Raw genomic sequence first — 54,210 nt, 5'->3', positions numbered from 1 at the left:
ACACGAGGACCCAGCGGCCGCGGGCGGAGGCGAGGGCGACACCGCCCTCGGCGCCCGGAGCCGGGGCCGGGCCCGGAGCCGGGGGCGGACCGGAAGCCGGGGACGGACCGGAACTCGGGGGCTGACCGGAACTCGGGGGCTGACTCGAAGTCATCGGGTCGTCACCGCCCTACATGTGGACCGCGCCGCTGCTCGTCTCCGTCGACGCCGGCGCCCCTCTGCGGTACAGGACGACCGTGACGACGAGGCCGATCGCGAAGAAGAGGGCCGACCACCAGTACGCGGTCGAGTACGACTGCATCGCCGCCTGCGCCTCCACCTGCGGGGTCGGCTTCCTGCCCACCAGGTAGTCGGACGCCGCTGTGGTGGCGAGCGTGTTGAGCAGAGCCGTGCCGATCGAACCGCCCACCTGCTGACTGGTGTTGACCATGGCGGAGGCGACGCCCGCGTCGTGGGCCGCCACACCGGCCGTCGCCATGCTCATCGCAGGGGCGAAGATGAGCCCGAGGCCGAGCCCGGCGACCAGCAGGGGCGGCAGCACGTGGGCCGCGTACCCGCTGGTGACGTCGAGGGCGGTCAGCCAGGCCATGCCGGCCGCGGAGAGCCCCATGCCCAGCGGCACGATCGGTTTCGCGCCCATGCGCGGCACCAGATTGTTGGTGGTGACCACGGAGGCCACGACCATCACCGCGACCATGGGCAGAAAGGCCAGACCGGTCTTGACGGGCGTGTACTCCAGGATCTGCTGCAAGTAGTACGTGAGGAACAGGAACACCCCGAACATGCCGGCGCCCGAGATGAACATGGCGAGGAACGACGCCCCGCGGTCCCGGTCCAGTACGACCCGCAGGGGCAGCAGTGGATGGGCCGCGCGCGTCTGCCACCAGGCGAACGCCACCAGAAGCACGGCGCCGACGACCAGGAACCCCCAGGTCAGCGGGTCGCTCCAGGCGTGGGTCTCCGCGTTGGAGAAGCCGTAGACGATGCAGAACAGGCCGGCCGACACCAGCAGGGTGCCGGGCACGTCCAGCTTGGGCCGGTCCGGCGGGGCGCCCGCGTGCAGCAGCCGCGCGCCGCCCACCATGGCGACCGCGGCGAAGGCGAGATTCACGTACAGGCACCAGCGCCAGTCCAGGTACTCGGTGAGTACGCCGCCGAGCAGCAGCCCCACCGCACCGCCCGCGCCCGCGATCGCGCCGTAGATGCCGAACGCCTTGGCGCGCTCGCGGGGGTCCGTGAACGTGGTCGTGAGCAGCGACAGGGCGGCCGGTGCGAGCAGGGCGCCGAACACGCCTTGCAGCGCGCGGGCCGCCACCAGCATCGAGAAGCTCGTGGCCGCGCCGCCGATCGCGGACGCCACCGCGAAACCGGCGAGACCGGCGAGGAAGACGACCTTGCGCCCCACGAGGTCGGCGATGCGCCCGCCGAGCAGCAGCAGGGAGCCGAAGGCGAGCGCGTACGCGGTGACGATCCACTGGCGGTTGCCGTCGGTGAACCCCAGGTCCTTCTGGGCCGAGGGCAGCGCGATGTTCACGATCGTCGCGTCGAGGACCACCATGAGCTGCGCGATACCGACCACGGCGAGAATCAGCCAGCGGTGCTCGTGACGCCCGCCTCCCACGTGTGCCGCGGTGGCGGAAGGACCGGCACCGCGTGCGGGGCCGGTCACCGGGACGGGGTCCGGCGTGGGCTCGGCTTCTCGGTCCATGGTGCTGACCTCCAAACGCCCCCGCCCTACGCTAAACGCCCTGCTCGGGGGCCGCGACCGGGATCTTCGCGTACCGTGCAGGGCCTCTTCGGAGAGGCCCTGCACGGCGGTGCTCAACCGCGGGGGAGCAGACCGCTAGGCGACGTGGTCCGCCGCGAGCAGCAGCTCGCTCACGCGCTCCCGGGCGCGGGCCACGCGTGAGCGGACCGTGCCGATCGGACAGCCGACGGCCGCCGCAGCGTCCGCGTACGGCAGCCCGGCGAGCTGGGTGAGCACGAACGCCTCGCGGCGCGGCGCGTCGAGCGTCTCCAGGAGATCGAGCAGGGCCACGCCCTCCTCGAACCCGGGCAGATCGCGCGGCTGGGCCCGCTCGGCGGCCGCCTGCCAGTCACTCGTGTCGGCGATGCGCGGGCGGGCCGCCGCCGAACGGAAGCGGTCGGCGACGGTCCGCCGGGCGATGGCGAGCAGCCAGGTGCGTGCGCCGGACCGGGCGGCGTAGCCGGGAAGTGCCGTCAGGGCCCGCAGGTACGTCTCCTGGGACAGGTCGTCGGCGGCGTGCAGGTCACCGCTGAGGTGGGCCACGAAGCGCCACACGTCGCGGCGCGTGGCCTGCACGAACTCTTCGAACGCCCGGGCGTCGCCGTCCCGGGCCGCGAGGGCCCACTGGGTGATCAGCTCGTCACGCGTCTGGTCCCCGCCGGACCGGGATCGCAAAAGGGTATGTGTCATCGCAAAAGGTCCTTCGGTGAAGGGAGTTCGGGAAGCGGCGCGGACGCACGGCGGGGACTGCACCCTCGCGTGCGTGGACGCCGAAGATCCGCCCGGCACCGAGGGGTGCGGGCGGTTTCAGGAACTGGTCGGAAGGACCGGTGGACCTCTGCGGGAGACGACGTGCTGGAGAAGGACCCCGCGCAGCCGCGGCACGGGCACGAGCGCGCCGACGTGGGGCGGCGCGGGCGGGAGGGCCGCGACGAGGACCGCTAGAACGAACCGCAGCGGGACGAAGACGGCCGCGGCGAGCGCGCGTCCGGTACGGAAGGCGGCGGCCTCGCCGCGCCACAGCCACAGGGCGCAGATCAGCGCGGCGGCGACGTGGGCGAGGAACATGCCGAAGCCGCTGTGCCCGAAGACGGACATGATCCAGTGAGACAGGCCCTCGTCGGGCATCGCGGCCGAGTGCATGGAGCCGTCGGGCGAGCCGGAAGCGGGCGACGGCGCGGACCTCGGCATCGGGTGGTGCATGTGGTTCAAGCCGTCGTCGGGGGAGACCGGCACCGCGCCCGGCAGCCCGGCCCCGGACGACAACCCGCTCCCGCCGGGCCCGCTCCCGCCCGACGGCGCGCCGATCCGCTGTGCCAGGCCGAACAGTTCGTGCAGGCACAGCTGCGCGGCGACCGTGGCGCCGGTGACGGTCACCGCGCCGCGCTCTCGGCCGGTCAGCCACCACGCGGCGGCCGCCGTGGCCGCGAACGCGTAACCCACCGCCCACCAGGGCAGCGAGGCGCCGGACATGACCGCGTGCCCCAGGGCGGTCGCCACCACGCACACGGCCGCGAACATCGCGGCTCGTGCGAGGCGGAACGCGGGCCCTGAGGTCATGGGAAGCATCGTGCCAGGCGGCGGCCCCTCGGTGGGCGCCGAGTCCAAGAGATGCCCGAAGTGCCCGTATGGCGCGCGCCGATGCCCAAACCCCTTGACGTGGCGTGTACAGAACGAAAATGATCTCGTCCAGCGGTCGACATTGTCGAACTGCGTTCGTCCATACGCCACATGCTCCTGCACGATGGGAAATGCCGATGCATCTGCGCCCCGCCGTCCGGTCCCTGATGACCGCCGCGGCCGCCCTCGCCCTCGGACTCGTGGGCCTGGCCGTCCCCGCCCACGCGTCCGCCACCGCCTCCGCGCCGACTTCCGTACTGGACGTCCCGCCGCGGGGCGCCAACGACTGGTCCTGCAAGCCGGACCCGGCGCACCCGGAACCGGTCGTCCTGGTCAACGGCACGTTCAAACTGATGGCGGAGAACTGGGCCACGCTCTCACCGAAGCTCAAGAGGGCGGGCTACTGCGTCTTCGCGTTCAACTACGGAAAGCTGGCGACCGCGCCGGTCCCGCGGTCGGCCGCCGAGCTGAAGGACTTCGTCGAGGCGGTGCGCGCCGCCACGGGCGCCGCGAAGGTCGACCTCGTCGGGCACAGCCAGGGCGGCATGATGCCCCGCTACTACGTGAAGTTCCTCGGCGGCGCGGACAAGGTCGACGACCTCATCGGTCTCGTGCCGTCCAACCACGGCACGAGAAACCCCCTGGCCGGGCCGCTCGGCGACATCGCCTGCCCGGCCTGCCTCGACCAGATGGCGGGCTCCGAGCTGCTGACGAGGCTCAACGAAGGGACCGAGACGCCGGCCGGGCCCGACTACACGGTCGTGACCACGCGCTACGACGAGGTCGTCATCCCGTACACGAGCGCTCTGCTGAACGGTCCGAAGGAGCGGGTCACCAACGTCGTCCTCCAGGACCGCTGCCCGCTGGACCCGTTCCTCCACGACCAGGTGACGAAGGACCCGGTCGCCGCCCAGTGGGTGCTCGACGCGCTGGGCCGCAAGGGGCCGGCCGACGCGGAGTTCCGGCCCAGATGCGTCGGCTAGCGGCGCGGATCCACACGTAGCCGCTCTTCACGCACCCTCCCGCAACAGCGCCGAGCGGCCGGCCCGGACGGCACGGGGACATGTCTCCCGCGTGCCGTCCGGCACGTGCCTAGGGGCGGTCGGCCACGTCCTGGCCGTCCAGGGTCTCGACCGCTTCCCGGGGACCCGGCACCTGCGCGGCACCGGACTCGGCTCCGGCAGCGGCCCCGGCGCCGGATACTTCGCGGCGGCGTGCAAGCACCCCGCCCACGTAACCCGCGATGGGCTGGGTGTAACGGGCGGTCAGCGGCCCGACGATCACGAGGATCAGGACGTACGCCGTCGCCAGCGGTCCGAGCGACGGTTCGATGCCCGCGGTGACCGCGAGCCCCGCGATGACGATGGAGAACTCGCCGCGCGCCACCAGCGCGCCGCCCGCCCGCCAGCGGCCCTTGACCGAGATGCCCGCACGGCGGGCCGCCCAGTAACCGGTGGCGATCTTCGTCAGCGCGGTGACGACGGCGAGCGCGAGCGCGGGCAGCAGCACCGGCGGAATACTCGTCGGGTCGGTGTGCAGCCCGAAGAAGACGAAGAAGACGGCCGCGAAGAGGTCCCGCAACGGCGCGAGCAGCGTGTGCGCGCCCTCGGCGACCTCGCCGGACAGCGCGATGCCGACCAGGAACGCGCCGACGGCGGCGGACACCTGGAGCTGCTGCGCGATGCCCGCGACAAGGATGGTCAGGCCGAGCACCACGAGGAGCAGCTTCTCCGGATCGTCGCTGGAGACGAAGCGCGAGATGAGCCGCCCGTAACGCACCGCGATGAAGAGGACGATCCCCGCGGCGCCGAGCGCGATGGCGAGCGTGAGACTGCCCGCGGCCAGGCCGACGCCCGCCAACAGGGCGGTGATGATGGGCAGATAGACGGCCATCGCCAGGTCTTCGAGGACCAGGACGCTGAGGATGACGGGGGTCTCCCGGTTGCCGAGCCGGCCGAGGTCTCCCAGGACCTTCGCGATGACACCGGACGACGAGATCCAGGTGACGCCGGCGAGCACGACGGCGGCGACCGGGCCCCAGCCCATGAGCAGCGCGGCGATGGCTCCTGGCAGCGCGTTCAGCGTGCAGTCGACCAGACCGGCCGGGTACTGCGTCTTGAGGTTGCTGACGAGGTCGTTGGCCGTGTACTCGAGGCCGAGCATCAGGAGCAGCAGAATGACGCCGATCTCGGCGCCGATGGCGACGAACTCCTCACTCGTGCCGAGCGGCAGCAGCCCGCCCTCGCCGAACGCGAGCCCGGCCAGCAGGTACAGCGGGATCGGCGAGAACTGGAAACGCCCCGCGAACCGGCCGAGCAGACCGAGGGCGAGGATGATCGCGCCGAACTCGATCAGAAAGACAGCGGAATGCACGCGATCACTCCCGCCCGAGTATCGTCGCGGCGGTCTCCACGCCCTCACGCGTCCCGATGACGATGAGGGTGTCGCCGCCGGCCAGCCGGAAGTCGGGGGTCGGCGACGGAATCGCCTCGGCCCGCCGCAGCACGGCCACGATCGAGACACCCGTCTCGGTCCGCATCCGGGTCTCGCCGAGCAGCCGCCCGTTCCAGTGCGACGTGGCCGACAGCAGCACGCGCTCGGCGACCAGGCCCAGGTCGGTGGTGTGCAGAAGGTTCGGGCTGTGGTGGGAGGGCATCAGGGCATCGATCAGCGCGTCGGCCTCGCCCGAGCTGAGGCGCAGCGACAGGGCGCACTCGTCCGGGTCGTCGGACCGGTAGGCGCTCAACGTCCGTGCTCCGTCCCGGTGCGCGACCACCGACAGACGTCGTTGTTCTCGGGTCGTCAGGTCGTACCGGATGCCGATGCCTGGGAGTGGCGTACGGCTGAGTCGTGAGGCGGGCACAGCTTTTCCCCTTGCGTCATAGATGATCTCCCCCGGCTGTCACCCTATCGGGGCCAAGGAATGGCAAAATCCCCCAGCGCTGTGATCATCAGCCGGTCGTTTGTCGGGGGGCCTGATCTGGCCTCTTCCGGGACCGGCGGTCCGCCGCAGGGGCGATGTCCGCGCGGTCCCGGGCAGACCGACGCGACACAAGATCATGAGTTACGCGGGGCCGGTACCGTTCCGCAGGACCGTCTCGACCGAGTCCGCTTCATCGGGCGACTTGTCCTCGCGGTACCGCAGGACGCGCGCGAAGCGGAGCGTGACGCCTGCCGGGTAGCGCGTCGACTTCTGGAGGCCGTCGTAGGCGATCTCCACGACGAGTTCGGGGCGCACCGTCACAACGTAACCGCTCTCGTCGACCGCCAGCTCCTGGAGACGCTCCGTCTGCCAGGCGAGCATCGCGTCTGTCATCCCCTTGAACGTCTTGCCCAGCATGGCGAACGTGCCGTCGGGCCGCCGTGCGCCCAGATGCAGGTTGGAGAGCTTGCCGGTGCGGCGGCCGTGCCCCCATTCGGCGGCGAGGACCACCAGGTCCAGGGTGTGGACCGGCTTGACCTTCAGCCAGGACGCGCCCCGGCGGCCCGCACTGTAGGAGGCGTCGAGCCCCTTCAGTACGACCCCTTCATGGCCGCGTCCCAGCGTCGCCTCGAAGAACTCCTGGGCCTGGCCGCGCGACCGCTCGTCGGCCGGGTCCGCCACGAGCGCGCGCCGCACCCGCATCGGTTCGGGCACCAGCGCCGCCAGCTCCGCGTGGCGTTCGGAGAACGGCAGGTCGAGCAGGTCACGTCCCGCCACGGACAGAAGGTCGAAGAAGACGGGGGACAGGGGCACTCCGGCCGCCGCCGTCGACACGTCGACGCGTGAGCCGACGCGCCCCGCGATCTCCTGGAACGGCCGCGGCCGCCCGTCGGCGTCCAGGGCGATGACCTCGCCGTCCAGGATGAAGTGGGACCCGTCCAGACCGAGGGCCGCGGCGGTCAGCTCGGGAAGGCGGTCGGTGATGTCGTCCAGGGTGCGGGTGTAGACGCGTACGTCGTCCCCGTCCCGGTGGACCTGCACACGGATGCCGTCCAGCTTCTCCTCGACCGCGCACGCGCCCAGCTTGTCGATGCCTTCGGCGACCGACGCGGCGCTGTGCGCGAGCATCGGCAGCACCGGACGGCCCACGGTCAGCCGGAACTCGTCCAGGGCCTCGGCCCCGTCCGCCAGCAGCGCCTGGGCGACCGGACTCACCGAACCGGCGAGCATGACCGAACGCCGCACGGCATCCGCCGGAGTGTCCGTCGCGAGCGCGAGGCCCTCGACCGCCACCGCGTCCAGGGCGCCCTGCCGTACCTCGCCGGTCAGCAGCCCCAGCAGGAACCGCTGCTCGTCCTCGGTCGCCGCGCCCATCAACTCGCCGACGAGCCGTTTGCGTTCGGCCTGCGACCCGGCGCCGGACACCGAGCCGATCGCGGTGAGCGCCGCGTCCACCCCGCGTACCGTGAGCGTCGCCTCGGTGGCGGGCGGCACCGCGTGCTTGAGCGTGCTCCAGCCGATGCCGAGGCGGCCCTGGGGCAGCCGCCCCGACAGGTACGGGATGGCGATCGGCACGTCGTCCGGCTCCGCCGCCCGGAACAGCTCGGCGAGCAGGGCGATCTTCCGGGACCGCGCCGAGGTGGCGGCCACTTCCTTGGACACACGTGCGAGCCGGGCAAGCAGCATGAGGCCATCCTGCATCGGGGCAGGGTGGGGCGCATGGCCGGGGCGGTCAGGACGATGTCCGCGGCTTCAGAACCATCAATCTCAAAGTCCTCCGTGAAGTAGCTGTCGTGCCGGATGCGGGACTCCTTCAGCTCCGCGGCTCCGCGACCCGCTCGAAGCACTCCTCGCGCGGAGCGCCCGGCGAGAAGAGCATGAGCATGGACATGGGCTCGTCGGTCACGAAGGACCGTTCACCTCGCCCCTGGTGCCGTGGTAGCGGGGCTCGGGGTGTGCCGGGGGCAGGGCTCGCCTCCGGGCACCTGCGCCACACAGCCCCGCTGGGCGCAGCCGTGTCACCCTCATCCCCCGCCGGACGCGAACGGGGGAGTCCCCGGCGCATGTGGCTGCTGTTCCACGAAAACACGCGTGTACTCGCGTGCGGCGGGCACCCGCACGGGCGTGCAGGCCGACTCCACCGCGTCGGTCGGCATGCCGGAGTCCGGGGACCCGAGAGGTGAGTGACGTAGGTCACATGAATATTTCGACAGCGTGGCGTAATAACGCCCCTCCCTGAGGGGTCATAAGGGCACAGGAGCCCTCGGAGCCGCAGAACCGAGCACTGGAAACATCAGAAGTGGAGCCCCCCATGGCCGTCACCCTCGAACAGCCCGCCCGTGCCCGCCTTGTTACCCCCGAGGGCCGTGAGCGTGCCCTGCCCGTGGTTCTGCGCTATTCGGCGGAAGACCCCCTGGCCGTCCAGATGACCTTCCCCTCGCAGGCCTCGCTCGACGGCGTGGAGGTCACCTGGATCTTCGCCCGTGAGCTCCTGGAGGAGGGGCTCACGGCGCCGACCGGCAGCGGTGACGTGCACATCTGGCCGTGCGGGCGGGCCCGGACCGTGCTCGAGTTCCACTCGCACCAGGGGCTGGCCCTTGTGCAGTTCGACAGGCTCGCACTGCGCCGCTTCCTGGTGCGCTCGTACGCCGTGGTGCCCTCGGGCGGCGAGGGCGAAGGGCTCGACCTCGACGAGGGACTTTCGCGCCTGCTCGGCGGCGTCTGACCGCCCACGACAGTGCGGACCGCGAGCAGGACGCGGACCGCGAGCAGGACGCGGGCCGCGAGAGGGCTGCGCGACGCGGACGGGGTCAGCCGTACAGCGCGGGCCGCTCCGCCATCTCCACGGTGGTGCGCGCACCCGTACGCAGCGCCGCGACACCGGCCTCCGCGACGGCCGCCGCCGCGTACCCGTCCCACGCGCTCGGCCCCGCGACCCGGTCCTCACGGGCGGCGGCCACCCACGCCCGTACTTCGCGGTCGTACGCGTCGGCGAAACGGACCAGGTAGTCCTGCGCCACGTCCTCGTGTGCGCGGCCGGCCGACCGGACGACCATCGTGTGCGCGTCGCCGAGACGGGCGCTGCCGCGTTCGCAGACCGCCTCGCACCGCACCTCGTAGCCGAATCCGCAGTTGACGAAGACCTCCACGTCCACGACGGCGCCCCCCGACGTCTCGAACAGCACCAGCTGCGGGTCGAGCAGGCCCTCCGGGGCGTCCGAGGACGGCCTCGGCCGGATCACCGTCACAGCGGTCATCTCCTGGCCGAGCAGCCACCGCGCCGCGTCGATCTCGTGGGAGACGGAGCTGCTGATCAGCATCGAGGAGGTGAAGTGCGGGGGCGACGACACGTTCCGGTGCCGGCAGTGCAGCATCAGGGGGCGCCCCAGGCGTCCGGAGTCGAGGAGCCTCTTCAGGGCCGCGTACTCGGTGTCGTACCGGCGCATGAACCCGACCTGGATCCGCCTGCGGCCCAGCCGCGCCTCCGCCTCCACGACTCTCAGGGCGGAGGCGGAATCGGGGGCCAGGGGCTTCTCGCAGAGCACGGGAAGGCCACGCGCGCAGGCCGCGAGCAGCGCCTCCTCGTGCGCCGCCTCCGGCGAGGCGACCAGGACCGCCGCCACGCCGGGAGCGCTCAGCGCGGCCGTCGCCTCACGGTGCACGGACACCCCCTCGCGCCCCGCCACCGCCGCCTCGGCCCGTGCCGTGTCGGGGTCCGCGACCGCCACCACGCGGGCCCCGCCCACCGTCTCACCGATCCGCCGCACATGATCGGCGCCCATGTGGCCCGCCCCCAGCACGGCCACCCCCAGCAGCTCGCTCACCCGAAAGCCTCCCCGTTCCCGCGTACGAGACGCACTGGACGCACGCGGCGCGCCCGGCTCACTCGATGGCGCGTTCCGTGTCGTCCGTGCGTCGGGCCACCGTAGCCCTCCGGCGCCGGAGGGCTACGACGCAACCCGTGAGCAGGACGACCGAGCCGGCGATGACGAGCAGCAGCGCGGGCCACTCGGAGTCCTCGGGCTGTACGGCCAGGGCGGCGTTGCCGGCCGCGTGCGCGGGTTCGGAGGTGGTCCTGGCCTTCTTCGGCGGCTTCTGCAGCGAGCCGACCGGCCGCACCTTCCCTGCCGCCGCGAAGCCCCAGTCGAGCAGCGCCCTGGCCTCCTCGTACACCGCCCGCCCGCCGCCCCCCTGAGGGTTCATCACCGAGACGACGAGCGTGCGCCCGTCGCGCTGGGCCGCGCTGATCAGGGTGGAGCCCGCGTGGCTGGTGTAGCCGTTCTTGACGCCGAGCAGGCCCGGGTAGGGCGCCACGCCGTCGGCGCCGGTCAGCAGCCGGTTGGTGTTCTGGATCGGGTACGACCAGCCGCCCGCGGGGAAGTGCGCGACGCGGGTCGAGCAGTAGCGGGCGAACTCCGGGTCGGCGAGCCCCGCCCTGCCGAAGACCGCGAGATCGTACGCCGACGAGACCTGTCCGTCGGCGTCGTAGCCGTCGGGCGACATCACGTGGGTGTCGTTCGCGCCCAGTTCGCGTGCCTTGGCGCGCATCTGCTGAACCGTTTTCCGCACCCCTCCGTTGAGGCGCGCGAGGACGTGCACGGCATCGTTCCCCGAGCTGAGGAACACGCCCCGCCACAGGTCGGCGACCCGGTAGGCGCGGCCCTCCGCCACGCCCACCATGCTGCTGCCCTCGCCGATGTCGTCCAGCTCGTGCGGGGCGACGACGTGCCGCAGGCCGGCGTCGAGGCGGGGGAGCGTCGACAGGGCGAAGAGGGACTTGAGGGTCGAGGCGGGCGGCAGCGGGCGGTGCGCGTCCCGCGCCGCGAGCACCTCGCCCGTACGGGCGTCCGCCACGAGCCAGGCGAGGGCGGACACGTGGCCGGGCAGTGCGGGCGCGCCGGCGCCGGGCCGGACCTGGACGCCGGGCTGGTCCAGGAGGGCGGAGGAGTACGCGGGAAGCGGCCGCGGAGGCGCCGGTTCGGCCGGAATGTCGGCGGCCGCGACCGGTGAGGACAGGAGGACCAGAGCGCCGAGGGTGAGGGCCGCGGCGCTTACGGAGGAGGAGCGCGGAAGGTTCCTGATGACCATTCAGCCACCGTAGGAGCGCTGTGCGGACTCCGCAGATCGGCTTGACCCGGCTGGAGGTATCGCTGCGCCGGCCGCATGCCGCGCGGGCGGCCAGGCAACTGTCGGCCCGTCACTTCACCTGCCGCACAGGGGCGCTGGGCCCGGGAGGAGGGCGGGTCCCGGGCGGACGGTACGGGGGTGTGCCGAAGCCCCGGGGCACGGTCGGCCCCCGGGGCTTCGGACTCCCGGATGTCAGGCCGGCAGGTGCTTCTCGACGGCGGCGATGAGCTCCGGGGCGTCGGGCTCGGTCTGGGGCGAGAAGCGGGCCACGACCTCGCCCGACGAGTCGATCAAGAACTTTTCGAAGTTCCAGCGGACGTCACCGGTGTGCCCCTCGGCGTCGGCCGTGGTCACCAGGCGCTGGTACAGCGGATGCCGCGCCTCGCCGTTGACGTCGACCTTCTCCGTCATCGGGAAGGTGACGCCGTACGTCGCCGAGCAGAACTCCGCGATCTCCTCGGACGTGCCGGGCTCCTGGCCCATGAACTGGTTGCAGGGCACGCCGAGCACGCTGAAGCCGCGTCCCGCGTACTGCTCGTGCAGCCGCTCCAGGCCCGCGTACTGCGGGGTGAGCCCGCACTTGGAGGCGACGTTGACGACCAGGACGGCCTTGCCCTCGTACTGGCGCAGGTCGGCGGGGCCGCCCTGCAGGCTTTCGATCTCTACCGCGTCGTAAACAGACATGGTCCGGAGCCTACGCTCCGGCCGCCCGGCGTTGCACGGCGCCGCCCACGGGCCTCAGGGCGCCGCTGTCGCGGAGTCCGGGGAGTACGAGAGTTCGGTGCCGTCAGGCGTGAGGTCCTTCGCGTCGATCTCCTTCACGGCCCAGTCGATCCGCGTGTCATCGCCGACGCGGACGCTTCTGTAGGCCCTGGCGTACCGGGGAGCGGGTGCGGTCACGCGGAAGGTGTAGTCCGGCTCTGCCGCGTCGCCGGTGGACCGGTCGGTTGTCGCGTCGTCGACGGGCGCGTCCACGGGGATGGGGATCGTGTGCCGCTTCCCTTGTGAGGTGACGAGCAGGTCGGCGCGGAACGCGCATGTCTGCCGTTCCGTCCGGAACGAGACCTGGATCTCCTGGGCGTCGCCCTGGTCGAGCGTGAACTGCTTGCTGAACGGGCCGCCGAGACCCTCGTCGTCCGTGATGTCCCTCGTCACGGGACGCCCCGAGTCCAGGTTGATCCCCATGCGCACCGGCGGGGCGTCCGAGCCGCCGTCACCGATGCCCGGAGGGCTGAGCGCCGAGCCGTCGAGGGGTGCCTCGCAGTGGCGGTCGCGCACCTGGACGCCGTGCACGGTCACGGTGGTCGGATGCCGGCTCTCCACGACGATCGAGGTGCCGGTCTTCCCGACCGGGGTGACCTTGGAAGGCCGGAACAACTCCCACACCGTGTCCTCGCTGTACCGGTCCTTGAAGGAGATCCGGTCACTGCGGCTGGCGTACCAGGCGGGTCCGTACCAGGAGAAGCCGCCGGTCACTTCCAGCGCCGGCCCCTTCTCCTGTTTCTCGGCGGAGGCCTTGTCGTCGAGGTCCGACTCCGTCGTGCGGTGACTGTCGTAGTACGTGAGCACCGCGAGGACGATCCCGAGAACGGCGACGACGGTGCCGATGATCCAACGCAGGCGTGAGTCCCCGCCGCTGTCGGGTCCACGGTCTGGTGCGCCGCCCGTGCGAGGGGCGGCGGCCGGCGTTCCGGTGGAGGCGCTCGCGGGGTCGGGACGCTGCGGCGGCGGCACGTCAGCCATGTTTCCCCCGTTTCTGGTGGTGCGTGATCAGATGAAAGGCACTCATACCAACGAGGCGGGTGGGCGGCGCGAGATCGAAAGTCGTGCCGTGAACACATTCGAGTGCGAACGACGCCGGGTCTACGCCTCGCGGTGCAGTCGGCCGCGGGCGGCCAGTTCGACCGTCAGCGCCACGGCGACCGCCTGCACGGCCATCAGAGCGATCAGCACGAAGAGCTGCACGGCTCCGGCGAGCGCCGGGGAGGCGCCGCCCAGCAGCATGCCGACGAACGCGCCGGGCAGGGTGACGAGGCCGACCGTGCGGGTCTGGTCGAGGCCGGGCAGCAGCGCGTCCGAGGCGGCCGGGCGGATCACTTCCAGGCGTGCGTCGCGGTCGGGCAGGCCCAGGGCGATGCCGGCCTCGTACTCGCCGATCCGGGTGCGCAGTTCGTCGAGGGCGCGGCGGCCGGCGAGGACCGTCGCGGTGAGCGCCCCGCCGATGAGGATGCCCGTCACGGGAATCATGGCGATGCCCCCGACCGGCAGCAGACCCGCGAGAGTCAGTCCGGTCACCACCGGGACGACGGGGCCCGCGACCGGCAGCGCCGCCCACCACCAGGTGTCGTTCGGTGTGATGCGCCGCCCCGCGGTGCGGGCGGCCACGGCGAACATGAGGAGCAGGAAGCCGAACAGGGCCGCGGTGTGGTGGACGACCCAGGCGATCACCAGGGAGACGACGGCCAGTTGCGCGGTCGCGCGTGCACCCGCGACCAGGATCTCCCGCGCCCTGCCGCGCGTGCTGTCGGGGGCGAGCCGGAATACGGCCGCTGTCGTCGCGGCGGCCAGGAGCAGCACGAGCAGGGCGACGGCGAGCGCCGTATTGACCGGCAGGAGGGCCTGGGCGGCGAGGTTGCGCACGCATTCACCCTAGATTGCGGAGCCGTGACCCCTCGCGCAAGAGGAAGGGGAGAACGCGGACGCGTCCGTGCTCTGCTCGTGCGGGGTGGGGAGCTGCTGTATCAGGGCGCTCGACCTGTAACGATGTGGTGGGAAAGATGTGTGGAGAAAGAAGGGCTGAAGTCATGGCGCAGCAGGTGCAGGGCGTGATCGCGCGGGCGAAGGGCGAGCCGGTGAGGATCGAGACGATCACCGTCCCTGATCCGGGTCCGGGAGAAGCCGTGGTGAAGGTCCAGGCGTGCGGGGTCTGTCACACCGACCTGCACTACCGCGAGGGCGGCATCAACGACGACTTCCCGTTCCTGCTCGGGCACGAGGCGGCGGGCGTCGTCGAGTCGGTGGGCGAGGGCGTCACCGAGGTCGCGCCCGGCGATTTCGTGATCCTCAACTGGCGCGCGGTGTGCGGCCAGTGCCGCGCGTGTCTGCGCGGCCGCCCCCAGTACTGCTTCGACACGCACAACGCGAAGCAGAAGATGACCCTGGCCGACGGCACGGAGCTCTCCCCGGCCCTCGGCATCGGGGCCTTCGCCGAGAAGACCCTCGTCGCCGCCGGTCAGTGCACCAAGGTCGACCCGGCCGCCTCACCCGCCGCGGCCGGACTCCTCGGCTGCGGTGTGATGGCGGGCATCGGCGCCGCCATCAACACCGGCGGCGTAGGCCGGGGCGACTCGGTCGCGGTCATCGGCTGCGGCGGCGTCGGCAACGCCGCGGTCGTGGGGGCCCGCCTCGCGGGTGCCGCGCGGATCATCGCCGTCGACATCGACGACAAGAAGCTGGAGACGGCGAAGGGCCTCGGCGCCACGCACACGGTCAACTCCCGCTCCGCCGACCCCGTCGAGGCGATCCGTGAGCTGACCGGGGGCAACGGAGCCGACGTCGTCATCGAGGCCGTCGGCCGCCCGGAGACGTACGAGCAGGCCTTCTACGCCCGCGACCTGGCGGGCACGGTCGTCCTGGTCGGTGTCCCGACACCGGAGATGAAGATCGAGCTGCCGCTGCTCGACGTCTTCGGGCGCGGCGGCGCGCTCAAGTCGAGCTGGTACGGGGACTGTCTGCCGTCCCGCGACTTCCCGATGCTCATCGACCTCTACCAGCAGGGGCGCCTGGACCTGGACGCGTTCGTCACGGAGACGATCGCACTGGAGGACGTGGAGAAGGCATTCGAGCGCATGCACCACGGTGACGTCCTCCGTTCGGTGGTGATGTTCTGATGGCGGCCGAAGCAACGGACGGCGCGCGCGTCGACCACCTCGTCACGTCGGGGACCTTCTCGCTGGACGGCGGCACCTGGGACGTCGACAACAACGTCTGGATCGTGGGCGACGACAGCGAGTGCGTCGTCATCGACGCCGCCCACGACGCCGACGCCATCGCGGACGCGGTGGGGGAGCGCCGCCTCGTCGCGATCGTCTGCACGCACGCCCACGACGACCACATCGACGCGGCCCCGGCGCTCGCGGCCCGCACGGGCGCGCCGATCCTGCTGCACCCGGCCGACACGCAGCTGTGGAAGCAGACGCACCCCGACCGTGCCCCGGACGGAGAGCTCTCCGACGGGCAGGAACTGGCCGTCGCGGGCACGGTCCTGAAGGTGCTGCACACGCCCGGCCACTGCCACGGCGCGGTGAGTCTGCACGCGCCCGGTCTCGGCACGGTCTTCACCGGGGACACGCTGTTCGCCGGCGGCCCCGGCGCGACGGGCCGTTCCTTCAGTGACTTCCCGACGATCGTACGGTCCATCAGGGAGCGGCTGCTGACCCTGCCGCCCGAGACGGTGGTGCGCACCGGACACGGCGACAGCACCACGGTCGGTGCCGAGGCGCCGCACCTGGAGGAGTGGATCGCGAGGGGTCACTGACGCCCGGTTGTGCCGTAGATGTACGCCTTCATGGCCCCGTGTGGATCGCCGCGCGGGGCCATGAGGCGTACTGGCCCTGTTCCGCAATCTTCGATAAGTTAGGCAAGGCTTACCTAATGGAGGTTGAGGATGGGTGTCCGTCACAGCAGCACGACCGTGCCCACAGCGGCGGCACGCGCTCGTTCAGTGCTCGCCACCGCATGGTCCTGCGCGGTGACCACAGAGATCGGCAAGGACGAACTCGTGGGCGCGCACACCGTCACCGAGGACGGCAGGATTCTGCTGTCACCGCCCGAGGACAGCGCGCTCGCCGCCGCCCTCATCTGCGCGCCACGCGGGGAACCGTCCACCCTGGTCGAGTTCGCCGATGTCGCGCCGGTGCCGCTCAGGGACCGGATTCGCGCCCGGCTCTGGCTCTCCGGGACCCTGACGTACGAAGCGGAGCAGCTGGTCTTCGAGCCCACGTGCGCGGTGCTGCACGACTCGACCGGGGAACGCCAGGGGATCGAGCTCGACGAACTCGCCCTGACCGTCCCCGACCCGCTCGCCGAGGCCGAGTCGCGCCTGCTCACGCATCTCGCCGACGCCCACCCCGACGCCGAGCAACTCACCCGACTCATCAGCCCGGACAGCCTGCAAGGCGTGGTGCGCGTCCGCCCGCTCGCCATCGACCGGCACGGAATCTCTCTGCGCCTCGAACGCGCCCGCGGCCAGGCGGATGTCCGCCTCCCCTTCCACCAGCTCGTCGAGGACGTCACACAGGTGACGGAGTGCATGCACGCACTCCTGATGAAGGCACGCCTCTCAAACACGCGGCGCGGGCGGCCCGTCGGTGGCTGACCGCATCGACCGCAACGCCAGCACCAACACCCCGATGTCGTCGAGGAACACGGGATCGGGCAGCAGATCGGTCGGCAGCACGAGATAGGCGACCGCGCCCCAGAAGACCCACTGCCGCTCGACGGGAAGCCCGGCTCTGCGCAGGGCGCGGCGGGTCCGGACGAGACGTACGACCAACACGATCGCGACAACGAGTGTCGCGGCGACCAGAACGGCGGCGCCGACCAGGAGGACGGTGAGGTCCGTGCTCATACTCACGTACGTTAATCCCGTTGAGGTCCGGCGTCGCGTAGGCATGATGGCCGGGTGACGAATCAGCCGAAGCCCACGCAGCCCACCTCGCCCCTCGCCCCCGTTCAGCCCGGCGCGCCCGTCCAGGCACTGATCGTCGTCGACATGCAGTCCGCTTTCGTCGCGGGCGACGAGGCCGTCCCCGACGCGGAACGGCTCCTGGACCGCGTGCGGGGTCTGCTCGCGAAGGCCCGCGACAACGGCGCCCTCGTCGTCCAGCTGCAGAACGACGGAGCCCCCGGCACCCCCGACGAGACGGGCAGTCCCGGCTGGGAGCTCCACCTGCCCGTCGACATCGGGCGCGGCGAGGCCGTCGTGCGCAAGACCGTCGACGACGGCTTCGAGGAGAGCCCCCTCGAAGGGCTGCTGCGCGACGCCGGCGTGAAGGAACTGGCCGTCTGCGGAGTGATGTCGGAGATGTGCGTCAGGGCCACGGCGAGCACCGCCCTGGAACTCGGCTTCCGCGTCGTCCTGCCGCACGACGCGCACGCGACGTACGACATCCCGGCCGCGGCGGGCATCAGCGACGTGGTGCCCGCGGCGACGGTGTCCCGCGTCGCGGAGTGGACCCTCGGCGACGAGGTCGAGATCGTCGCGCGGGCGGCCGACGTCAGCTTCACGAAGCCGTAGCGGCGCGCGTGGCCGACGCGTCGTCCGCGTCCTTCCTCCGCCCCCTCCATTGCCGGAGCTCCTGGGCCCGGTGATCGTCCTCGAAGCCCGGACCGAGAGGACCCACGCGCTCGTACGCCTCTTCGGTGCGTGGGTCGTCCCGGCGGGCCAGCCCCCAGGCGGCCTCCAGCCGGAACAGCTGGTCGTCGTCGTCCAGCCCGGCCATCAGGGCGTCCGTGACGGCGGGCGCGTCGTCCCGGGAAGCGGCCAGGGTCACCACCGCGCCACGCCGCACGGCGACGTCCGGACTCCCGGTCATGAGGAGCAGAGCCTCGGTGACCTCGGGGTGCGGGACATCGTCGTTCGCACCCACCGAGCACGCCCTGAGCCGCACTTCCGCGTCGGGGTCCCGCGTCAGCGCGAGCATCACGTCCCGGGCGGCCGCTGAGCGCAGGCCGTTGTTCGTGACGAGCGTCCAGGGCACTTCACGGCGTACGCGCGGATCGGAGTGGCCCGCGTGGCGGAGCCCGATGGCCTCCTGGCCGGGATGTTCGTACTCGGTGAGCGCACCGAGCACTTTGGCGAGCACTGCGCTGTCCGTCTCCTCGGCGGCCCAGGCGAGCAGGAGCTCGTTCTCCTCCTTCCCGTAGTGCTTGTCGCCGGTGTCGACGAACGAACGCATCCGCAGGTAATCCGCCACGAACCGCCGGCGCGCCGGGTCCCGGTGGTGGCGGTGGGCGATCACGGCCGACCAGGTCTCGTCGCTGCGGCGCCCGACGAGGACCCAGCAGGCGGCGAACCAGTCGACATGCTCCTCGTCCGGCTGCCGGACGGCCCGGGCGACCAGTTCGTCGACCGGGGTGAGGATGAGGAAAGCCCACTCCAGCGCGCTCAGGACGGCGCCGTGACCGGCCCGCACGGTGAGTCCCCCGAGCGAGACCCGCTCGACCCAGTCGTACGCGTCGTCCGTGACCCTCTCCGTGGTGACGGGACCCACCGCGCCGGTCCTGCGCCGCAGCTCCCGCGCCGCCCCTGTCTCGTACCAGCCGCGGGCCAGGGCGACGAGCCGGCCACGAACGGCCTCCGGCAGCCGCAGCCGGGGCTCGGTGCCCAGCACGGCCGAGAAGACCGCGTATGACCCGCCGTCGACCGCACGCCACAGAGGCGTGGTCCCGTCCGGCAGCAGCCGATCGGGATCGGCCCCACCGTCCACCAGCGCCGCGGCGACCGCCGCGTCGTACGCCGCCACCGCCGCGCACAGCACCGGCAGTCCGTTCGCGTCCGCCGTGTCCGGATCGGCCCCCTCCGCCAGCAACACCCGCACCGCCTCGGCGTCCCCCGCCACAACCGCCGCTGTGAGCCGACCACCGCGTCCGTCCCCGCCCATGCACAGGCCCCCTTGATCCGGACGACACCATAAGGTGTGTACACAAGGGGTGCGGCGGGGATTTACTCGCCGCATGACTGACATAAATGGAATGCTGACCGGCAAGGCCGTCATGATCACCGGTGCGTCGAGCGGAATCGGTGAGGCGGCAGCCCGCCTGTTCGCCGCCGAGGGGGCCGCGGTCCTGCTGATGGCCCGCCGCGAGGACGTACTGAAGCAACTCGCCCACGAGATCAACGAATCGGGCGGCCGCGCGGCGGTCAGCGCGGGCGACGTCGCGGACGAGGAGGATGTCCGGCGCGCCGTCGACGCCACGCGCGAGCACTTCGGCGCCCTGGACGCGGCGTTCAACAACGCGGGCTACGCAGGCGACGTCCTGGCGCCCCTGCACGAACTCGACCAGGCCGTCTTCGACCGGACCATGGACGTCAACGTACGCGGCACCTGGAACTGTCTGCGCGCGCAGATCCCGGTGATGCTCGAAGCCGGGAAGGGCGCGATCGTCAACACGGCCAGCACCGCCGCCATGGTGGCCACCGGCGCCCCCGTGCCCTACGTGGCCGCCAAGCACGCCGTGCTCGGCATGACCAGGGCCGCCGCGGCCGAGTACGCCCCGCACGACATCCGCATCAACGCCCTCGTCGTCGGCACCACCCGCACGGACATGATCAGCCAGGCCGTGGAGGCACACCCGGAGCTGGAGCGGGCCTTCGTCGCCCGTCAGATGCAGAAGCGCATGGCCGAACCGGCCGAGATCGCCCAGGCGGCCCTGTGGCTGTGCAGCGACCGCGCCTCGTTCTCCACGGGGGCGGCGCTGGCCGTGGACGGCGGCCTGACGTCCAACTGACAGCGGGCCCGCTGCCGCTCCGCCCGGCTGGGGCCTGTCCGGTGGGTCATGGCGCCGATCGCGGGGTCCGGCACGCCCATCTGCACCGGAAGGCGGACGCCACTCCCTTGCGCCCCGACCCACCGGACAGGCCCTAGAGGGGCAGCGCGCACACCGCGAGCGGGGCCGCGAACGGCTTGCCCGTGAGACGGAGTGCGCCGCTGCGCCCGTCGACCTGGAAGACGCTCACCGAACTCGACTTCTGGTTCGCCGCGAACAGCAGCCGCTGGGACGGGGAGAACGCGAGCTGCCGGGGGAAGTCCCCGCCGACGGAGACCGTGTCGAGGAGCCGCAGCCGGGCTCCGCCGCCCTCGATCGCGTACCGCGCGATGCTGTTGTGCCCCCGGTTGGCGAGGAAGGCGAAGCGCCCCTCGCGCGTCACCACGAGCTGCGCCGGATAGCTCGTGCCACCGCTGGTGCCGGTCGACTGCGGCTTGCCGGGCCTGAGGCGGCCGGTCGCGGGGTCGTACGCGCAGACGACGACCGTGTCGTCCAACTCGTTGGCGAGGTACGCGAAGCGCCCCGACGGATGGAAGGTGAGGTGGCGCGGACCCGCTCCCGGCCGCAGGCTCGCGTACGAGACGCGGCGGAGCGTGCCCGCCTTCTCGTCGAGGCGGTACGTGTAGACGGTGTCGTTGCCGAGGTCGACGGCGAGGACGTGACGGCCGTCCGGACTCGTACTGATCTGGTGGGCGTGCGGCCCTTCCTGACCGGGGCCGGGCGGCGGCGCGGAGTGCGTGACCAGGTCCGTCCGTTCCCCCAGCGCCCCCGACGCACCGATGGGGTGGACGGCCACGCTGCCGGAGAGGTAGTTCGCGCTGAGCAGCCAGCGTCCGCCGGGGTGCACGGAGAGGTGGCAGGGGCCCTGGCCGCCGGTGTCCCGCGTGCCGAGGACGTCGTGCTTGCCGGAGGAGGAGAGCGCGACGGCGGTCACGCCGCCCTTCGCCCGCTCGTTGACGGCGTAGAGCGTGCGGCCCGAAGGGTGCAGCGTCAGGTAGGAGGGGTCGGGGACGCCGGTGAGCGTGCCGGTGCCGGTGATGCGTCCCGTCACGTCGTCGTACGTCGCCATGCCGATGCCCGAGCCGCCGCCGTCCTGTGAGGTGTACGTCCCCAGGAACAACTGCCGTTCACGGCGCGGGCGGTGGGCCGCGGAGGAGGCGGGGTCCCGGCGTGCGCGCTCGGGGCGTTCCGGGTCCGCCGTTCCCGACGGTGCGCAGGCCGACGTGGACGACACCGCGCCCGCGCAGGCCGCCCCGACGAGCGCCCCGATGAACCGCCGCCGCCCCGGCCCGCTCCCGGAACCCGTGGCCGACCCTGCTCCGCTGCTCATGTCTGCACCTCGTGCGTCGGTGGTGACGGATGTGGCAGTCACAGTGCCTGGTTCGCGAGGGCGCGGACAAGATGCACGCACGTCGGCGCGGCGTGGTGGCCGCGTTCGGGGTCGCGGGCATCGGCGCGGGCATCGTCGCGGGCACCAGGGCGGCCGCCCCCGCCGCGACGGGAGAGTTCCGAGGTGACGCCCGCCTCGGCCCCCGACTTCGTCCACCTGCGCAGGACCGGGGACGGGGCGTGGGAGGTCGGAACGTACGAACGGGGTGCGCGCCGCCCCCTCGCCCGGCACGAGGACGAGTCGGCGGCCTGCGCCCAGCTGCTACGCGAGCTGACCTGACCGCGCACGCGGCGGTCCGAGGGCGGTCTCCGGTCCGCTCTCGGCCCCGCAGGCGTCCACGCCGTGCGCGCCCCACGCGGGGAACGGATCGTACGAAGGGGCCTCCTCGCCCTCGGTGAGCAGGCAGCGCTCCAGGGCGGCCCGCAACTCCGGGGCGCGCAGGCCGACGCCGATGAAGACGAGCTCCTGCCCCTGCGCGTCGTCCGTGGTGCGCGCCCCCGAGGGCTCGAAGCGTGCGACGGAGCCCGCCTGCGACCAGAGTCCGGTGATCCGGGGCCGGCTCGCCAGCCAGAAGAATCCCTTGGACCGCAGGATCCGCCCGAAGGTCCCGCTGTCCATCTCCTCCGTGACGAAGGACCACAGACGGCCGGGGTGGAAGGCGCGTCCGGCACGGAACACCGTGCTGGAGATGCCGTACTCCTCGGTCTCCGGCACGTGGTCGCCGTTCAGCTCCCGCACCCACCCCGGCGCCTGCTGGGCCCGCTCCAGATCGAACAAACCGGTGTCGATGATCCGGGGGAGGTCCACTCGTCCCAGGGTCGCGGGTACGACACGGGCGAGCGGGTTGAGGCGGGCGAGGGCGGCGGCGAGCCGGTCGGCGGTCTCCGCGTCGACGAGGTCGAGCTTGTTGAGGACGATGACGTCGGCGAACTCGACCTGGTCGACGAGGAGGTCGCTGACGGTGCGCTCGTCGTCCTCGTACTGATCCAGGCCGCGCTCCACCAGGCCGTCCCCACCGGCCAGTTCGGGCAGGAAGTTCGCGGCGTCGACCACCGTCACCATCGTGTCGAGGCGGGCGAGGTCGCCGAGCGTCGCGCCGTCGTCGCGCGGGAACGCGAACGTCGCGGCCACCGGCATCGGCTCGGAGATGCCGCTCGACTCGATGAGGAGATGGTCGAAGCGGCCCTCGTCGGCCAGCCTGCCGACCTCTTCGAGCAGGTCGTCGCGGAGCGTGCAGCAGATGCAGCCGTTGGTCAGCTCGACCAGGCGTTCCTCGGTGCGTGAGAGGGCCGCCTCGCCGCCGCGCACCAGTGCGGCGTCGATGTTGATCTCGCTCATGTCGTTCACGATCACCGCGACGCGCAGGCCGGCGCGGTTGGCGAGGACGTGGTTGAGCAGGGTCGTCTTGCCCGCGCCGAGAAAGCCGGACAGGACGGTCACGGGCAGCCGGCCGCGCGCCACGGGTCGTGCGTGCGTCATGCGCGTCGGCTCTCCGGGCGCAGCAGGCCGCGCTCGTACGCCTTGGCCAGGCGCTGCGGCACCATGTGCGCCACGCCGTCGACGGTGACGGGCACCAGCTGCGGGGTGGTGGCCTTCCACTGGGCGCGGCGGTGCCGGGTGTTGCTCCGGGACATCTTCCGCTTCGGTACGGCCATGGGGTCCTCCTTGTGGATGTGCGGGGCGATGGGGCGATGGGGCGATGGGGCACAGGCAACGCTATATGAAAATGAATCCCATTAACAAATGGTGCCCGGTCGTGGCTCGGGTTGACCCCTACGTCACGTCAGGCCGCAGGCTGTGCGTCGACGAAAGGCGAGGTCCATGAGTTACACCGTCGGTCAGGTCTCCGGCTTTGCGGGGATCACCGTCCGCACCCTGCATCACTACGATCGGGCCGGGCTGCTCACGCCCGGCGAGCGCAGCCCCAGCGGCTACCGCCTGTACAGCGACGCCGATCTGGCCCGGCTTCAGCAGATCCTCTTCTACCGCGAACTCGGCTTCGCCCTCGACGAGATCGCCGAGATCCTGGCCGACCCGCAGGCCGACGCCCTTGCCCAGCTCAAGGCGAGACGCCGGGCGCTGCGCGAGCAGATCGGCAAGCTGGAGCGCCTGGTGGAGGTGGCCGAGCGGGCCATGGAGGTGCAGCAGACCGGAGTGCGCCTCAGCCCCCGGGAGCGGTTCGAGGTGTTCGGCGAGATCACCTTCGACTTGAGCTACGCCACCGAGGCCGAGTTGAAGTGGCGGGACAGCCCGGGCCACCGGGCGGCCATGCGGAGCGCGGCCGAGCACTCCAAAGAGGACTGGGCGCGGCTCATGGGCGAGGCCGCGCGGTGGCGGGAGGAACTCCTCGACGCCTTCGACGCCGGGGAGCCCGCGGACGGTGCACGGGCGCGGGAGCTCGCCGAGGCACATCGGCAGCACATCGCCCGCTGGTTCACGCCGTGCCCGCCCGAGATGCACCTGCGCATCGCGGACGACTTCGCCGAGGATCCGCGCGCCTTCGCGCTCGTCGTCCCGCCGTCACGGCAGCGGCCGGGGCTCGCCGCGTATCTGCGGACGGCGGTGGGAGCGAACGCCGAGGCCCGCGTCAGGTCTCAGGCTCGACGTGACGCCGAGGCCAACCCTCACGCTGAACCTGAGGTCGAGAGTGCCGCCCCCTCTGCCCCCTCTGCCTCAGCCTCCCTCTCCGCCCTCGAAGGAGAGCGATGACGCGCATCCTGATCACCGCGGCCGGTTCGTACGGCGATGTCGCCCCCTACACCGGCCTCGGCTTCCGGCTCCGCGAAGCCGGATACGACGTCGCGCTTGCCACGCACGACTCCTTCGCGCCGCTCGTCGAGGCCGCAGGACTGCGGTTCCGCGCCCTGCCCGCCGACACGGGGACACGGCCGCGGACGGGCGGCCGCAAGGAACTGATGCGGGCCGCCTCGGTCTTCGTCCGGGAGCTCGGGGGCGGCCTCGCCGACGCAGCCGTGCGGGGCGCGGACCTGCTGGTGCTCTCCACCACCACGGCGCCGCTGGGCTGGCAGCTCGCGGAGGCGATGGACGTACCGGCCCTCGGGGCGTACCTCCAGCCGACCCATCCCACACGGGCGTTCCCGCCCGCCGTCGGCGGCACGCGGTCGCTCGGAGGTTTCGGGAACCGCGCCCTGGGACGCTTCTCCCTGCGGATGGTCGACCGTGTCTACGCCGACGCGGTGCGCGATCTGCGCGCCCGCCTCTCGCTGCCCGTCACCGCGCCCGGTGTGGTCCGCGCCAGGCAGGAGAGGGCGGGGTGGCCGGTGCTGCACGGCTTCAGCCCGGCCGTGGTGCCGAGGTCGGCGGACTGGCGTGCCGGACTCGATGTCGTCGGGAACTGGTGGCCGCACGTCGACCCGGAGGACCGGCTGCCGCCGGAGCTCGACGACTTCCTCCGGGCCGGGCCGCCGCCGGTGTTCATCGGATTCGGCAGCATGGCGGCGGGGGAGGGTGAGCGGCTGAGCGAGATCGCGGTGGCGGCGCTGCGCGCGGCCGGGCTGCGGGGCGTGCTCCAGGCGGGCAGGGCAGGGCTCGACGCGTCAGGCGACGACCTCCTCACCGTCGCCGAGGTGCCGCACGCCTTGCTGTTCCCCCGGGTGGCGGCCGTGGTGCACCACGCGGGGGCGGGGACAGCGGCGGCGGCGCTCCGTGCGGGCGTCCCCGCCGTCCCCGTGCCCGTCACCGCGGACCAGCCCTTCTGGGCCGCGCGACTCGCCGCCCTGGGCGCGGCGACCGGCCCGGTCCCGTACAAGGAACTCACCGCGCCCCGGCTGGCGGAGGCGATCGGCCGGGCGGTCGGCGACGACGCGTACGCCCGTGCCGCCGAACGCCTCGCCCGGGTGATGGCCGCGGAGGACGGCGCCGGACACGTGCTGAAGGCGATCGAGCGCATGTCCTGACGGCGGAGGTGACCGGCCGGCCCGGAGTTCAGGGGCGCCCTGTTGCCGGCACCTCCTCCCCGGCGGGGACGGGCCCCGGCGGCGTGCCGTCGCCGAAGGGACGGCCACCCAGCTCCTCCCGGTGATGCGGCGTCAGCCAGCCTGCGAGATCCGGGCCCAGCGGCACGATGCCGGTCGGATTGATGCCGGTGTGGACTTGGTAGTAGTGCCGTTTGATGTGGTCGAAGTCGATGGTGTCGCCGAACCCCGGGGTCTGGAACAGATCCCGTGCGTACGCCCAGAGCACCGGGTCCTCGGCCAGCTTCCAGAGGTTGCACTTGAAGTGGCCGTGGTAGACCGCGTCGAACCGCACCAGCGTGCTGAACAGGCGGATGTCCGCCTCCGTGAGGGTGTCCCCGACGAGGTAGCGGCGGGTCGACAGGCGCTCGGAGGTCAGCTCCAGACGGCGGAACACATCGCGGCACGCGGTCTCGTACGAGGACTGGTCGGGGGCGAAACCCGAGCGGTACACGCCGTTGTTGACGTCGCGGTAGATGCCGTCCATGACCGTGTCGATCTCGTCGCGCAACGGCTCGGGGTACAGATCCGGCGCGCCCTCGCGGTGCAGGGCCGTCCACTCCGTGGCGAAGTCCAGCGTGATCTGCTGGTAGTCGTTCGTCACCAGCTCGCCGCTCGGCACGTCCACGAGGGCGGGCACGCTGACGCCACCCGGACAGCCGCTCTCCCGGGCCTCGTACGCCTCACTGAGGAAGCGGATGCCGAGGACCGGGTCGCGGTCGTCGGCGTCCAGCGTGAACCGCCAGCTCCGGTCGTCCTGGATCGGATCGGTGACGGCCAGGGACACGGCGCTCTCCAGGCCGAGGAGGCGCCGCGCGATGAGCGCCCGGCCCGCCCAGGGGCAGGCCCGGCTCACTACCAGGCGGTAGCGCCCGGCCTCCACGGGCCACCCGTCCCTGCCGTCCGCGGTGACGCGGTCGGCGAAGTGGCTCTTGGAGCGCTTGAACTCCTTGTGTCCGTACGAGGCGTTGCCGTCCTTCGCGCTCATGACTGGCTGCCTTCCCGTGCGCGGGAACGGGGCATCGGCGCCCGCTCCGCGGGCGGCCCCGGATCGATGGCTCGCGGGGGCGGCGCGAGGTCGTAGATCCGGTCGATGAGCACCGCCTCGTTGCCCGCGAGGCCCGCGCGGCGCAGGGCCTCGTCGGCCTCCGCGATGGGACCCGCGAGCAGCGTCGCCGCGGCCACGGGGGAGACCGACGCGGAGTCGGAGAGCGTGGCGCGCGCCGTGTGCAGCAGGCGCAAGCAGGCCTGGGCGGCGAGCAGTTCCTCGGACGTCGTGCCGGTCATGTCGAGCGACTCCTCTGCGCTGGGTGGCGTGGTCGGCATCGTGGGATGCCGTCTCCACTCTCGCGCACGGGTCTGACAATGGCGCCCTACGCGGCCCTGGCGCGGCGGGTGAGCCGCAGGGTGAGGCCGTCCGGCATGAGGGTGAGGCGTTCGGCGACGCGCAGTCGGTAGCCCGGTTCGGCGTGCAGGTCGTAGCGGCGCAGGAGCAGTCCGAGCACCAAGGTCGCCTCGTGCAGCGCGAACTGACGTCCTATGCAGGCGCGTGCGCCGGTGCCGAACGGCTTGAAGACATGGGCGGGCCGTGCGCGTACGGCCGAAGGGGCGAACCGGTCGGGGTCGAACTCCTCGGGACGCTCGCCCCACGCCGCCGGATCACGGTGCAGCATCGTCGCGAGCACCAGCGCCCACGCGCCGCGCCGCATCGGGTGGACGCCCCCGAGCAAGGTGTCCTCACGGGCCTCGCGAGCGAACCCCGGGGCGGTCGGCCACAGCCGCAGCGACTCGTCGAGCACCCGGCGCACGTAACGCAACTTGGCCACCTGTTCGTACGCGGGTTCCCCTTCGGCGCCCCAGACCTCGTCGACCTCGGCCCGCGCGCGGGCGAGCACTTCCGGTGAGCGTGACAAGTAGTGCAGCGCGAACGACAGGGCGCCGGACGTCGTCTCGTGGCCGGCGACCAGGAACGTGATGACCTGGCGGCGGATGTTCTCCGGAGTGAGCCGCTCCCCGGTCTCCGGGTGGGCGACCTCCAGCATGCGGTCGAGCAGGTCGCCCTGACCGCCCGATCCGGGCGCGGCGCGACGGGCGGCGATCACCGCGTCGACCGTGCGGTTGAGGTAGGCCATGTCGGCGTCGTTGCGCCGGTCGGCGCCGCGCAGCACCAGCGGCGTCAGCAGGGGCGGCACGACGTTGCGGCGCTGGGCGAAGGAGAGCGTGCCCACCATCGCCGACACGAACGGGTGCGGCGCCGACCGCTCGAAGGAACCGAAGTCGTGCCCGAAACCGGTGCGGGCGATCGTCTCCAGCGTCAGCTTCGTCATGTCGCCCGGCACGTCGACTGCCCGGCCCGCCGCCTCGCGCTCGTCCCAGCGCGCCGTCAGCTGCCGTGCGACGTCCAGCATCAGCGGGTGGTAGCCCGACATCGCCTCGCGGCTGAACCCCGGCGCGAGGATGTCGTGCGCCAGCTGCCAGTTGGGCTCGTGGTTGTACGCCGTGAAGAGTCCGTCGCCCGCGACCGGGCGGAGGTTGGCGACGCCGAGCCCGACGTGCTTGGCGAACCTCGACTCGTCGGCCATGTCCGCGGCGAGCTCGGCGCCCCACACGAAGACGAACTCCTTGCCGAACGCCTTGCGCCGGAAGATCGGGCCGAGCCTGCGGGCCATCCGCATCGAATCCTGCAGCGGCGTACGGACATTGGCGCCCAGGATGTCGCCGAGCAGGGGCAGCCGGTGCGGCGGATGCGGGATCCGGTGCAGCTCGGGCCAGCCGAGCTCGGCGCTGCGGAACCCCTTCGGGGGAGCCGGGGGAGCGGTGGGCGCGCCCCGTCCGTCAGGACCGTCCGCCGCCGCTGACCGCGTCGTCTGCGCCATGCCCATCTCCCTTGTCCGACGGGCCCGTTGGGCCTGTTGTACGTGGATTCAACAGGAGATCCCAGTCTGGTACCGCTATTGAATCGGCGTCAAGTAAGGTGCCTGCATGGCCGCGAATCCCCAGGAGCGCACGCGCCGCAGGCTGAGCACCGAGGAGCGGCGTGAGCAGCTGCTCTCGGTCGGGGCGCGGCTCTTCGCGCAGAAGCCGTACGACGACGTGTGGATCGAGCGGGTCGCCGAGATCGCCGGTGTCTCGCGCGGGCTCCTGTACCACTACTTCCCGACCAAACGGGACTTCTTCGCCGCCGTCGTGCACCGGGAGAGCGAGCGCATGCTCCGCCTGACGGCGGCCGTCCCGGGACTGCCGGTGCACGAGCAGATCAGCGCCGGCCTGGACGCGTTCCTCGGCTACGTGGAGAGTCACGCGCAGGGCTTCCGCGCTTTCCACCGGGCCGAGGCGGCGGGCGACCCGCTCGTCCGCGAGGTCTACCGCAACGGCCTCGCGGCCCAGGAGCGGCAGATCCTCGCGGCCCTCGCCGCGGACCCGGACGCCACGGACATCACCCAGGACCTGCCGGCGCTGCGCCTCGCGGTGCGGGGCTGGCTCGCGTTCATGGTGGCGGTCTGCCTGGAGTGGCTGGAGGAGCCGGACCTCTCGCGGGAGCAGGTGCGGGACCTGTGCGCGAAGGCGCTGCTGGGCGCGATCACCTGTTGAGGCGGAGTGCCTCGCGCAGGCGGGCGGCGTCCGTGAAGAGGTGACCTCGCACGCCGAGGGCCTCGGCCGCGCGGATGTTCTCCTCGCGGTCGTCGACGAAGAGGACGCGGTGCGGCTCGGTGGCCAGGGCGTCCAGGCACCAGCGGTAGGCGCCCGGTTCGGGTTTGGCGTGGCCGATGCGGCAGGAGAAGGCGCGCACCTCGAAATGCCGGAGCCACGAATGCCGCTCTTCGTAGTGGGCGGCCAGTTCCTCGGGGATGTTGGAGAGCAGTGCCGTCGGCCGGCCCTCGTCCGCGAGTTCCCCGACGAGCGCGACCATGGTGTCGTCGACGTCGCTCCAGCCGGCCAGGTCGGCCTCGATGAGGCGCGTGATCCGGGCGTCGCCGAAGTCGGTGCCGAGGGCGTCGGCCACCTGCCGCCAGTACTCGGGGCCGGTCACGTCCCCGCGGTCGTACGGCTGTCGCAGCCCCCAGTAGGAGTCCCAGAAGGCCGGTTCGGGTCCGCCCGCCATGGCGGCCAGCCGCCTCTTGCCGTCCTCGGACTGGTGACGCGCGATGACGCCGAACATGTCGAAGAGGACTATGTCGTGCGGCATGGCGTCGTGTGCGGTGTCATGCGCGGCGGAGGGGTTCCGGCTGCTGTGGTCCATGGGGTCATGCCTTTCGTACGGTGACGCCCGCCGCGGCCAGCGCGTCGGTCTCCTCGTCCGGTGCCGCGTCGTCCGTGACGACGGCGTGCAGGGCCGTCGCGGGGGCGACGAGGGCCAGGGCGGTGCGAGAGAGTTTGGCGGCGTCCGCGACGGCGACGACACGGCGGGCCGAGGCGATCGCGGCACGTTTGACGGCGGCGTCGTCCAGGTCGTAGGCGGTCAGGCCGTCCGCCGCCGTGAGGCCGCAGCAGCCGATCACGGCCGTGTCGAAACGCAGTGCGGCCAGGGACGCCGTGGTCAGCGGACCGGTGAGGGCCAGCTCGCCGGGGCGCGGCCGGCCGCCGGGCACGAGCAGCGTCACATCCGGCGCGCCCGTCAGCGCGTTCACGGCGTGCAGCGACAGGGGCATGACGGTCAGGCGTCGGTGCTCCAGTGCGCGGGCGACCTCCAGGCAGGTCGTGCCGCTGTCCAGGACGACGGACTCCCCGTCGGCGAGCAGCCCGGCCACCGCGGCGGCGATGCGCCGCTTTACCGCGACGCCCTCCTGCTCCCGCAGGGCGAACGGTGGTTCCTCGCCGCGCAGCAGCAGGCTCCTGGCACCACCGCGGTAGCGCTCCAGGACGCCCTGCTCCGCCAGGACCTCCAGGTCGCGGCGGATGGTCATCTCGGAGGCGCCGGTGAGCCCGGCGAGTTCCGTCACGCCGATCCGCCCCGCCTCGCGCACGGCGTCGGTGATCTGCCTCAGTCGTTCTGTACTGGCCACGCCCACATCAAACTCCATACGTGTTCGATAATCAATCTTTCGAACACCAATCATGTTCGTTATGTTCGGAGGCATGGAAAGAACACTCCGGGCCGGCCGGCTGGCCACCTTCGCCTACTTCGCGCTGAACGGCTTCCTCATGGGCATGTGGATCGTCCACATCCCTGCCGTCGAGGACCGCGCCGGCATCAGCCACGCCGTCCTCGGGTGGCTCCTCCTGCTGCTCGGAGCGGGCGCCTTCGTGGGCATGCAGATCGTCGGTCCGCTCACGGACCGGCTCGGCGCCCGCACTGTCGTACCGGTCAGCGCGGCTCTGTGCGCCGGGGCCCTGGTCCTGCCGGGACTCGCCGCGAACGTGTGGGCGCTCGGCGCGGCACTGCTGGTGCTCGGCTTCGGCAACGGATGCCTGGACGTCAGCATGAACGCCCACGCCGTACAGGTCGAACGAGGCTACCGACGGCCCGTCATGTCCGCCTTCCACGCCACGTTCTCCATCGGCGGTGTCCTCGCCGCGCTGGTCGGCGCCCGCACGCTCAGCTGGGGCTGGAGCCCCGCGGCGACGCTCGGCGCGGTGGCGGTGCTCGGCATCGTGGCGGCCGCCTCGTCCGCTCCCGCGTTGCTGCGGCCCGAGCCGCCGCACCCCGGGGCCGGACGGGCCACGGAGCAGGAGGCGTCCGCGACGCCGCGGCGTGGAACTCCCCGGCGGATCTGGGCGCTTGCGACCCTCGCCTTCATGCTCATGCTGTGCGAGGGCGTGGCGAACGACTGGAGCGTGCTGCAACTGCGGGACGTCCTGGACGCACCCGACGCGACCGCCGCTCTCGCCTACGGGGCCTTCGCCACGGCCATGACGGTCGGCCGACTGCTCGCCGACCGGGTGGCCGCGCGGTCCGGCCCGGTGGCGATCCTCCGGTACGGGGCGGCCGTGGCCTCGCTCGGTTTGACGGTGGCGGCCCTGTCCCCCTGGATTCCGCTGGCGCTGGCCGGCTGGACCGTGTTCGGCGCGGGGCTCTCCGGCTGCGTCCCGCAGCTCTTCAGCGCCGCGGGACACGCGGACCGGGACGCGGCGGGCGCCAACGTCTCCCGCGTCGCGGGTCTCGGCTACCTCGGCATGCTCGCGGGCCCCGCTGTCATCGGCCCGCTGACCCACTTCATGCCGCTCAACCTCACGTTCTTCCTGCCCGTGGCGTTCTGCGCGGTCGCGGCCTGCACGGCGGGCGTCCTGCGGGACCGCGGGCCGGGCCGGGACGACCACGGTCACGACCAAGGGCAGGCTCAGGGCGCGGCGAAGCCCGTCAGGAAGTGATGCAGGAGCGTGCGGCGGGACTCGACTGCGGACAGCCGGTCCGCCGCCCAGAGGAAGAAGTCGTCGGCGATCGCGTCGAGCCAGTCGTAGGCCGGGTCGAGCGGGCCGGTGTCCGGTGCGGAGTAGGGGAGTTCGAACTCCGGCCCGCCACCGGAACCGGTACGTGAACCCGGCCCCGAGCCGGTGACGGTGAAGCGGCGGGTGCCGTCCGGCAGGGCCGCCTGTTCCACCGACACCGTCGCGCAGTCCCAGCGCCGCGCCCCGAACTGCAGCCAGAGCGTCCCGGCGGCGTGCTCCGCCCCGGCTCCGGCGCCGTACAGCGCGGCAGCGGCGTGCTCGCCGTTCCCGGGAAGGTGCACGAAGCCGTGGCAGCTGCCGCCGGGTGCGGAGGAGAGGAGCCCCGACGCGGGGTCCAGGTCCCACACCCGGCCGTGCCGGTCGTAGTCCGCCAGGAGCGTCATCAGCGGCGCGGGGCCAGGCCCAGTTCCCGGTCCACGGCGGCGCTGCTGCGGGTGGCGGCCTCGATGACCGCGCTCCAACTGCCGTACTTGGCGAACTGCTGGTCCGCCGTCGGGCCCAGCGGGTTGCCGTACTTCTTCATGTTGCGTGCCTCCAGCGCCTGCACGGCCTCGGGCGACATCCCCGCGCGCGTGATGTCCTTCGCCTCGTTGCGCATGTCGACCAGTGTGCGGGCGATCTCCTCGTCCGAACGGCCCGCGTCCCGCATACGGTCGGCCACGAGTTCCATGGTGTCCAGGAGTTGGTGATAGCGCATCCGGGTCTGACGCGCCTGCTCGCGCTGCTCCGGAGTCATCTCCCGGATCATGCAGACGGCAGAGTCCTCGCTGGTGCACGGCTTGTCGGCGACGGCCCGGGCGGCCGCGGCCTGGTGCACGGCGGGCGTCTGGGCGGCGTGCGCCTGCCCCGGAGCGACCAGGAAACCGCTCACCGAGGTGAGGAGAGGGAGGAGGAACAGGACGACGAAGCGGGCCAGGAAACCGCGGGCCTGGACCTGGACCTGTACCGGTGCCGGGGAGGCGGGCACGGATGTCGGCATGGGAGCGCACCTTCGCGTGAGGGTCGTGCGAGTGGGGGGGCGAAGCGGACGTTACGGCGAGAAGCCGAGGCCAGGTGCGCACGGCGACGGCGCGTTCGGGTGACTCACCCGGGCCGGTGACCGTCCATGGGTCACCGGCCTCGTGCAACGGTGTCAGGCCGCTCGCGCGGACCGGTGCCGGTGGGCCCGGACGAGGTCCGCGTAATGGCGGCCGCTCGCCTTCACCGTGCGGCGCTGCGTCGCGTAGTCGACGTGGACGAGGCCGAAGCGCTTGTCGTAGCCGTACGCCCACTCGAAGTTGTCCAGGAGCGACCACGCGTAGTACCCGGCGAGGGGCGCGCCCCGGCCCGCCGCGCGGGCGCACGCCGCCAGGTGCTCGCGCAGGTACCGGCTGCGTTCCACGTCGTCGACCGTGCCGTCGGCGCGGACCACGTCGGGGTACGCCGAGCCGTTCTCGGTGACGTACAGCTTGCGTGCCCCGTACTCCTCGGTCAGCCGCATCAGCAGGTTCTCGATGCCGTCCGCGTCGATCTCCCAGTCCATGCCGGTGTGCGGCATCTCGGGACGGTGGATCTGGCGGGCGAAGGGCGCGGGGCCCTTCGGGTCGTCGGCGACGACGGCAGGGAAGTAGTAGTTGAGGCCCAGCCAGTCCAGCGGCTGGGCGATGGTCGTCAGGTCGCCCGCCCGCTCCGGCAGGTCGACGCCGTACACCTCCCGCATGTCGGCGGGGAAGCCGCGTCCGTGCAGCGGGTCGAGCCACCAGCGGTTGGTGTGCCCGTCCACCCGCCGGGCGGCGGCGACGTCCTCGGGCCGGTCGGAGGCGGGCTCGACGGGGGAGAGGTTGTTGACGATGCCGACCTGCGCGCGGGGCGCCGCCGCACGGATCGCCTGCGCGGCGAGCCCGTGCCCCAGCAGCAGGTGGTACGAGGCACGCACGGCGGCCGTCAGATCGGTCAGGCCCGGCGCCATGCGGCCCTCCAGGTGGCCGATCCAGGCGGAGCACAGCGGTTCGTTCAGCGTCGCCCAGTGCGGCACGCGGTCGCCGAGCCGCTCGGCCACGACCGAGGCGTACGCGGCGAAGTGCTCGGCGGTCGCGCGCTCGGGCCAGCCGCCGCGGTCCTGGAGCGCCTGGGGCAGGTCCCAGTGGTAGACGGTCGCGTTGGGGGTGATGCCCGCTTCCAGGAGCGCGTCGACGAGCCGGTCGTAGAAGTCGAGGCCCGCCGCGTTGACCGGCCCGTCGCCGCCGGGCACGACGCGCGGCCAGGCGATCGAGAAGCGGTAGGAGTCGACACCTAGCTCCCGCATCAGGGCGATGTCCTCGGGCCATCGGTGGTAGTGGTCGCAGGCCACGTCGCCGGTGTCACCGCCGTCGACCGCGCCCGGGGTGCGTGCGAAGGTGTCCCAGATGGAGGGCGCGCGGCCGTCCTCGTCGACGGCCCCCTCGATCTGGTACGCCGAGGTGGCCACGCCCCACGCGAAGTCCCGGGGGAGCGCGGTGAGGTCCACGGCGGAGGGGTCGGTCAGGGTGGCGGGGTCGGTCACGGAGGTCCTTTCGGTGAGGGTCACTTGACGGCTCCTGCGGTGAGTCCGGCGACGAGGTAGCGCTGCAGGAGCAGGAATCCGGCGACGACGGGGATGCTCACGACGAGCGAGGCGGCCATGACCTGGTTCCAGTACACGTCGTTCTGGGTCGCGTAGCCCTGCAGCCCCACGGCGAGCGTGCGTGTGGCGTCGTTGGTCATGACCGAGGCGAAGAGCACTTCTCCCCAGGCGGTCATGAAGGCGTAGACGGCGACCGCGACGATGCCGGGGATCGCCGCGGGCACCACGACACGGAACAGCGCGCGCAGCGGCCCGCAGCCGTCGACCAGCGCCGCCTCGTCCAGTTCGCGCGGCACCGAGTCGAAATAGCCGATCAGCATCCAGATGGAGAAGGGCAGCGAGAAGGTGAGGTAGGTGAGGATGAGCCCGGCCCGTGAGCCGAACAGCGCGATGCCGGTGGCGTTGCCGACGTTGACGTAGATGAGGAAGAGCGGCAGCAGGAAGAGGATGCCGGGGAACATCTGCGTGGAGAGGACGGTCACGGTGAACACGCGCCTGCCGCGGAAGCGGTAGCGGCTGACCGCGTACGCGGCGAACACCGCGATGACCACCGAGCACACCGTCGCCGCGCCCGCCACGATCAGCGAGTTCATGAAGTAGTCGGCCAGCGGCACCGTCGTCCAGATGTCGATGTACGGCCGCACGGTGAACCCGCTGGGCAGCCAGCGGAAAGCACCGGACACGTCCTGCAGCGGTTTGAGGGAGCTGCTCACCATCACGTACACGGGAAGCAGCACGAAGCCGGTGAGCAGGGTCAGGAAGATCCGCCGCGACCACAGGAACGAACGTGGCGCGGCCATCGGTGAGCGGACTGCCATCGGCGGGCGGCTGGACATCGGCGAGCGGCTAGACATCGGCGGTCTTCCTTCCCCGCGAGGTCACCAGCAGATAGCCGGCGGTCACCAGGAGCAGGAAGAGCAGCAGCAGGACCGACATGGCGGAGCCCGTGCCGAAGTTCCAGGTGACGAACGACGACTGGTAGATGTGGATGGAGATGAGGTCCGCGGCCTCGGGCGCGGACTTGCCGAACAGGACGTACGGCGTGTTGAAGTCGTTGAACGTCCACAGGAAGAGCACCAGGACGAGGACCTGGTTGACCGGCCGCAGCGAGGGCAGCGTGATGCGCCGCATCTGCTGCCACACGCCGGCCCCGTCGATCGCCGCCGCCTCGTACTGCTCCTTGGGGATGTTCTGCAGCCCCGCCATGACGATGAGGAAGGCGAACGGCCAGCCCTTCCACACCGACACGGTCAGCAGGGCGATGAAGCTGTTGTCGCCGATCAGCCAGAACGGCCGGCTGTCGGTGAGGCCCAACTGGTCGTGCAGCACGTGGTTGATCAGCCCGGTGTCGCGCTGGAACATGAACGACCAGGTGATGACCGCCGCGTAGACCGGCAGGGCGTACGGGATCAGGAAGACGGCCCGCAGCAGACCGCGGCCGCGGAAGTGCTCCTGCATGAAGACCGCCGCCGCCGTGCCGATCAGCCAGCACAGGCCCACGGACAGCACGGTGAACACGACGGTGACGAAGAACGAGTGCAGCAGCGCCTCGCCGACCGGGGCGTCGAAGTCCACCGACAGCTTGTAGTTGTCCAGGCCCGCCCAGGGCGCTGCGCCCCAGTCGCGGATGAAGAACTGCGTGAGCTCCTTGAAGCTCATCACGATGCCGACGCCCATCGGTATGAGGTGGACGACGAGTTCGAGGAGCAGCGCGGGGAGCAGCAGGAGGTAGGGGAGCGAGACGCGGCGCAGGCGCTCGGGCAGCCGCAGGCGCGGCTTGCGGCCGCCCGGGGGCGGCGCGGCCCGCTCCTTCGGGGTGGGCGGTGTGGTGAGGGTGGTCATGGAACGGCTCTCAGCTCTTCGGCATCTGCTGCTGGGCCTTGGACAGTTCGGTCCGCACGGAGTCCGTGGTGACCGGCCTGCCCGCCGCCGCGTCGGCGAACAGCTTCTTGATGGCCGTGCCCACCGACGTCTCGAACTGGGACTCGTTGGGCACCTGCGGCAGCGGCGCGGCGCTCTTGCGGAGCGTGTCGCGCAGGACGGCCGTGTCGGCCCGGTCGAAGGCGGCGTCCTTCTGTGCCGCGGTGACCGGCGGAATCGACCCGTACGCCTTGTTGAGATGGGCCTGTTCGGCGTCGCTCGTCATGAACTTCACGAACGTGCGCGCGCCGTCGAGGTTGTCGGTGTTCTTGAAGACGGCGAGGTTGATGCCCGCGACCATCGAGTTGACCTGCCGGTCTCCGCCGGGCTTCCCGGACGCCACGGGCACGGGGGCGACCCCCCACTCGTCGGGCTTCATGCCCTGCGCCTCGAACGTGCTCGCCGCGGCCTGCCACAGCACCATCGCCGTCTTGCCCTGGGCGAAGTCCCGCAGCGACTGGTTCTGCGCGTACTCGGCATTGCCCGGCGCGATGATCTTGTCCTTGGCCATGAAGTCGACGTACTGCTTCACGGCGGCCACGGCACCGTGCGAGGTGAACGTCGGCTCGCCCTGCGCGTCGAAGAAGTCGGAGCCGTGCTGTTTGCCGAGGGCGAAGGCCTGGTGGATGTTGTTCACCAGGTTGGAACCCTCCGCGCCCAGCGCCCACTTGCCGTCCTTGGAGAGCTTCTTGCCGTCGGCGACCAGCTGGTCCCAGGTGGCCGGGGGCTTGCTGATCCCGGCTTCCTCGAACATCGCCTTGTTGTAGTAGAGCGCGTACGACAGTGAGTACAGCGGCACCGCCGCCGGGTCCTTGCCCGCGGTGCCGGTGGAGCCGAGCGCGGCCTCGACGAAGCGGTCCCTGCCGCCGATCGCCTCGAAGTTCTTCGCGTCCCAGGGCAGCAGGGCGCCGGTGGCCTGGAGCGAGGAAGACCAGGTGTTGCCGATGTTGAGGACGTCGGGGCCCTGGCCGGAGGTGGTCGCCGCGAGGATCCGGTTGAGCAGGTCGGACCAGGGGATCACCTCCAGCTTCACCTTGATCCCCGTCCGCTTCTCGAACTTCTTCAGCTCGGGCGTGAGGATCTTCTTGTCCGCCGCGATGCTCGGTCCCTGGTTGGACGCCCAGTACGTGAGCGTCTTGGGCGAGGCGTTGCTGCCTTCGCCGCCGGTGCTCGTGCCGCCGCCACAGGCCGTGAGGGTGGCACCGGCGAGAGCGGTCACGGTGGCGAGGGCTGTCACGGCTCGGATTCTGCGCATGACGGATACGCCCCTTTCGTGGGTGATGATCGGAGATGAGAACAGGCGTCAGGAGCCGCCGAGTTCAAGGTCTGAACGGGTTCACGACTTAATTTAGGACGTGAGTTAAAACCTGAGAGAAAGTCGCGTCAAGGGGTCGCGCACCGGTATGTTGCCGATCGGAGAGGAGCCACATGGCCGAGCGGAGCAGTCGAACGGTGCGCGACCTGCGCGTGGGCAACCGTGCAGCGGTATTGCAACGGTTGTATTTCGGCGGGCCGAAGAGCCGGCAGGCGCTGGGTCCCGCGACCGGACTCAGTTCGGGTTCCATCAGCAACGTCGTCGCCGAACTCACCGCCGACGGCCTCTTGGAGGAGGCGGGTAGCGTCGAGTCCGACGGCGGCCGCCCCCGTACGCTGCTGCGCGTCGCTCCGTCGAGCGGCAGCCTCATCGGCGTGGACGTCGGGGAGACCCGCGTCCGCGTGGAGGCCTTCGACCTGGCCCTGACCGAACTGGCCCGCACCGAACGGCTGTTGACGGACTCGGGGCACGACGTGGAGACGGTCGTCCGCCACATCGGGGAAGGCGTCGCGCAGGTCGTGACGGAGGCGGGCATCGGGCCCGGCACGCCGCACGGCCCCCTGATCGGCGTCGGCGTGGGCGTGCCCGGCATCGTCGACCTCGACGACGCCGGCAACACGGTGGTGCACGGCCAGACCATCGGCTGGGACGCCGTCCCGCTGGAGGCCCTGCTGCGCGAGGCGATCGAACTCCCCGCCGACACCGCCTACTTCGTCGACAACGGCGCGCGGGCCCTCGGTCAGGCCGAGATGTGGTTCGGCGGCGGCCGCGGGGCGCGCGACGCGGCGATCGTGCTGATCGGCTCGGGAGTGGGTGCGTGCGTCGTCACCGGCGGCGTCATCCACGGCGGCGCGCGCGGCGGCCCCGCCGAGTGGGGGCATCTGACCGTGAGCGTCCGCGGCCGCCGCTGCCGCTGCGGGGCGCGCGGCTGCCTGGAGGCGTACGCGGGAGCCGAGGCGCTCCTGGCGCGCTGGCAGGAGGAAGGCGGGACGCTGCCGGCGGACGCCGACGAGGAGACCGGGGTGAGCGCTCTGCTGGCCGCCGCGTGGCCGCAGGACGGCACGGCGCCCGACCCCGTCGCGGTACGGGTGCTCGACGAGACCGCCGAGTACCTCGGCGCGGGCATCTCGGACCTCGTGAACCTCTTCGGCCCCGAACGTGTCCTCGTCGGCGGCTGGGCGGGCCTGCAACTGGGTCCGCGTCTGCTGGCCGCCGTCCGCGAGTACACCGAGGCGTACGCGCTGCGCCACCCCGCGGCCCGCGCCACGGTCGAGCTGGGACAGCTCGGCCCGGATGCCGTCACCGTGGGCGCGGCGACACTGCCCCTCGCCGACTTCTTCGCCCGCGGCGGCCGGCGCCGCACGACTCCGTCCCGGACGGAGGCCGCGATGCCCGCGGCACCGGACTGGCAGGCGGTGCTGGAGGGGCGGGGCGTGCGGTGAGGCCGCCGGGCACGAGGACGGGTTGAGCCGCCGGTCGCCGGCCGAGGCCGGCTCCGGCGCGGCTACTCGCGGACCGCACGGTGGTCGACGTGCCTCGCGAGGTGCCCTGCACGTGGTGGGACCACCTCACGGTCAGCCCCCGCCCGGACGGGACCGCGGTCCGCTACGGACCCGTGTGCGCGACACCGAAGCCATGGTGCTGGCCGTGTTGCAGCGGCAGGCGGTCACCTTCCTCCCGGCGGCCGCCCGCGACCTCTGCCCCCGCCCCGGACTCGGCCACGTGGACGTCCCCGAACTCGGCGACTCGGAATCCGTCCTGGCCTGGCTGTATCCGTCCTGGCCTGGCTGCCGGAGAAACGGGACGTGGCTGCCGTACGAGGTGGCGGTGGGGGTCGGCCGCCGGCCGGGCGTACGGTCCGCTACCGGTCCGATGGCTCCCGGCCCCGGACGGGCGGTGAACCCGCCTCGATGTCCGCGATGAGCTGATGGATGAGCGCCGTGCCGGGCGGCCCCGCCATCGCGGCGACGGCCGGGGCCCCGGCGGCCCCGACGACTCCGACAGCTCCCGCGAGAGCCTTTTGAGCCCGGCGCCAGGCCCGGCTGCGGCGCCCGCGCGAGTGGTCGACGAAGGCCTGCGCGTACTGCGTCATGGAACGCGCCCACAGATCGTGCCGCGGCTGCGGACCCGCCGAGGCACGACGGACGCTGCGCCAAGCGTCGGCGGGTCTGACCCGCGCCTGCGCCACGGCGAGCAGCGCCCAGCTGACGGCGGCGGGCACGCCGTGCTCCGCGTGCATGGGGATTGTGCCGGCGGCGTCCCGAAGATGGGCGATGGCCCGCTCAGTCCTGCCGTCCTTCAGGGCGAGCGCGCCCAGGACGTGCGAGACCTGCCCCACGGTGGCGTCGTCCCCCGCGAGCACGGCCACCCGCCAGGCCTGGCCGAGCAGTTCGACCGCCTCAGGGGAGTCGGTGCGCTCGGCGAGCCAGCCGCTCAGCCACAGCACCTGCCCGCACGCCCGGGTATCGGACCGGGCGAGCGGCAGCAGACGGCGCAGCAGGACGCGCCCCTCTTCGGCGTGACCGCAGACCGCCCACCAGAACCACAGGTCCACGGCCAGCGCGAGGATCGTCGACACCTGCCCGGTGTCGCTCGGCTCCCTGCCGAGCGCGGCGCGCAGATCGGCCTCCTCGTCCCGGACGAGCGAGACGGCCCGTTGGTGCGACCCTGTGCTCCACAAGTGGTGGGCGGTGGAGGCGACATGGCCGTACCAGTGGAGGTGGCGACCGACGGCCGCGGCCGCCTCCCCGGCGGACTGCAGCCGCTCGGCGCCGAACCCGCGGGCCGCGGCGGACATCCGGTACCGCGGGGTCAGGACGCCGCCGGGATCGCGCACCGGTTCCAGGACCGAGGCGAGGACCAGGCGGGCCAGCGCGGCCGGTACGTCCTGGGCTTCGAGTTCCCCGCCCGAACACACATAGGCGGCCGCGTCCTCGTCGAAGCTTCCGGCGAACACGCTGGCACGGGCCCATACCGTCCGCTCCGCCGTCCCGCACAGCGCGTACCCCGCGCCCACCGCGGCCCGCAGTGACCGGTGCCTGCGCAGGGGAGCGCCCGCCACGCCGAGCCAGCCCTGCGTGGACTCCAGCATCCGGGCGAGCTGCGCCAACGGATACCGCGCCCCCTGGGCCGCCGCCAACTCGACGGCCAACGGCACGCCTTCGAGGCGCCGACAGATGTCGTGGGCGAGACGCAGTTCGTCGGCCCGGTCCTCGCGGGTTGAGGTGTGACGGCTGCGCGGCGGGCCGCCTTCAGCGCGACGCCGGGCGGCGCCCAGCCGTTCCAGGAACAGCGCCACGGCGGGTGCGAGGGCGGGCTCTGTGGGGGTGTCGGAGGGGGAGACGGGGGTGGTGGCTGGGTTGGTGGTGACGGGGGTGACGGCGGTGACGGGGGCTGCGGAGGTGGCGGGGTCGGCGGGGGCTGTGGTCGGACGGTCGCTTCTGGCGCTGTCCGTTGAGCTGCCTTGGGAATGGTTCGTGGAGCGGGTTGTGGAGCGGTTCGTGGAGTCGTTCGGGGCCGTTGAGCTGCCATGGGAGCGGCACGTGGAGCCGTCAGTGGCGTCGTCCGTGCAGCCGTTTGCAGAACCGTGTGTGCTGCCGCCTTGCGCGGGCCCGGTGGCGTCGGACGGCCCCCCGCGTCCCGTCACTCCCAGTGGCCCCACCCGCAGCACGGCTTCCTCGCCGAGGCCCAGCGGGTGGCGACCGGTGGCCAGGAACCGCACCTCTGGAGCCACGTCGAGGAGCGCCCGTACGAGCCGCACGCACTCGCCCCGCACCGGGTCGAAGTCGTCGAGCACCACCAGCATCCGGCACGACCGCAGCCGCGCCGCGAGCTCCGCGACCCCGACGGACGCCCCCGCACGTGCCGTGAGGCCCTCCCCTTCCATCCCGTCGTCCATCGCGTCGGCCAGCGCCTGTGCGACCGACCGCCGCCGCGGAGGAGTACCGTCCCACCAGCGCACCCGCACCACGCCATCCGCCACGGAACAGCCCACCGCGGCGGCCGCGTGCTCGGCCAGTAGGCTCTTGCCGATCCCCGCGCCGCCCACCACGGTGACCAGCCTGCCCCGGGTGAGCATCCCGCGGAGCGCCTCCAGTTCCTTGGCCCGGCCGACCAACTCTTCGGCTCGCCCGACCAGCTCCTCGGCCCGCCCGACCAGCTCCTCGGCCCGCCCGGCCAGGTCCCCGGCCTTCCGGCCGGACCGCTCAGGCCGCCCGGCAGCCTCTCCATGACCCCTTACTCGCACACCGATCCACTCCCGCTCGCGCATCTCACCACCGCGAGCCTCACCGCCCGCCCCGTGCCACCGTCCCCGTGCAGAATCGTCACTGCACCGAACTCGGCTGATCGGCTAACTCCCCTGCGGCGTCCGGGGTAGTGAGGTGCCGGGCGAATCACGCGGGACAGCGACTCATCGCATCCCTGTACGGATGCGGCACGCTGACGGGCTTCGTACGCGGTACGGCGCGGCTGTCAGGTGGATCACTACGTGCTGCGTCCTGCCGTACGTGACCGACGCAGCCCCCACCCCACGACCCACGCCCACCGGGACCAAGGACGCCGAGAAGCCCGAACGGCTGCCCGCGAAGGAGACCTGGCGCGCCCTTTACCGCCACTTCCGCCCGCACCGCGGCGCCGTCGCCCTCGGCGCCTTCCTGACGCTGATCGGCTCGGCGACCGGGCTCGCGCAGCCGCTGGCGGCCAAGTCCCTGGTCGACCGGCTCGGCGGTGACGACTCCATCGCCGGTGTCCTGCTGCTCCTCACCGCGCTGGTGGTGCTCGGCACCGCGATCGAGTCCGTCGGCGCGTACGTCCTCGAGCGCACCGCTGAGTCGGTGGTCCTCGCGGCCCGGCGCACCCTGATCGGGCGGCTGCTGCGGCTGCGCCTCGCGGAGGTGGAGCGCACCCAGCCGGGCGACCTGATGTCGCGCGTCACCTCGGACACGACGCTGCTGCGGGCCGTGACGACGCAGTCCGTGGTGTCCGCGGCGTCCGGCGGGCTCACGTTCATCGCGACGATCGTGATGATGGGTCTGATGGACCCGGTGCTGCTCGGCGTCACGCTCGGCGTGATCGTGCTGATCAGCGGCGCGGTGGCGCTGGTCATGCCGAAGATCGCGCGGGCGACGCAGCGTGCCCAGGAGGCGGTGGGCACGATCTCGACCGCTCTGGAGCGGGCGTTCGGCGCCTTCCGGACGCTCAAGGCCTCCGGCGCCGAGCAGCGCGAGTCGGCCGCGGTGGAGGCGGCCGCGCAGGACGCGTGGCGGCACGGGGTGCGCGCGGCGAAGTGGCAGTCGGTGGCGTGGAGTTCGGTCGGTCTCGCCGTGCAGGTGTCATTCCTGGCGGTGCTCGGGATCGGCGGGGCGCGGGTCGCGTCGGGCGCGATATCCGTCTCGACGCTGGTGGCGTTCCTGCTCTTCCTCTTCTACTTGATCGACCCGGTGTCCCGCCTGGTCGAGGCCGCGTCGCAGTACCAGGTGGGGTCGGCGGCCATCGCACGGATCGTGCAGGCGGAACGTCTGGAGACGGAGGAGACGGATCGGGCGGGGGAGATGGAGAGAGCCGACCATGCGGATCGGTTGGCGAAGACGGGGAGGGTGCGGGACGGGGACGCGGAGCGGCACGTGCCTGGCCCCGCCTCGGGCGGCGCGGCGTCGGTGGTCTTCGACGACGTGACCTTCCGCTACCGCGACGACCTCCCGTACGTCCACCACGGCGTCAGCTTCGACGTGCCCGGCCCGGGCATGACGGCGTTCGTCGGGCCGTCGGGCGCGGGCAAGACGACCGTGTTCGGCCTGATCGAGCGGTTCTACGAAACGACGGGCGGCCGGGTCCTGGTCGACGGCGAGGACGTACGGGAGTGGCCGCTCGCCGAACTGCGGGCCGCCATCGGGTACGTGGAGCAGGACGCCCCCGTACTCGCGGGCACCCTGCGCGAGAACCTCCTCTTCGCCGCGCCGGACGCAACGGACTCGGAGGTCCGGGAGGTTCTCGTGCGTGCGCGGCTCGACGGTGTGGTCGAGCGGTTGCCCGAGGGCCTGGACACTGTGGTCGGCCACCGCGGCTCCAAGCTGTCCGGCGGCGAGCGACAGCGGGTGGCGATCGCCAGGGCCCTGCTCAGGAAGCCCCGGCTGCTGCTCCTCGACGAGGCGACCTCGCAGCTCGACGCGGTCAACGAACTCGCGCTGCGGGACGTGGTGGCCGAGGTGTCCCGCGAGGTCACGGTCCTGGTCGTGGCGCACCGCTTGTCGACGGTGACGCTGGCCGACCGGATCGTGGTGATGGACGCGGGGAAGGTACGAGCGGTGGGCACGCACTCCCAACTGGTGGCGGCGGACCCGCTGTACGGAGAACTGGCGGCGACGCAGTTCCTGGCGACATCGGCATGACGGACGACGCGGAGATCCCTCCGAAGCCGTCATCTGCGGAGCCGTCGTCCCCGGAGCCGATGTCTTCGGGGTCTTCGGGGTCTTTGGGGTCTTCGGGCCGGCCCTCTCCGGAGCTGTCTCCTCCGCAGCCGTCACCCCCTCCTACGGCCCCGCGCCGCGGCCCCGCATTCCCGGTCGTCCTCAACAGCCCCTGGTTCGTGCCCAGTACCTTGCAGCATGTGGTCTACCGTGACGACATGACGCGTCCGAGCCCCCGCGCGGTCCACGACCGCTACGCCGACCGAATCGTCGATCAGACGGCCCAGCTGGCCTCGACCATCACCGGCGCCGACGCCACCGTGCCCGTGCCGGGCTGCCCCGGATGGACCCTCGCCCACCTGCTGCGTCACGTGGGCGGCACGCACCGCTGGGCCGAGACGGTCGTGCGGACCCGAGCCACCGGGCCCGTCCCGGACGAGCAGGTCAACCACGTCACGCCCGAGGCGGACGACGACATCCCCGCGCTGTCCGCCTGGCTCGCCGAGGGAGCCGACCGCTTCGCGGAGACGCTGCGCGAGGCGGGGCCGGAGGTCGCGGTGTGGACCGTGGCCCCGGGCGGCACGCCGCTGTTCTGGGCCCGCCGTATGACGTACGAGACGGTCGTCCACCGCTTTGACGCGACCGCGGCGGTCGGCGGAACGTACACCCTCGACGCGGACGTCGCGCTCGACGGCCTCGACGAGTGGATGGAGTTCAGCACCCTGCCCCAGGCGTACGCGTCGGAGGCGGAGCTGCACGCGCTGCTGGGACCGGACCGCACGCTTCACTTCCACGCGACGGACGCCCCCGAGGGGACGGGGGAGTGGCTGATCGATCTGACCGGGGCGCCGATCACCTGGAGCCACGCCCACAAGAAGGCGACGACAGCCGTACGGGGCCCGCTCACGGACCTCCTGCTCCTCCTCTACCGACGCCGCACGCCGACTCAGGCCGACGGCATCGAAGTGCTCGGTGACGAAGCCCTGTTCAACAGCTGGGTGCTGGGCGCGGGCCACTGGCTCCGCAGGTGAGGTGAGGTAAGCGGAAGGATTCGTACCCGTAGTGCGGTTGATCTTCGCTGAGTAGGGTGACCTGCGAAAAGAGGGGGCGATACGTCATCGGGGCAGACGGCGGCCCGCCCCCGACGAAGAGACATACCGCCCGCCGACACCGCGGGGACCAGAAAGTGGGCAGACGGATGCAACCGACCTTCGTGCTGGTGCACGGAGCCTTCGCGAACTCTTTCTCCTTCGCGCCGCTCCAGGCCGAACTCGGCCTCCTCGGACACCGTTCGGTCGCCGTCGACCTGCCGGGTCACGGGTTCAAGGCGACCTACACACGCGCCTATCAGGCGCCGCAGGACCTCGAAGCGCTCGGCACCGCGCCCGGCTCGATCAAGGGCGTCACGCTCGCCGACAACGTCGCGCATCTGATCGGAGTCCTGGAACGCGCCAAGCGGAACGGGCCGGTCATTGTCGTCTCGCACAGCCGCGGCGGCGTCACCGCGACCGCCGCGGCCAACGCGCGGCCCGACCTGATGGACCGCCTCGTCTACGTCTCCGCCTGGTGCCCGGTCGAACTGGATGTCAACGACTACTACGCCGAACCGGAGATGGCCACGGTCGACGCCGCTTCGCTGGCCCTGGCGCTGGCCGGAAACCCGGCCGAACTCGGCCTGCTGCGCGTCAACTTCCGCACCTCCGACCCCGATGCCCTGGCGGCGTTCAAGTCGGCCTTCGTCGCCGACGGCACGGACGAGGAGTTCCTGACCTTCCTCAACACCTTCCAGCCCGACGAGAACCTGGACGTCGGCACGTCGGCCGACCGGGCGCAGGCGGCGACCTGGGGCCGCGTCCCGAAGACGTACGTACGTCTGACCGACGACGCGAGCCTGCCGCTCGCCCTCCAGGACCGGTTGATCCGCGAGGGCGACGCGCTCACGCCGGACAATCCGTACGACGTCCGCACTCTCGGAAGCAGCCACCTGAAGTGGCTGCTGGACCCCGCGCCGGCGGCCCGGGTCCTGGGGGAACTCGCGGCGCTCGTGTGACACGGGTGCGGTGCCCCTGGCGTCGGGCGCCCGGCTCTCGGGCGCGCGCCGTCAGTCCGTGGTGAGGCTCCAGTGCTGGGCGTTCAACAAAAGATGTCCGGGCCCGGTGACGCTGATGGTCTCGTGTGTGTGATGCTGCGCGGAGAGCTCCTTGCCGGTGCCGAACTCGGGGCCGAAGAGCGTCAGGGTCCCCGCGTACTGCCCCTTGTTCCACGTAATGCGCAGGCGCTTCTCCGCGCCCTCGGCCACACGCAGCACCCACGGCCCCTCACCTGACATGTCGCCGGTGACAAGTTCGTGGCCTTGCGGTGGGGCGGGGTGGGGTTGTCCGTACCCCCTTCAGGGGGGCTCCTCCATGGTCTGACGGTGCTCTCCCATGGGTCAATGATCTTGGGACGGGCGCACTGCCCGGTCGCCCGGCGACACCGCAACTCCGACCAGCTGTATGGGAGTTGTCGGGCGCCGTACGTCTTTCAGCGATGTGAGGTATCCACCATGACGAAGCTGCGAACCCTGGGTGCCGTGACGGCGATCGCCGTCACGGCGACGCTGGCGATGCCGATCTCCACCGCGTGGGCCCGGTCCGACTCAGCAACCTCCGGCTACGGTCGGGCGGAGCTGCAGCGGGACCTTGACGACATCGTCCGCAAGGACGGAGTGGTGGGCGCCGAGGGGACCCTGGTGGACGGGGACAAGCGACGCTCCGCGCGCAGCGGCACCGCCGAACTCGGCACCGACCGGCCCGTGCCGCGACAGGGTTACTTCCGGATGGGCAGCAACACCAAGACCTTCGTGTCGACCGTCGTGCTGCAGCTGGTGGGCGAAGGCCGAATACGGCTCGACGACACCGTCGACCGGTGGCTGCCCGGCGTCGTCGAGAGGAACGGGAACGACGGCAGCCGGATCACCGTGCGGCAGCTGCTGCAGCACACCAGCGGGCTGCCCGACTACGACGAGAGCCTGCCCATCACCGACGAGAAGGAGTTCCAGAAGCACCGCTTCGACCGCTACGAGCCGCGCGAACTGGTGGACCTGGCCCTGCGGAACCGGCCCCTCTTCGAGCCGGGCAAGGGCTGGAGCTACTCCAACACCGGCTACATTCTGGCCGGGATGATCATCGAGAAGGCGACGGGCCGGCACTGGAGCGACGAGGTGCGTGCCCGGATCATCAAACCCCTCGGCCTCAAGCACACGTTCTCCGCGGGCACGCGCACCGGCCTTCCTCAGCCGCATGCCAAGGCCTACCAGCAGTTCAAGCCCAAGGGGCCGCTGGTCGACAGTACCGAGCTGAGCATGACCTGGGGTTCCTCGGCAGGCGACCTCATCACCACCTCGAACGACCTCGCACGCTTCTGGCAGAGCCTCCTCGGCGGCAAGCTGCTCGCGCCGCGACAGATGGCGCAGATGCTCAAGACGGTGCCGGCTCCCCGGGAGGGCGAGGACAAAACGGTGGAGAAGGCGGGGCTCGGCATTCTGTGGACCCAGCTCAGCTGCGGAGGCGGTTACTGGGGCCACGGCGGGACCACCCTCGGCCACCTGAACGCCAACGGCTTCGTCGACAAGGGCAAGAAGGGCGTCATCGTGATGCGCTCGACCAATCTGGTCACGGAGGACCGCGACCACCGCACCGAGCAGCTCCTCGACGACGCCTTGTGCGAGAAGTAGCCCTGAGCAGTTCCCGCAGTGGAGCGGCCTGCCCGTGACACCGGTGGAGGTCGACGGCTGGGACAACCGGAGCTACCGTCTGGGCGACGACAAGACGGTCCGGCTTCCCACAGCCGCCGGATACGTACCCGCCGTGGACAAGGAGAACGACTGGCTGCCGCGTCACGCGCCGTCGCTGCCCGTCGCCGTTCCCCCGGTACTGGCCAAGAGAGTGCCGGGGGAGGGCTACCCCCATCCGTGGTCCGTGCGCGGCTGGCTGGACGGCGAGACCGCACTGCGCGGCCGCATCGACGACATGCCCCGATTCGCCGTCTCGGTCGCCGAGTTCCTGCATCAACCGCCGCGTCATCGAGACGGTCCTGGAGGACCACGACCACTTCAGCTGAGGCCCGTCACGGCCGGCCGGGGAGGTCAGTCCACCGTGAGGACCACTTTGCCGCGGCCATGACGCGTGGCGACGAGGCGGTGCGCGTCCGCCGCCCGCTCCAGCGGAAACGTCGCGCGCAGATGTACCTCCACCGCGCCCTTCTCGTACAGTGCGGTGAGTTCGGCCAGCCGGGCAGCCGACCGGGTGCCGCCCCAGTCGGGGAGTCCGAGCCGCGCCGCCTCCTCCATGGCGACCATGGTGACGACGCGGTCGCGGTCCTTGGTCACGGCCACGGCGGCCCTCAGCCCTTCCGGCCCTGCCGCGTCGAGCGCCGCGTCCACCCCGTCGGGAGCGACGGCACGGAGCCGGTCGACGAGCCCCTCCCCGTACGTCACCGGAATCGCGCCGAGCGCCCGCAGGTAATCGTGGTTGGGTTCACTGGCCGTGCCGATGACGGTCGTGGCACCCCAGGCCCGCGCCAGCTGCACGGAGAACGTGCCGAGCGCACCGGCCGCCGCGCCGATCAGGACGGTGTCCCCGGGGCGCACACGCAGCTGGGAGAGGGCCAGATGGGCGCCCTGGCCGTTGCCGGAGAAGCCGCCCGCGACCGTCCAGGGCATCGAGGCCGGCTTGTGCACCAGCTGTTCCGCGGGCACCACCGCGTACTGCGCGTACCCGCCGAGCACGGAGTACCCGAGCACCTCGTCGCCGGACACGAAGTCGCCGACGCCCTCGCCGAGCCGGTCCACGACGCCCGCGAACTCGTTGCCAGGGACGACCGGGAACCCCGGCTCGACCCCCGGCGGCGCCCAGCCCTCCCGCACCCCCAGATCGAACGGCTGCACCCCGGCGGCCCTCACCCGGACCCGTACCTCGCCGGGGCCCGGCTCCGGGACGTCGAGCTCCGTCGACCGCAGTACCTCCGGCGGGCCGTAGGCTGTCAGTGCGGCGGCGATCATCTTCATGGCAACTCCCCATTAGGTTTATTAGGTTTGCGGTAAATGAGTGCGTGGTTCTTCGGCATAGGGACTGAAGGGCTCAGGCGCTCAGGGGCTCAGGAGCTGAGGGGCTGAGGGGCTCAGGGACTGAGGGGGTCAGGGACTGAGGGGGTCAGGGAATCAGGACGACCTTGCCGATCGTTCCGCGGTTCTGCAGCGCCCTGTGTGCCGCCGCTGCCTCCCGCAGCGGGAAACGCGTCACCGCCGGGACCAGCCGTCCGGCAGCGGCCTCCTCGATGGCCCGGTCCTGCGCGCCCCGCAGCCCACCGGGCACCTTCAGCAGGCGCGGGCCGAGCGCGACCGTGACCTCGAGCAGCCGGTCGTACAGATCCTGGCCGGACAGTTCGGTGATCTTCCCCGCCGACCAGCCGAAGAGCAGCAACCTCCCGCCGAACCCGATCAGTTCGAGCGCTGCGCGACCCGCCCTGCCGCCCACCCCGTCGAGCGCCACCGTGACCTCACGGCCGCCCAGGGCGGCGCGGACCGCCTCGGGCCACTCCGGATCGTCGTAGTCCACGGCGACATCGGCGCCGAGTGCCCGGACCCGCTCGACCTTCTCCGCGCCGCCCGCCGCGCCCACCACCGTCGCGCCGGTGTTCCTGGCGGCCTGCACGAGGAGTGTCCCGACGCCGCCCGCCGCGGCCGTCACCAGCACCACGTCGTCCGCGGTGAGTTCGGCCAGATGCAGGATCGCCAGGGCGGTCCGCCCGGTGCCCACCATCGCCACGGCGGTGTCGAAGGCGACACCGTCAGGCAGCGGGTGCAGCGCATCGGCCTCTCGCACGGCGAACTCCGCGTATCCCGCGTTGGCGAACCCCAGATGCGCGGCGACGCGTCTTCCCAGCCAGGACTCCTCGACGCCCGCACCGACCGCGTCGACCACCCCCGCGACCTCGCGGCCCACGGTGAGCGGCAAATTCGGCAAGGCGAAGGGAAGTTGGTCGGCCTCACCCTCCCGCAGTGCCGTGTCGAGCAGATGGACTCCGGCGGCCCCGACGGCGATCCGTACCTGACCCGGCCCCGGCACCGGATCGGGGACTTCCTCGTAGGTGAGGTTCTCGGCGGGTCCGAAGGCGTGCAGACGTACGGCATGCATGGTGGTCAACTCCTGTACGAGAAAGGGTGATAGGGGTCGGGTGCGTCAGGCGGCGTAGGGGCGGGCCGTCTTGCCGTCGCGCAGCGTGCGGCCCCACCAGGTGAGCTGGTCGAGCATCGTCTTGGCGGCGGCCTCCGGGCCCGTCGGGTCGACCGGCGCGCCGGAGTCGTCGAAGCAGCTCGCCGCGCCGTGGAAGCTGACGGTGTCGCGCACTGTCACCGCGTGCAGCTCCGCGAAGACCTGCCGCAGATGCTCGACGGCACGCAGCCCGCCCGACAGGCCGCCGTAGCTGACGAATCCCACTGGTTTGGCGCGCCACTCCTCGTAGTGCCAGTCGATCGCCGTCTTCAGCGGCGCCGGGAAACTGTGGTTGTACTCGGGCGTGATGATGACGAACGCGTCGGCCGCGTCGATGCGCCCGGTCATCGCGGCGACCTCGGGTCCTGGGCGCCCGGACAGCGCGTCGGGGAGGTTCGCCCCGGCCAGATCGATCACGTCGATGTCCAGGTCGAGGCGGTGCGCGGCCTGCCCGGTGAACCAGGCGGCGACGGTGGGCGCGAAACGGCCCTCCCGGGTGCTCGCAACGACGACGGCCAGCCTCAGGCGCTCGTCCGCCCCGGAGCCGGAGCCGGAGCCGGTGCCGGTGTCGGAGCTGGGACCGGTGCCGGTGCCGGTGTCGGAGGCCACTTCGACTCGCTCGCCCACCGTGGTGCGCTGGATCTCGCTCATGTCTGTTCCTCCGGGTCCGGTGCGTGTTCCGACACCGACGAAACTACGAACAGGGGCCCCGCCCCCGCATCTGTCGCACGACCGGGATCGGTACGTGCGCAGGGACTAGGTCGACCGGCGGAGATCATGCGACCCGGGTCGGTGGACGGCTCCGCCCGATGGCCGGTTCCGTGTACTCCGGGGCACGCCCGGGCAGGTAGCACCGGGACGGCCACGGCAGGAACGGGCCACGGCGCGGGACGGCAGGAGGAGTCGGACATCATGGCACAAGGCACGGAGCGGGACTGGGAGTTCACCGACGACCGGGATCACCTGGTGAGGGCCGCGAGCCGCCCCTCCCGCCCGGTCGTCTACCTGCCGACCGGCGCGGCGCTGCACGACCACGGCATACGGCCCGCCGGTGTCTTCGGCTCCGCACACGACGACCCGGCCCTGCCCGACCCGGCCAAGGCGGGCAGCCTCCCCCTGGCGGGCCTCCCCTACTTCGGCGCGGGCTCCGCACTCGACCTGGACGCCCTTCTTGCCTCCGGGCCCGACCTGGTCGTGGCACTCACCTACGGCGGCGGTCAGGTCTACGGCATCGACCCGGAGGCCGCCAAGCACCTGGAGGAGCAGGTCCCGCTCGTCGTGCTCGATGTGGGCGGCGGCCGCAGCCTCGCCGGTATAAGGGGCCGCCTCACCGCCCTCGCCCGCAGCCTTGGCGCCGCCCCGCAACCTGACGCGGAGGCCGAACTCGCGGCCGCAGAGCGCCGGTTGTCCGCCGCGACCGTCGGCCCCGTGCGGTCCCGGGTGCTCGCCCTCTCCCCGGCGGGCCCCGACTCCGTCCACCTGGCGCGGCCCCACGCCTGGCCCGACCTCGCCGCGCTCGCCGGATTCGGTGTCGGCCTCGTGGACCCGGCGCCGGGGCAGGGCGCCAACTGGTCCACGACGACCTGGGCCGAAGCGGCCGCCCTGGAGCCGGATCTCCTCCTCACCGACGTACGCGGCAACGCGGCGGCGCTCGGCGACGCACTGGGCCCGGACGTCGCCACCCTGCCGTGGAACCCCGAACTCCCGCCCAGCGCACGGGAACACGCCCGCTTCCACAACACGGTCGCCGAAGCCCTGGAGGCCGCCGGGCCCTGACTCCGACTCCGTCGCGAGGCCGTCGCGAGGTCCCGCGTACCGTTGATCCATGACACGACTGCTGCACATCACCGAGCGCGCCCTGTGGGACGCCGCCCGGAAAACCGGGACGTACGAGATGTCGACCCGCGGGAAGACACTGAGCGAGGTGGGGTTCATCCACTGCTCGCTGCCGGAGCAGCTGCGGGGCGTGGCCGAGTTCCTCTACGGCGGTTACGAGGGCCCCGACGAACTGGTGGTCCTCGCCGTCGACAGCGAACGCCTCGCCGTTCCGGTGCGCTTCGAGGCGCCGAAGCCCGGTGGTGTCGAATTCCCCCACATCTACGGTCCGTTGCCCGTGGACGCGGTGGCCGAGGTGTCCCCGTGGCCCCCGGCATGAGCGCCCCGACCGCCGCCGCGGGGACGGCCGGCGAGATCGTCCTGATGTCGGACCCGCGGGTCGCCGCCGTCCCCGTGCGCGACTGCGGGGAGCGGCTCGTCGACGTACGAGAAGGCGGTGCCCTGCTGGTGGACGTACGGGAACAGGCGGGGCCGGAGGCCGCGTTCGCGCTGCTGCGTAAAGGCGTCCTGCGGCGCCTCCTCCGAGCCGACGAACTGCTTCCACGGGGGCTGCGGCTGCTGTTCGTGGAGGGCTATCGGCCGCCGTCGCTGCAACGCCACTACTTCGAGGAGTACGCCGAGCAGTTGCGCGCCCTCCACCCGCAGTGGCCGGCCGCCGAGATACACGCGGCGACCAGCCGCTACGTCTCCCCGCCCGACATCGCCCCGCACAGCGCCGGCGCGGCCGTGGACGTGACACTCGCCGACGCCGAGGGGCGCGAGCTCGACCTGGGCACCCGCATGAACGCCGACCCGGAGGAGAGCGAGGGCGCCTGCTACACCGACGCGGACAACATCAGCGCCGAAGCACGCGCCCACCGCACCGTCCTCGGTGCCGCCCTCACCGGCGCGGGGCTCGTCAACTACCCCACGGAGTGGTGGCATTGGTCGTACGGCGACCGCTACTGGGCGCTGGCCTCCGGTGCCCCGTCCGCGTTGTACGGGCCGTCCGTGCGCTAGCCGAGGAGTCCGGCGGCTTCCCGGGCCTGGCTTGACCCACACCCTCCCGGATGTCAGTGGTTTTCGGAGCGGCGTGCGCGCAGCGTCCGTACCTTGTTGCGGTTGCCGCAGTGTTCCATCGAGCACCAGCGGCGTCGGCCGGGGCGTGAGGTGTCGACGTAGATCAGGGCACAGTTCTCGGCCGAGCACATCCGTATGCGGTGGGCGAACGGGCCGGTCAGAAGGTCCACGGCGTCGCGCGCGACGGTGGCGAGCAGCCGGGTGCCGTCGGCGGCCCCGGCCCAGCGGGGCCCGCCGTCCGGCCCGATGGCGGGGGCCAGTGGAGGGTGGGCGGCCGCTTCGTTGACCGTGGCGATGTCGGCGGGGTCGGGCGACTCGTCCAGGGCCCGGGCGGTCGTCACGCGGAACAGCGCGTCGCGCAGCCGCCGGGCGGCCGCCACCTCGCTGTCGGACACCTCGAGGGCCGGCGTCGGCGTCAGCCGCGACCGCTCGGCCCAGGCGGCCAGATCGCCGGGCGCGTGCAGCCTCTCGTAGTGCCGGAACTCGCCAGGGCCTCCGGTGGTGAGCAGTTCGAGACAGAGCGCGCCGGGGTCGAAACGGTAGGTGGACCCGCTGCGGGAACGCATCACGATGCCGGAGGACCGGGCGGAGGGGGACGGCGTCGACTGTGCCATGTAACCAGAATATGGGGTTACCGCAGGGGGGTCTCGCGGAGCCTAGACTTCCGGTATGGCCGAAACCCCGCTGACGCGACTCAGCGCCGGAAAGTACCTGCTCGTCAGCAGCTATCGCAAGGACGGCACGCCGGTGCCCACTCCGGTGTGGGTCGTCGGTGACGGCGACGCCCTCGGGATCTGGACGCCCGGCGATTCGTGGAAGGTGAAGCGGATCCGCAGGCGCGCGGACGTCATGGTCGGCCCGTGCGACCGGCGGGGCAACCCGACGGGCGAGCAGGTGCCCGCCACCGCCGAGATCTGCCCGCCGGACGTCACCGCCGGCTACCGCACCCGCATCCTGCACAAGTACGGGGTGACCGGCTTCCTCACGCTGCTCGGCAGCAGGATGCGGCGGGGCCTGAAGGGCACGGTCGGCATCCGCATCACGCTCACGAGCTGACGGCGGGTGCCGTCTCGGCACGGAAGGCGACGACCATGTCGCGGGCGTGCCGCAGCCCCATGCG

General features: G+C 72.1%; 55 protein-coding genes and 1 pseudogene (1 of these 56 only partly in view). 22 read left to right on the top strand and 34 right to left on the bottom strand.

Annotated features, from left to right (window positions below; all coding sequences use genetic code 11):
* From AB0N81_RS09480 to AB0N81_RS09465, 4 genes and pseudogenes are all read right to left on the bottom strand, one after another.
* Positions 1-154, bottom strand: a pseudogene (locus tag AB0N81_RS09480) (MFS transporter); its annotated part reaches 131 nt to the left of the window's first position; the annotation flags it as partial.
* A 15-nt stretch (positions 155-169) separates the two neighbouring features.
* On the bottom strand, positions 170-1,708 hold the full coding sequence (locus AB0N81_RS09475; protein WP_365357122.1) for an MFS transporter: 1,539 nt from the start codon (positions 1,706-1,708) through the stop codon (positions 170-172).
* A 135-nt stretch (positions 1,709-1,843) separates the two neighbouring features.
* Positions 1,844-2,437: a sigma-70 family RNA polymerase sigma factor gene (locus AB0N81_RS09470; protein WP_365357121.1), complete on the bottom strand. Its 594-nt coding sequence runs from the start codon at positions 2,435-2,437 to the stop codon at positions 1,844-1,846.
* 117 nt (positions 2,438-2,554) lie between these two features.
* Positions 2,555-3,307 carry a hypothetical protein gene (locus AB0N81_RS09465; RefSeq protein ID WP_365357119.1) on the bottom strand — a complete coding sequence of 251 codons (753 nt, stop codon included), beginning with the start codon at positions 3,305-3,307 and terminating at the stop codon, positions 2,555-2,557.
* 197 nt (positions 3,308-3,504) lie between these two features.
* Here AB0N81_RS09465 and AB0N81_RS09460 point away from each other — a divergent pair, with 197 nt between their 5' ends.
* Positions 3,505-4,350, top strand: a complete 846-nt coding sequence (locus tag AB0N81_RS09460; protein ID WP_365357117.1) for an alpha/beta fold hydrolase — start codon at positions 3,505-3,507, stop codon at positions 4,348-4,350.
* 109 nt (positions 4,351-4,459) lie between these two features.
* On the opposite strand, the gene AB0N81_RS09455 is transcribed toward AB0N81_RS09460, so the two are convergent.
* The 3 genes from AB0N81_RS09455 to AB0N81_RS09445 all read right to left on the bottom strand — a co-directional run bounded on the left by AB0N81_RS09455 (position 4,460) and on the right by AB0N81_RS09445 (position 7,976).
* Positions 4,460-5,740, bottom strand: coding sequence for a cation:proton antiporter (locus AB0N81_RS09455; RefSeq protein WP_365357115.1), 1,281 nt, complete (start codon positions 5,738-5,740; stop codon positions 4,460-4,462).
* 4 nt (positions 5,741-5,744) lie between these two features.
* Complete coding sequence (locus AB0N81_RS09450; protein WP_365357113.1) at positions 5,745-6,230, bottom strand: TrkA C-terminal domain-containing protein; 486 nt, start codon at positions 6,228-6,230, stop codon at positions 5,745-5,747.
* A gap of 201 nt (positions 6,231-6,431) precedes the next feature.
* A complete protein-coding gene (locus AB0N81_RS09445; protein WP_365357112.1) occupies positions 6,432-7,976 on the bottom strand; it encodes an ATP-dependent DNA ligase in 1,545 nt (514 codons plus the stop codon).
* A gap of 625 nt (positions 7,977-8,601) precedes the next feature.
* On the opposite strand from AB0N81_RS09445, the gene AB0N81_RS09440 reads away from it, so the two are divergent.
* Complete coding sequence (locus AB0N81_RS09440; protein ID WP_365357110.1) at positions 8,602-9,015, top strand: SsgA family sporulation/cell division regulator; 414 nt, start codon at positions 8,602-8,604, stop codon at positions 9,013-9,015.
* Positions 9,016-9,100: 85 nt separating this feature from the next.
* On the opposite strand, the gene AB0N81_RS09435 is transcribed toward AB0N81_RS09440, so the two are convergent.
* The 5 genes from AB0N81_RS09435 to AB0N81_RS09415 form a co-directional block, all read right to left on the bottom strand.
* Positions 9,101-10,114, bottom strand: coding sequence for a Gfo/Idh/MocA family oxidoreductase (locus AB0N81_RS09435; RefSeq protein ID WP_365357109.1), 1,014 nt, complete (start codon positions 10,112-10,114; stop codon positions 9,101-9,103).
* Positions 10,115-10,172: 58 nt separating this feature from the next.
* The gene (locus AB0N81_RS09430; protein ID WP_365357107.1) at positions 10,173-11,378 is read right to left on the bottom strand and encodes a serine hydrolase; all 1,206 of its coding nucleotides are present in this window, start codon (positions 11,376-11,378) and stop codon (positions 10,173-10,175) included.
* 231 nt (positions 11,379-11,609) lie between these two features.
* Entirely contained in the window at positions 11,610-12,101 is a 492-nt protein-coding gene (locus tag AB0N81_RS09425) for a glutathione peroxidase (protein ID WP_365357105.1), read from the bottom strand.
* Between the two features lie 54 nt (positions 12,102-12,155).
* Entirely contained in the window at positions 12,156-13,160 is a 1,005-nt protein-coding gene (locus AB0N81_RS09420) for a hypothetical protein (RefSeq protein WP_365357103.1), read from the bottom strand.
* Positions 13,161-13,280: 120 nt separating this feature from the next.
* Positions 13,281-14,057 (bottom strand): ABC transporter permease, encoded by a 777-nt coding sequence (locus AB0N81_RS09415; protein WP_365357101.1) that lies wholly within the window; start codon positions 14,055-14,057, stop codon positions 13,281-13,283.
* A 164-nt stretch (positions 14,058-14,221) separates the two neighbouring features.
* Between AB0N81_RS09415 and AB0N81_RS09410 the strand changes: the two genes are divergently transcribed.
* The 3 genes from AB0N81_RS09410 to AB0N81_RS09400 all read left to right on the top strand — a co-directional run bounded on the left by AB0N81_RS09410 (position 14,222) and on the right by AB0N81_RS09400 (position 16,794).
* Positions 14,222-15,307: an S-(hydroxymethyl)mycothiol dehydrogenase gene (locus AB0N81_RS09410; protein ID WP_365357099.1), complete on the top strand. Its 1,086-nt coding sequence runs from the start codon at positions 14,222-14,224 to the stop codon at positions 15,305-15,307.
* Positions 15,307-15,954: an MBL fold metallo-hydrolase gene (locus AB0N81_RS09405; RefSeq protein ID WP_365357097.1), complete on the top strand. Its 648-nt coding sequence runs from the start codon at positions 15,307-15,309 to the stop codon at positions 15,952-15,954. The genes AB0N81_RS09410 and AB0N81_RS09405 overlap by 1 nt, the downstream gene beginning before the upstream one ends.
* A 129-nt stretch (positions 15,955-16,083) precedes the next feature.
* A complete protein-coding gene (locus tag AB0N81_RS09400) occupies positions 16,084-16,794 on the top strand; it encodes a DUF2470 domain-containing protein (protein WP_365357095.1) in 711 nt (236 codons plus the stop codon).
* Here AB0N81_RS09400 and AB0N81_RS09395 read toward each other — a convergent pair.
* Positions 16,759-17,046 carry a YkvA family protein gene (locus AB0N81_RS09395; protein ID WP_365357094.1) on the bottom strand — a complete coding sequence of 96 codons (288 nt, stop codon included), beginning with the start codon at positions 17,044-17,046 and terminating at the stop codon, positions 16,759-16,761. The genes AB0N81_RS09400 and AB0N81_RS09395 overlap by 36 nt on opposite strands.
* A gap of 54 nt (positions 17,047-17,100) precedes the next feature.
* On the opposite strand from AB0N81_RS09395, the gene AB0N81_RS09390 reads away from it, so the two are divergent.
* Positions 17,101-17,715 carry a cysteine hydrolase family protein gene (locus tag AB0N81_RS09390; RefSeq protein ID WP_365357092.1) on the top strand — a complete coding sequence of 205 codons (615 nt, stop codon included), beginning with the start codon at positions 17,101-17,103 and terminating at the stop codon, positions 17,713-17,715.
* Here AB0N81_RS09390 and AB0N81_RS09385 read toward each other — a convergent pair.
* Positions 17,702-19,081 (bottom strand): HEAT repeat domain-containing protein, encoded by a 1,380-nt coding sequence (locus tag AB0N81_RS09385; protein ID WP_365357091.1) that lies wholly within the window; start codon positions 19,079-19,081, stop codon positions 17,702-17,704. The genes AB0N81_RS09390 and AB0N81_RS09385 overlap by 14 nt on opposite strands.
* A 73-nt stretch (positions 19,082-19,154) precedes the next feature.
* Here AB0N81_RS09385 and AB0N81_RS09380 point away from each other — a divergent pair, with 73 nt between their 5' ends.
* The gene (locus AB0N81_RS09380) at positions 19,155-19,928 is read left to right on the top strand and encodes an SDR family NAD(P)-dependent oxidoreductase (RefSeq protein ID WP_365357090.1); all 774 of its coding nucleotides are present in this window, start codon (positions 19,155-19,157) and stop codon (positions 19,926-19,928) included.
* A gap of 133 nt (positions 19,929-20,061) precedes the next feature.
* Here the strand turns inward: AB0N81_RS09380 and AB0N81_RS09375 are convergent, their stop codons facing one another.
* Positions 20,062-21,297, bottom strand: coding sequence for a lactonase family protein (locus AB0N81_RS09375; protein WP_365357088.1), 1,236 nt, complete (start codon positions 21,295-21,297; stop codon positions 20,062-20,064).
* Between the two features lie 183 nt (positions 21,298-21,480).
* On the opposite strand from AB0N81_RS09375, the gene AB0N81_RS09370 reads away from it, so the two are divergent.
* Positions 21,481-21,636, top strand: coding sequence for a hypothetical protein (locus AB0N81_RS09370; protein ID WP_365357087.1), 156 nt, complete (start codon positions 21,481-21,483; stop codon positions 21,634-21,636).
* On the opposite strand, the gene AB0N81_RS09365 is transcribed toward AB0N81_RS09370, so the two are convergent.
* A complete protein-coding gene (locus tag AB0N81_RS09365; protein WP_365357085.1) occupies positions 21,619-22,836 on the bottom strand; it encodes a GTP-binding protein in 1,218 nt (405 codons plus the stop codon). The genes AB0N81_RS09370 and AB0N81_RS09365 overlap by 18 nt on opposite strands.
* Positions 22,833-23,012 carry a 50S ribosomal protein L32 gene (gene rpmF / locus AB0N81_RS09360; protein ID WP_365357084.1) on the bottom strand — a complete coding sequence of 60 codons (180 nt, stop codon included), beginning with the start codon at positions 23,010-23,012 and terminating at the stop codon, positions 22,833-22,835. The genes AB0N81_RS09365 and rpmF overlap by 4 nt, the downstream gene beginning before the upstream one ends.
* A 166-nt stretch (positions 23,013-23,178) precedes the next feature.
* Here rpmF and AB0N81_RS09355 point away from each other — a divergent pair, with 166 nt between their 5' ends.
* Positions 23,179-24,066, top strand: a complete 888-nt coding sequence (locus AB0N81_RS09355; RefSeq protein ID WP_365357082.1) for a MerR family transcriptional regulator — start codon at positions 23,179-23,181, stop codon at positions 24,064-24,066.
* Positions 24,063-25,274 carry a glycosyltransferase gene (locus AB0N81_RS09350; RefSeq protein ID WP_365357080.1) on the top strand — a complete coding sequence of 404 codons (1,212 nt, stop codon included), beginning with the start codon at positions 24,063-24,065 and terminating at the stop codon, positions 25,272-25,274. The genes AB0N81_RS09355 and AB0N81_RS09350 overlap by 4 nt, the downstream gene beginning before the upstream one ends.
* Before the next feature lie 28 nt (positions 25,275-25,302).
* Here the strand turns inward: AB0N81_RS09350 and AB0N81_RS09345 are convergent, their stop codons facing one another.
* The 3 genes from AB0N81_RS09345 to AB0N81_RS09335 form a co-directional block, all read right to left on the bottom strand.
* Entirely contained in the window at positions 25,303-26,319 is a 1,017-nt protein-coding gene (locus AB0N81_RS09345; protein ID WP_365357078.1) for a glutathione S-transferase C-terminal domain-containing protein, read from the bottom strand.
* On the bottom strand, positions 26,316-26,618 hold the full coding sequence (locus tag AB0N81_RS09340) for a hypothetical protein (RefSeq protein ID WP_365357076.1): 303 nt from the start codon (positions 26,616-26,618) through the stop codon (positions 26,316-26,318). The genes AB0N81_RS09345 and AB0N81_RS09340 overlap by 4 nt, the downstream gene beginning before the upstream one ends.
* An 86-nt stretch (positions 26,619-26,704) precedes the next feature.
* Positions 26,705-28,207: a cytochrome P450 gene (locus AB0N81_RS09335; protein ID WP_365357074.1), complete on the bottom strand. Its 1,503-nt coding sequence runs from the start codon at positions 28,205-28,207 to the stop codon at positions 26,705-26,707.
* Between the two features lie 106 nt (positions 28,208-28,313).
* Here AB0N81_RS09335 and AB0N81_RS09330 point away from each other — a divergent pair, with 106 nt between their 5' ends.
* Complete coding sequence (locus AB0N81_RS09330; protein ID WP_365357072.1) at positions 28,314-28,922, top strand: TetR/AcrR family transcriptional regulator; 609 nt, start codon at positions 28,314-28,316, stop codon at positions 28,920-28,922.
* Here the strand turns inward: AB0N81_RS09330 and AB0N81_RS09325 are convergent.
* Positions 28,912-29,571, bottom strand: coding sequence for an HAD family phosphatase (locus tag AB0N81_RS09325; protein ID WP_365357071.1), 660 nt, complete (start codon positions 29,569-29,571; stop codon positions 28,912-28,914). The genes AB0N81_RS09330 and AB0N81_RS09325 overlap by 11 nt on opposite strands.
* 4 nt (positions 29,572-29,575) lie before the next feature.
* Complete coding sequence (locus AB0N81_RS09320; RefSeq protein ID WP_365357070.1) at positions 29,576-30,334, bottom strand: DeoR/GlpR family DNA-binding transcription regulator; 759 nt, start codon at positions 30,332-30,334, stop codon at positions 29,576-29,578.
* A 73-nt stretch (positions 30,335-30,407) separates the two neighbouring features.
* Between AB0N81_RS09320 and AB0N81_RS09315 the strand changes: the two genes are divergently transcribed.
* Positions 30,408-31,640: an MFS transporter gene (locus tag AB0N81_RS09315; protein ID WP_365357068.1), complete on the top strand. Its 1,233-nt coding sequence runs from the start codon at positions 30,408-30,410 to the stop codon at positions 31,638-31,640.
* Here AB0N81_RS09315 and AB0N81_RS09310 read toward each other — a convergent pair.
* The 6 genes from AB0N81_RS09310 to AB0N81_RS09285 form a co-directional block, all read right to left on the bottom strand.
* Positions 31,610-32,101 carry a hypothetical protein gene (locus tag AB0N81_RS09310; RefSeq protein ID WP_365357066.1) on the bottom strand — a complete coding sequence of 164 codons (492 nt, stop codon included), beginning with the start codon at positions 32,099-32,101 and terminating at the stop codon, positions 31,610-31,612. The two genes, AB0N81_RS09315 and AB0N81_RS09310, sit on opposite strands and share 31 nt — an antisense overlap.
* Positions 32,101-32,697, bottom strand: a complete 597-nt coding sequence (locus AB0N81_RS09305) for a hypothetical protein (protein WP_365357064.1) — start codon at positions 32,695-32,697, stop codon at positions 32,101-32,103. The genes AB0N81_RS09310 and AB0N81_RS09305 overlap by 1 nt, the downstream gene beginning before the upstream one ends.
* 153 nt (positions 32,698-32,850) lie before the next feature.
* Positions 32,851-34,221, bottom strand: a complete 1,371-nt coding sequence (locus tag AB0N81_RS09300; RefSeq protein WP_365357492.1) for a GH1 family beta-glucosidase — start codon at positions 34,219-34,221, stop codon at positions 32,851-32,853.
* Positions 34,222-34,259: 38 nt separating this feature from the next.
* Positions 34,260-35,099 (bottom strand): carbohydrate ABC transporter permease, encoded by an 840-nt coding sequence (locus AB0N81_RS09295; protein WP_365357491.1) that lies wholly within the window; start codon positions 35,097-35,099, stop codon positions 34,260-34,262.
* 46 nt (positions 35,100-35,145) lie between these two features.
* Positions 35,146-36,141, bottom strand: a complete 996-nt coding sequence (locus tag AB0N81_RS09290; protein ID WP_365357062.1) for a sugar ABC transporter permease — start codon at positions 36,139-36,141, stop codon at positions 35,146-35,148.
* A gap of 10 nt (positions 36,142-36,151) precedes the next feature.
* Positions 36,152-37,474, bottom strand: coding sequence for a sugar ABC transporter substrate-binding protein (locus AB0N81_RS09285; protein WP_365357060.1), 1,323 nt, complete (start codon positions 37,472-37,474; stop codon positions 36,152-36,154).
* A gap of 173 nt (positions 37,475-37,647) precedes the next feature.
* Between AB0N81_RS09285 and AB0N81_RS09280 the strand changes: the two genes are divergently transcribed.
* Positions 37,648-38,976, top strand: a complete 1,329-nt coding sequence (locus AB0N81_RS09280; RefSeq protein WP_365357058.1) for an ROK family protein — start codon at positions 37,648-37,650, stop codon at positions 38,974-38,976.
* Positions 38,977-39,395: 419 nt separating this feature from the next.
* On the opposite strand, the gene AB0N81_RS09275 is transcribed toward AB0N81_RS09280, so the two are convergent.
* Complete coding sequence (locus AB0N81_RS09275) at positions 39,396-41,804, bottom strand: hypothetical protein (RefSeq protein WP_365357057.1); 2,409 nt, start codon at positions 41,802-41,804, stop codon at positions 39,396-39,398.
* A 307-nt stretch (positions 41,805-42,111) separates the two neighbouring features.
* Between AB0N81_RS09275 and AB0N81_RS09270 the strand changes: the two genes are divergently transcribed.
* The 3 genes from AB0N81_RS09270 to AB0N81_RS09260 all read left to right on the top strand — a co-directional run bounded on the left by AB0N81_RS09270 (position 42,112) and on the right by AB0N81_RS09260 (position 45,991).
* Entirely contained in the window at positions 42,112-43,923 is a 1,812-nt protein-coding gene (locus tag AB0N81_RS09270) for an ABC transporter ATP-binding protein (RefSeq protein ID WP_365357490.1), read from the top strand.
* A 236-nt stretch (positions 43,924-44,159) separates the two neighbouring features.
* The gene (locus tag AB0N81_RS09265) at positions 44,160-44,972 is read left to right on the top strand and encodes a maleylpyruvate isomerase family mycothiol-dependent enzyme (protein WP_365357055.1); all 813 of its coding nucleotides are present in this window, start codon (positions 44,160-44,162) and stop codon (positions 44,970-44,972) included.
* 167 nt (positions 44,973-45,139) lie between these two features.
* A complete protein-coding gene (locus AB0N81_RS09260) occupies positions 45,140-45,991 on the top strand; it encodes an alpha/beta fold hydrolase (protein ID WP_365357054.1) in 852 nt (283 codons plus the stop codon).
* 51 nt (positions 45,992-46,042) lie between these two features.
* Here the strand turns inward: AB0N81_RS09260 and AB0N81_RS09255 are convergent, their stop codons facing one another.
* The gene (locus AB0N81_RS09255; protein WP_365357053.1) at positions 46,043-46,249 is read right to left on the bottom strand and encodes a hypothetical protein; all 207 of its coding nucleotides are present in this window, start codon (positions 46,247-46,249) and stop codon (positions 46,043-46,045) included.
* Positions 46,250-46,486: 237 nt separating this feature from the next.
* Here AB0N81_RS09255 and AB0N81_RS09250 point away from each other — a divergent pair, with 237 nt between their 5' ends.
* Positions 46,487-47,656: a serine hydrolase domain-containing protein gene (locus tag AB0N81_RS09250; RefSeq protein ID WP_365357051.1), complete on the top strand. Its 1,170-nt coding sequence runs from the start codon at positions 46,487-46,489 to the stop codon at positions 47,654-47,656.
* 34 nt (positions 47,657-47,690) lie between these two features.
* Positions 47,691-48,104, top strand: a complete 414-nt coding sequence (locus AB0N81_RS09245; protein WP_365357049.1) for a phosphotransferase — start codon at positions 47,691-47,693, stop codon at positions 48,102-48,104.
* On the opposite strand, the gene AB0N81_RS09240 is transcribed toward AB0N81_RS09245, so the two are convergent.
* The 3 genes from AB0N81_RS09240 to AB0N81_RS09230 form a co-directional block, all read right to left on the bottom strand.
* Complete coding sequence (locus AB0N81_RS09240; protein ID WP_365357048.1) at positions 48,068-48,988, bottom strand: NADP-dependent oxidoreductase; 921 nt, start codon at positions 48,986-48,988, stop codon at positions 48,068-48,070. The genes AB0N81_RS09245 and AB0N81_RS09240 overlap by 37 nt on opposite strands.
* A gap of 145 nt (positions 48,989-49,133) precedes the next feature.
* Positions 49,134-50,117, bottom strand: a complete 984-nt coding sequence (locus AB0N81_RS09235) for a zinc-binding dehydrogenase (RefSeq protein WP_365357046.1) — start codon at positions 50,115-50,117, stop codon at positions 49,134-49,136.
* A 45-nt stretch (positions 50,118-50,162) separates the two neighbouring features.
* Positions 50,163-50,846, bottom strand: a complete 684-nt coding sequence (locus AB0N81_RS09230) for an NAD(P)H-dependent oxidoreductase (RefSeq protein WP_365357044.1) — start codon at positions 50,844-50,846, stop codon at positions 50,163-50,165.
* A gap of 261 nt (positions 50,847-51,107) precedes the next feature.
* Here AB0N81_RS09230 and AB0N81_RS09225 point away from each other — a divergent pair, with 261 nt between their 5' ends.
* The 3 genes from AB0N81_RS09225 to AB0N81_RS09215 are packed head-to-tail and all read left to right on the top strand — an operon-like array spanning position 51,108 to position 53,030.
* Positions 51,108-51,971 carry an ABC transporter substrate-binding protein gene (locus AB0N81_RS09225; RefSeq protein ID WP_365357042.1) on the top strand — a complete coding sequence of 288 codons (864 nt, stop codon included), beginning with the start codon at positions 51,108-51,110 and terminating at the stop codon, positions 51,969-51,971.
* Positions 51,972-52,020: 49 nt separating this feature from the next.
* Positions 52,021-52,350 (top strand): DUF952 domain-containing protein, encoded by a 330-nt coding sequence (locus AB0N81_RS09220; RefSeq protein WP_365357040.1) that lies wholly within the window; start codon positions 52,021-52,023, stop codon positions 52,348-52,350.
* Complete coding sequence (locus tag AB0N81_RS09215; RefSeq protein WP_365357038.1) at positions 52,347-53,030, top strand: M15 family metallopeptidase; 684 nt, start codon at positions 52,347-52,349, stop codon at positions 53,028-53,030. Before AB0N81_RS09220 ends, AB0N81_RS09215 begins: the two co-directional genes overlap by 4 nt.
* Before the next feature lie 53 nt (positions 53,031-53,083).
* On the opposite strand, the gene AB0N81_RS09210 is transcribed toward AB0N81_RS09215, so the two are convergent.
* Positions 53,084-53,704 (bottom strand): CGNR zinc finger domain-containing protein, encoded by a 621-nt coding sequence (locus AB0N81_RS09210; RefSeq protein ID WP_365357037.1) that lies wholly within the window; start codon positions 53,702-53,704, stop codon positions 53,084-53,086.
* Positions 53,705-53,759: 55 nt separating this feature from the next.
* Between AB0N81_RS09210 and AB0N81_RS09205 the strand changes: the two genes are divergently transcribed.
* Positions 53,760-54,146 carry a PPOX class F420-dependent oxidoreductase gene (locus tag AB0N81_RS09205; RefSeq protein WP_365357035.1) on the top strand — a complete coding sequence of 129 codons (387 nt, stop codon included), beginning with the start codon at positions 53,760-53,762 and terminating at the stop codon, positions 54,144-54,146.
* The last annotated feature ends 64 nt before the right edge of the window (positions 54,147-54,210 follow it).

The organism is Streptomyces sp. NPDC093510 (genome assembly GCF_040683555.1).
Classification (GTDB): Bacteria; Actinomycetota; Actinomycetes; order Streptomycetales; family Streptomycetaceae; genus Streptomyces.
This window is presented reverse-complemented; position numbering and strand designations above follow the sequence as displayed.

Excerpts from the sequence above, each read along its gene's own strand:
- AB0N81_RS09475 (WP_365357122.1), bottom strand. The coding sequence starts at position 1,708 with ATGGACCGAGAAGCCGAGCCCACGCCGGACCCCGTCCCGGTGACCGGC.
- AB0N81_RS09470 (WP_365357121.1), bottom strand. The coding sequence starts at position 2,437 with ATGACACATACCCTTTTGCGATCCCGGTCCGGCGGGGACCAGACGCGT.
- AB0N81_RS09465 (WP_365357119.1), bottom strand. The coding sequence starts at position 3,307 with ATGACCTCAGGGCCCGCGTTCCGCCTCGCACGAGCCGCGATGTTCGCG.
- AB0N81_RS09460 (WP_365357117.1), top strand. The coding sequence starts at position 3,505 with ATGCATCTGCGCCCCGCCGTCCGGTCCCTGATGACCGCCGCGGCCGCC.
- AB0N81_RS09445 (WP_365357112.1), bottom strand. The coding sequence starts at position 7,976 with ATGCTGCTTGCCCGGCTCGCACGTGTGTCCAAGGAAGTGGCCGCCACC.
- AB0N81_RS09440 (WP_365357110.1), top strand. The coding sequence starts at position 8,602 with ATGGCCGTCACCCTCGAACAGCCCGCCCGTGCCCGCCTTGTTACCCCC.
- AB0N81_RS09430 (WP_365357107.1), bottom strand. The coding sequence starts at position 11,378 with ATGGTCATCAGGAACCTTCCGCGCTCCTCCTCCGTAAGCGCCGCGGCC.
- AB0N81_RS09425 (WP_365357105.1), bottom strand. The coding sequence starts at position 12,101 with ATGTCTGTTTACGACGCGGTAGAGATCGAAAGCCTGCAGGGCGGCCCC.
- AB0N81_RS09420 (WP_365357103.1), bottom strand. The coding sequence starts at position 13,160 with ATGGCTGACGTGCCGCCGCCGCAGCGTCCCGACCCCGCGAGCGCCTCC.
- AB0N81_RS09410 (WP_365357099.1), top strand. The coding sequence starts at position 14,222 with ATGGCGCAGCAGGTGCAGGGCGTGATCGCGCGGGCGAAGGGCGAGCCG.
- AB0N81_RS09405 (WP_365357097.1), top strand. The coding sequence starts at position 15,307 with ATGGCGGCCGAAGCAACGGACGGCGCGCGCGTCGACCACCTCGTCACG.
- AB0N81_RS09400 (WP_365357095.1), top strand. The coding sequence starts at position 16,084 with ATGGGTGTCCGTCACAGCAGCACGACCGTGCCCACAGCGGCGGCACGC.
- AB0N81_RS09395 (WP_365357094.1), bottom strand. The coding sequence starts at position 17,046 with ATGAGCACGGACCTCACCGTCCTCCTGGTCGGCGCCGCCGTTCTGGTC.
- AB0N81_RS09385 (WP_365357091.1), bottom strand. The coding sequence starts at position 19,081 with ATGGGCGGGGACGGACGCGGTGGTCGGCTCACAGCGGCGGTTGTGGCG.
- AB0N81_RS09380 (WP_365357090.1), top strand. The coding sequence starts at position 19,155 with ATGACTGACATAAATGGAATGCTGACCGGCAAGGCCGTCATGATCACC.
- AB0N81_RS09375 (WP_365357088.1), bottom strand. The coding sequence starts at position 21,297 with ATGAGCAGCGGAGCAGGGTCGGCCACGGGTTCCGGGAGCGGGCCGGGG.
- AB0N81_RS09365 (WP_365357085.1), bottom strand. The coding sequence starts at position 22,836 with ATGACGCACGCACGACCCGTGGCGCGCGGCCGGCTGCCCGTGACCGTC.
- rpmF (WP_365357084.1), bottom strand. The coding sequence starts at position 23,012 with ATGGCCGTACCGAAGCGGAAGATGTCCCGGAGCAACACCCGGCACCGC.
- AB0N81_RS09355 (WP_365357082.1), top strand. The coding sequence starts at position 23,179 with ATGAGTTACACCGTCGGTCAGGTCTCCGGCTTTGCGGGGATCACCGTC.
- AB0N81_RS09350 (WP_365357080.1), top strand. The coding sequence starts at position 24,063 with ATGACGCGCATCCTGATCACCGCGGCCGGTTCGTACGGCGATGTCGCC.
- AB0N81_RS09345 (WP_365357078.1), bottom strand. The coding sequence starts at position 26,319 with ATGAGCGCGAAGGACGGCAACGCCTCGTACGGACACAAGGAGTTCAAG.
- AB0N81_RS09340 (WP_365357076.1), bottom strand. The coding sequence starts at position 26,618 with ATGACCGGCACGACGTCCGAGGAACTGCTCGCCGCCCAGGCCTGCTTG.
- AB0N81_RS09335 (WP_365357074.1), bottom strand. The coding sequence starts at position 28,207 with ATGGCGCAGACGACGCGGTCAGCGGCGGCGGACGGTCCTGACGGACGG.
- AB0N81_RS09330 (WP_365357072.1), top strand. The coding sequence starts at position 28,314 with ATGGCCGCGAATCCCCAGGAGCGCACGCGCCGCAGGCTGAGCACCGAG.
- AB0N81_RS09325 (WP_365357071.1), bottom strand. The coding sequence starts at position 29,571 with ATGGACCACAGCAGCCGGAACCCCTCCGCCGCGCATGACACCGCACAC.
- AB0N81_RS09315 (WP_365357068.1), top strand. The coding sequence starts at position 30,408 with ATGGAAAGAACACTCCGGGCCGGCCGGCTGGCCACCTTCGCCTACTTC.
- AB0N81_RS09310 (WP_365357066.1), bottom strand. The coding sequence starts at position 32,101 with ATGACGCTCCTGGCGGACTACGACCGGCACGGCCGGGTGTGGGACCTG.
- AB0N81_RS09305 (WP_365357064.1), bottom strand. The coding sequence starts at position 32,697 with ATGCCGACATCCGTGCCCGCCTCCCCGGCACCGGTACAGGTCCAGGTC.
- AB0N81_RS09295 (WP_365357491.1), bottom strand. The coding sequence starts at position 35,099 with ATGGCCGCGCCACGTTCGTTCCTGTGGTCGCGGCGGATCTTCCTGACC.
- AB0N81_RS09290 (WP_365357062.1), bottom strand. The coding sequence starts at position 36,141 with ATGACCACCCTCACCACACCGCCCACCCCGAAGGAGCGGGCCGCGCCG.
- AB0N81_RS09285 (WP_365357060.1), bottom strand. The coding sequence starts at position 37,474 with ATGCGCAGAATCCGAGCCGTGACAGCCCTCGCCACCGTGACCGCTCTC.
- AB0N81_RS09280 (WP_365357058.1), top strand. The coding sequence starts at position 37,648 with ATGGCCGAGCGGAGCAGTCGAACGGTGCGCGACCTGCGCGTGGGCAAC.
- AB0N81_RS09275 (WP_365357057.1), bottom strand. The coding sequence starts at position 41,804 with ATGCGCGAGCGGGAGTGGATCGGTGTGCGAGTAAGGGGTCATGGAGAG.
- AB0N81_RS09265 (WP_365357055.1), top strand. The coding sequence starts at position 44,160 with ATGACGCGTCCGAGCCCCCGCGCGGTCCACGACCGCTACGCCGACCGA.
- AB0N81_RS09260 (WP_365357054.1), top strand. The coding sequence starts at position 45,140 with ATGCAACCGACCTTCGTGCTGGTGCACGGAGCCTTCGCGAACTCTTTC.
- AB0N81_RS09250 (WP_365357051.1), top strand. The coding sequence starts at position 46,487 with ATGACGAAGCTGCGAACCCTGGGTGCCGTGACGGCGATCGCCGTCACG.
- AB0N81_RS09240 (WP_365357048.1), bottom strand. The coding sequence starts at position 48,988 with ATGAAGATGATCGCCGCCGCACTGACAGCCTACGGCCCGCCGGAGGTA.
- AB0N81_RS09235 (WP_365357046.1), bottom strand. The coding sequence starts at position 50,117 with ATGCATGCCGTACGTCTGCACGCCTTCGGACCCGCCGAGAACCTCACC.
- AB0N81_RS09230 (WP_365357044.1), bottom strand. The coding sequence starts at position 50,846 with ATGAGCGAGATCCAGCGCACCACGGTGGGCGAGCGAGTCGAAGTGGCC.
- AB0N81_RS09225 (WP_365357042.1), top strand. The coding sequence starts at position 51,108 with ATGGCACAAGGCACGGAGCGGGACTGGGAGTTCACCGACGACCGGGAT.
- AB0N81_RS09220 (WP_365357040.1), top strand. The coding sequence starts at position 52,021 with ATGACACGACTGCTGCACATCACCGAGCGCGCCCTGTGGGACGCCGCC.
- AB0N81_RS09215 (WP_365357038.1), top strand. The coding sequence starts at position 52,347 with ATGAGCGCCCCGACCGCCGCCGCGGGGACGGCCGGCGAGATCGTCCTG.
- AB0N81_RS09210 (WP_365357037.1), bottom strand. The coding sequence starts at position 53,704 with ATGGCACAGTCGACGCCGTCCCCCTCCGCCCGGTCCTCCGGCATCGTG.
- AB0N81_RS09205 (WP_365357035.1), top strand. The coding sequence starts at position 53,760 with ATGGCCGAAACCCCGCTGACGCGACTCAGCGCCGGAAAGTACCTGCTC.